Consider the following 45,365-nt stretch of genomic DNA (forward strand, 5'->3'; position numbering starts at 1 on the left):
CTGACGCTCGACGAGCATGAGCCGATCGAGGCCGCTGTTGAAGCTCCTGCTGCGCCCGTTCGGGCCGTTTCGGATGAGTCCGACGAGGACTTTGCCGACCACGACACCATGCCCGACGTCGACATGGATGACGTCGCCATGGATGACGTCGACATGGATTTCGACATTCGCATGGCTGAGCCGGTCGAAGTCGACGAGCCAGAAATTGACGAGCCGGATTCTATCGACGCCAAGGACGACGAGCCTTCCGCCGCGACCCCGGAACATGCGTTCGACGACGATCTTCAATTGAGCTTCGACGACACGCTTGCCGATGAAGCCGAGGCGCCGGCTACTCAGGCCCCCGGCGTTGCAGCCGAACCGACGGCGCCAGCCGCCATCGCTGAGGAGCGGAGCCTCGAAGACGAATTGAACGCGCTGTTGGGCACCATGAGCGCACGGGCTGCCCCGGTGGCAGCGTCCGCGGCCGCCATGGTTCAGCAACCTGTAGCCGCGGCTGGAGAAGCCGCCGACGAACCAGTGGATCCCACCGACGAACTGGCCGGGAGCCTTGACGAGCAAGACCTTTCGGAGCAGTCGAATGAAGACGCGGTCCAGGCCGCCGACGCCGATCTCGACACCGTTCTCCTCGACGGGCTCGAGGGCCATGATTTCGGCGCTGAAGATGCTGCCGGACCGGCTGATATCGATTTCGACGACGATGCATTGCACGCCGCCTTCGCCAGGGACATCGGTCTGGATCATGGCGACGGCGATGACGTTGCGGCCGCCGCTCCACAGCAGGATCGGAATGATTCGCTCAGCTGGATGGCGGCACCCTCCGCCGCGCCTGCGCCGGCCCGTTCGTGGAGCCGCGTAACGCCGGTCGCACAACAGCCGCAGCCTGCCTTTGCAGCCCAGCCGACGGCTTCGGCGACCACAGAAACAACGACACCGCCAACGGCTGCGGCACCCTCCTATCAGGATGAGCCGGCCTATCAGGATGAGCCAGCCGAAGGCGATGCCGCCGATGCGGCGCCTGCGCCAGTGCAAAGCGAACAAGCCTCTGCATATGACGAGATGCCCGATGTCGAGACGGTCGATGTGCCCGAGCGCGTCGTGGCGCTGGCGGACGACCTCGATATTCCGGAACTCGACTCCAATGAAGACGAACCGCCGGCGCCTGCCTATGACGATCTCGATACCGAGTTCGCCAACCTTCTCTCGGAAATGAATGCCGTGGACGTCGCTGCCGGGCCGGCGCGCAGCGCGGCCTATGACGACGAATCCTACAATACCGGATTCAAGCCGGGGGCCGGACCCCAGCCGGGGGCAGGGTTCCAGTCAGCGGCCGGGTTCCAGTCAGGCCATGAGCCCGACCGCGTTGAAACGCGGACCTATGCGGCGAGACCGGCAGCAGCGCCGGTCAGTGCGTCTTACGCCGATGCCGCCAGCGGCTTTGATCTGGGCGACTTGCCCAGCGGCCGACCGGTTTCGCAAGCGCAAGCCAACGACTTTGCCCTGGACGAACTCGACTACGACCCCGAACTGGATGAGGCCATGTCGGTTCCGGGCCTGGCCGAGCAGAATGCCGCGAGGCCCCGGAGCCGCGGCCTGCTGGTCGCCGCAGTCGTCGGCGCCGTGGCGATCGCCGGCGGTCTCGGCGCCTTCGCGCTGTCTTTCGGCGGCAACGGCGGCACCGATGCGCCGGTCATAGTCAAGGCGGACAACGCACCGATCAAGGTCAGGCCGGAAAACCCGGGCGGCACCGTCGTGCCGAACCAGGACAACAAGGTTTACGACGCCGTGGCCAAGGGGGGCGCGAGGCCTGCCGAACCGGTCCAGGAAAAACTGGTCACCAACACCGAAGAGCCGGTGGACGTGGCGGCCAAGGAACCGCCGCAGAGCCGTGTGGTCGATCTTACGCCCGACGACATCGACACGGCTGAAGCCGCCGATGTGGTCGGCGGCACGCAAGCGGCCGGCGGCACGCAAGCGGCCGGCGGCACGCAAGCGGCCGGGAATGCCGATGCCGCCGCGCCAGCACCCAAGTCCGAGGATCGTATCGCCCAGGTTCTGCAAGAGGCCGAGCAGGGCATCGAGCCGGATGTCGTCGCCGTTGCGCCACGCAAGGTGAGAACCATGGTGGTCAAATCAGATGGTTCACTGGTTGCGCGCGAGGATCCGGCGCCTGCGGCATCGCAGGTGGCTGCGGTCGAGCCTGTCGATCCGGCGCCGCAGCTTGTGGCCCCGGCGGGTCAGGCCGGCGACGCGGCGCAGACCGGTACCGTAGCGTCTGTTGCCGACCAGGCAAGTGGCGACCTGTTGGGCGGTGACCCGGTGGGCGAGCCAGTGGCCGGCGACCGGGCCGAAACCGCCGCGCCGGAAGCAGTCAATCTGGCCGCCGTGCCCACGGCTGAGGCTGAAGCCCAAACCAACCAGCCTGCCAACACGCCGGCCACGGTTCCGGTGGCGCCGCAGCGTCCGTCCGACCAGCCGGTCGACGTCGTCGGTGAGGTCAAGCCCGACCAGGTTGCGTCCATCAGTCCAGCGGCGACCTCGACCGGCGGTGGCTCGTGGTCGATGCAGATCGCCTCGCAGCCGACCGTCGAAAGCGCCCAGTCGACCTATCAGGATCTGCAGCGTCGCTATGGCAGCGTGCTTTCCGGCCACACGGCCAACATCGTCAAGGCCGAGATCGCCGGCAAGGGAACGTTCTATCGCGTTCGCGTCCCGGCGAAGTCGCGTAACGATGCGATCAGCCTGTGCACCAACTACAAGGCTGCCGGCGGCAACTGTTTCGTGTCGCGCTAACCATTTTCAAATCTCCCGCCCTTGGGCCGAAAGAATCGGCGCGGTCACAGACCGCGCCGGTTTTCTATGGTGGAAGGAGTTCCTTGTGTGGAAGGGATTCCGGCTCGAGCGATGTGGCTCGATGCGATTCCCTTTGTCTGCGTGAAGCTCTAAACTCCCGCCCATGACCGAATCAAAATCCATGATCCTTGGCTGCGCCGGGAAATCGCTCACACGCGACGAAATCAGTTTCTATCGCAGCGAATGCCCGTGGGGATTCATCCTGTTTGCCCGCAACATCGGCGAGGCCGAGCAGATCCGCGATCTGGTCGCCGCGATGCGCGATTGTGTCGAGCGCCCGGACGCCCCGGTGTTCATCGACCAGGAAGGCGGCCGTGTGCAGCGCCTGCGGCCGCCGCTGGCACCGAATTATCCGGCCGGTGGCGCGCTCGGCGCCTTGTGGCGCAACGACCACGACGCCGGCAACCGCGCAGCATGGCTGATGGCGCGGCTGCATGCGTTCGACCTGCTGCGCTACGGCATCACAGCTGATTGCCTGCCGGTGCTCGACGTGCCGATCGAGGGCGCCAGCGACGTCATCGGCGCGCGCGCCTATGGCAAGGAGCCTCGTGCCGTCATCGAACTGGGCCGCGCCGCGGCGGAGGGCCTGATGTCGGGAGGCGTGCTGCCGGTGATGAAGCATATTCCCGGACATGGACGGGCCTTTGCCGACACGCATTTCGAACTGCCGACCGTCGATGCCTCGATGAGCGACTTGCAGCGGCATGATTTTGCCCCGTTCAGGGAGCTCAATTATTTGCCGATGGCGATGACGGCGCATGTCGTCTACAGCGCGATCGACCCGAAGAACCCGGCCACCACCTCCGGCAAGGTCATCGACGAGATCATCCGCGGCGAAATCGGTTTCGACGGGCTGCTGATGAGCGACGACACCTCGATGAAGGCACTTTCTGGGGATTTCCCGACAAAGGCGGCGGCGATCCTTGCGGCGGGCTGCGATCTGGTCCTTCACTGCAACGGCGTTTTCGAGGAGATGGTCGGCATTGCGTCGCGCACAACGGGGCTCGAAGGCACGTCGCTGCAACGCGCGCAACGGGCGCTGACCTATATCAAGAACCGCGATCGGGCTGATGAAGCCGAGATACGCGCCGAATTCGCCACCTATTTCGATGCGGTGGCCTAGACCATGATCCCGAAAAGTGGGAGCCGGTTTTTCGGAACAGATCACGGTCAAACAAGAAGATAGAAGCAAAGGAAAGCGACAGGCAGTGGCGGAAACGTTGGACAGCAAGGCCGGCAAAGCCGCACCGATGGACCGTCTGTGGGCCGAGAACGACGATTCGCGGCTGACCGGCGATCCCGCGCTGGTCGTCGATGTCGACGGTTTCGAGGGCCCGCTCGATCTTCTGCTGCATCTTGCCCGCAACCAGAAGGTCGATCTGTCGCGCATCTCGATCTTGGCGCTGGCCGAGCAATATCTGGCCTTCGTCGAAAAGGTGAGGGCGCTCAGGCTGGAGCTTGCCGCCGACTATCTGGTGATGGCGGCGTGGCTGGCGTTTCTCAAGTCGAAGCTCTTGATCCCCAAGCAACCCGGCGACGACGGTGAAAGCGGCGAGGAACTGGCGGCGGTGCTGCAATTCCGGTTGAAGCGGCTGGAAGCGATGCGCGACGCGGCGGCGCGTCTGGTCAACCGCAACCGGCTCGGACGGGACGTGTTCGCCCGCGGCATGCCGGAAATGGTCATCGTCGAGAAACGCAACGCCTATTCGGCCTCGCTCTACGATCTGCTGACCGCCTATGCGGCGCAACGCCAGAAGCAGGCGATCACCAATGTGACGATCGCCAGGCGCGGCGTGTGGTCGCTCAAGGATGCGCGCGACATCCTGAACAGGCTGATCGGCACGTTTGCCGACTGGACGGCGCTGGACAGTTTCCTGGTCGAATATCTGACCGACCCGGGCGAGCGGCGTACCGCGGTTGCCAGTTCGTTTGCGGCGACGCTGGAACTGGTGCGCGAAGGCAAAATGGAAATGCGGCAGGACGAGGTGTTCGCGCCGCTCTATCTGCGCGGTCGTGCGCAAGGCATCAGGGCAGTTGAGGTGGCATCATGAGCGAGCGCGCCAACGCTTCGGTCATTCCGTTCAAGGTCGATGACGAGACCGAAGACGGCGTGCTCGCCGAGGTGCCGGCAGAAAGTCAGGCCCAGAACTTGTCCCAGAATCCTGGCGAGCGGTTGCATATGGCGGAAGCCGTGCGCATGGCCGAGGCGATCGTTTTCGCCAGCGCCGAGCCGGTCAGCGAAAAGCAGCTTGCCGGGCGCCTGCCCGACGGCATCAACATTGCCGCGGCGATGGCTGAACTGCAGCAGATTTATGCGCGGCGCGGCGTCAATCTGGTGCGCGTTGGCGATGCCTGGGCGTTCCGCACCGCCGGCGATCTCGCTTTCCTGATGAGCCGCGACACGGTGCAGCAGAAGAAGCTTTCCCGTGCGGCGCTCGAAGTGCTGGCGATCATCGCCTACCACCAGCCGGTGACGCGCGCCGAGATCGAGGATATCAGAGGCGTCGAGACCTCGAAGGGCACGCTGGACACACTGATGGAGACCGAATGGGTGAAGATGCGCGGCCGGCGCCGCACGCCCGGCCGTCCCGTCACCTACGGCACCACCGACATCTTCCTCGACCATTTCGCGTTGGAGGAGATCCGCGATCTCCCCGGCATGGAGGAATTGAAGGGTGCCGGGCTGCTTTCGGGCCGCATGCCGTCGAATTTTTCCATTCCGCTGCCGCCGGCCGACCCGGATGCGCTGACCGACGACGAGGATCCGCTGACCGACATCGACCTTGAGGAACTCGGCCTGTTGACGCCGCGCGTCGAGGAAGATTGACCGCAAGCGACGTGCCGAAAGCGATGGTATTTAACGGCTGCGCCGATAGGTAGCGGGCTGAGGCGCCGAAACTGCGTGACTTCGGCCACTCATTTATAAACTCTGTCGCGGTTGTGTTTGAATCCCGGCGCGAAAGCGCATAGATCATCGTCAGAGAAACCTTTCGAGAGAGATTGTTATGGGTTCATTTTCGATTTGGCATTGGCTGATCGTGCTGGTGATCGTGCTGCTGGTGTTCGGTCGCGGCAAGATTCCCGAGCTGATGGGTGACATGGCCAAGGGTATCAAGAGCTTCAAGAAGGGCATCGCCGACGACGAGGTTGCCGAGGACAAGCGCACCGTCGAGCACCGTGCCGACGAAACCGTTTCGGCAGCGAAGGAAAAGGCCAGCAAGAGCTGAGCCCAAAACTTTAGTCGGAACGTATCGCCATGTTCGACATCGGCTGGACCGAGATGCTGGTGATCGCGATCGTCATGATCGTGGTCGTCGGGCCCAAGGATTTGCCCAAGATGCTGCGCACTTTCGGCCGCACGGCGGCGAAGATGCGCGGCATGGCAGCTGACTTCCAGAAACAGTTCAACGATGCGCTGAAGGAGGCCGAGCTTGACGACGTCAAGAAGTCGGTCGATTCACTCAGAAGCCTTAATCCGGCCGCCGAGATCAGGAAACAGCTCAACCCGTTCGAGCAGGCGGCGGCCGACGTCCGTTCAGGCGTCGACGCGGTGATGAAGCCGAAGCCGGCTGCAGACCCGGTCGCGCCGGCTGCTTCGACGCCGCAGGATACCGAGCTGAACAATGGCGCGACGGTGCTGCCGGACGTCAAAGCCCCGGAAGCGGCGCCGGCGGCGCCGACCTTTCCGGCGATGACCGATGGTTCGGTGACACCGCCTGTCGCGACGGCGACGCCGGCTGCATCGCAAAAGGCGTCGGCGGCGAAGACGAAGGGCGCGCCAGCGAAAGCGATGCCGGCCTCCAAGGCCGGAGCGAAGCCAGCGGCAGCGGCGGCAAAACCTGCTGTGACAAAGACCGCGGCTAAAAAGGCCGAGCCGAAGCCTGCACCGGCAGCGGTGAAGAAGCCGGCCGCAGCTGCCAAAAAGACGGCGGGAGCCGCCAAGTGAGCATTTCGGAAAAGGACGAGATCGACAAGTCGGCGGCTCCGCTGATGGAGCATCTGATCGAGTTGCGCCGCCGGCTGATGTGGTCGATCGGCGGGTTCTTCGTCGCCTTCCTGTTCTGCTTCTTCTTCGCCAAGCAGCTGTTCAACCTGCTGGTCATCCCGTTCAAATGGGCGACGCAATGGGCAGGGCTCGACCCGCACAAGGTCGAGCTGATCTACACGGCGCCGCAGGAATTCTTCTTCACACAGGTCAAGCTGGCGATGTTCGGCGGCATGGTGATCGCCTTTCCGCTGATCGCCACGCAGATCTACAAATTCATCGCGCCCGGCCTCTACAAGAATGAACGCAACGCCTTCCTGCCGTTCCTGATCGCTTCGCCGATCCTGTTTTTGATGGGCGCGTCGCTGGTCTATTTCTTCTTCACGCCGATGGTGATGTGGTTCTTCCTCGCCATGCAGCAGGCCGGCACCGACGACCAGGTGCAGATCTCGCTGCTGCCGAAGGTGTCGGAATATCTCAGCCTGATCATGACGCTGATCTTCTCCTTCGGGCTGGTGTTCCAGTTGCCGGTGGTGACCAGCCTGATGACGCGGGTGGGCATGCTGTCGTCCGAGGCGCTGGTCGAAAAGCGCAAATGGGCAATCGTCATCGCCTTCGTCGTCGCGGCTATTCTGACGCCGCCCGACCCGATAAGCCAGATCGGCCTGGCCGTTCCCACCATACTTCTCTACGAGGTCTCGATCTGGTCGGCCCGGCTGATCGAGCGCAGCAAGGAACGGGAACGTCTGGCGCGCGAGAAGCGGGAGGCTGCGGAAGCGGCTACCGAAAAGCCGGCGGACGCGTCGTCGACCTAGCGGCATCGCCGTAATCTTCAGGTTTGCGGGACAGCGCGGGGCGCGAGGGAACTCGATCTTCACATCTTGCATCGGTCAAGGATGCGGTTTACGCCCCCTCTAGCCTACTTGAGGACGAACAGACCATGCTTGACATCAAATGGATTCGCGACCATCCGAAGGCCCTTGTCGAGGCGCTCCAGAAGCGCTCGTGGCCGGCTGCGGAGGCGCAGTCCACGGTCGATGATCTGATCGCCAGGGACGAGGCGCGGCGCGAACATCTGACCGAGCTGCAGACCAGGCAGGAGCGCCGCAACGCCGCCTCGAGAGAAATCGGCAACGCCATGCGCTCGGGCGACGCCGCCCTTGCCGAAAGACTGAAGGCCGAGGTCGGCGAGATCAAGGCCTTCATCCAGAACGGCGAGGCGCGCGAACGCGAGCTCGACAAGGCGCTGAACGACGCATTGGCGGTGCTGCCCAACGTGCCGCTCGACGACGTGCCGGTCGGCAAGGACGAGCACGACAACGTCGTCAAGCGCACCGTCGGCAAGGTGCCGGCCCGCCCGAACTGGGTGAAGGAGCATTTCGAGATCGGCGAAGCGCTCGGCATGATGGATTTTGAGCGGGCGGCGAAACTGTCCGGTTCGCGGTTCACGGTGCTCAAGGGCGGACTGGCACGGATGGAGCGCGCGCTCGGCCAGTTCATGCTGGACCTGCATACGACCGAGCATGGCTACGAGGAGATCCAGCCGCCACTGATGGTGCGCGACGAAGCTCTTTTCGGCACCGGGCAACTGCCGAAGTTCGAGGAGGATCTGTTCTTCGCCCAGCATGGGGACGGCAGGCTTGGCCTCATTCCCACCGCCGAAGTGCCGCTGACAAATCTCGTGCGCGAAGACATCACGCCGCATGAAAAACTGCCGCTGCGCTATACGGCGCTGACGCCATGCTTCCGTTCGGAAGCGGGCTCGGCCGGGCGCGATACGCGGGGCATGCTGCGCCAGCACCAGTTCTACAAGGTCGAACTGGTGTCGATCACCGACCAGGACACCTCGCTTGCCGAGCACGATCGGATGACCGAATGCGCTGAGGAAGTGCTGAAGCGGCTCGGCCTGCCGTTCCGCACCGTGACGCTGTGCACCGGCGACATGGGCTTTGGCGCGCGCAAGACCTATGACATCGAGGTCTGGCTGCCGGGCCAGAACGCCTATCGCGAGATTTCGTCCTGCTCGGTCTGTGGCGATTTCCAGGCGCGGCGCATGGATGCCCGCTACAAGGATAAGGACGGCAAGGGCAACCGCTTCGTCCACACGCTGAACGGTTCCGGCACCGCCGTCGGCCGCGCCCTTATTGCCGTCATCGAAAACTACCAGAATGAGGATGGCAGCGTAACCATTCCTGAAGCGCTTCGGCCTTACATGGGCGGTCTGGAAAAGATCGAATCGAGATAATGCGCATCCTCCTGACCAATGATGACGGCATCCATGCCGAGGGCCTTGCATCGCTCGAACGCATCGCCCGCACGCTGTCGGACGATGTCTGGGTGGTGGCGCCAGAGCAGGATCAGTCCGGCTATGCGCATTCGCTGTCGATCTCGGAGCCGCTGCGCCTGAGAAAGATCGGCGAAAAGCACTTTGCCGTGCGCGGCACGCCGACCGACTGCGTCATCATGGGCGTAAAAAAAATCCTGCCCGCAGCACCAGACCTGATCCTGTCCGGGGTCAATTCCGGCGCCAACATCGCCGACGACGTCACCTATTCGGGCACCGTTGCCGGCGCCATGGAAGGCGCATTGCTCGGCGTGCGCTCGATCGCGCTCAGCCAGGCTTATTCCTATGTCGGCGAGGATCGCCTCGTCCCTTACGAGACCACCGAGGCGCTGGCGCCGGCGCTGCTCAAAAAACTGGTCGCCATGCCGCTGCCGGACGGCGTGCTGCTCAACGTCAATTTTCCGAATTGCCTTCCCGAAGAGATCGCCGGCACGGTGGTCACCTCGCAAGGCAAGCTCGTCCACAGCCTGTGGGTCGACGAGCGCCGCGACGGCCGCGGGCTTCCCTATTATTGGCTGCGCTTCGGCCGCGAGCCGGTCGAGGGCAAGCAAGGCACTGATCTCCATGCCATGCGCAACCGGCTGGTGTCGGTGACGCCGCTGCAGCTCGATCTCACAGCGCACGAAATCCGCGATCAACTGACCAAGGCGCTCGCATGAACCTGAACCATGGTCCGACGGCCGATGACCGCGAAGGCTTCGCCGCTTTCCTGCTCCGCCTGCGTGGCAAGGGCGTGGTGCCGAAGGCGCTGATCGCCGCCTTCGAGGCGACGCCGCGGCGCGGCTTCCTTTCCGCACAGTTCCATCCGATCGCCTGGTCGGACCGCATGCTGCCGATCGAATGCGGCGAGGCGATCGAGGGCGCCGATCTGCAGGCTGCGGTGATCGCAGCACTTGCCATCGAGCCGGGCAACCGGGTGCTCGAGATCGGCACCGGGTCGGGCTACACGGCGGCGGTGATGTCGCGGCTCGCCGCGCGCGTCGTCACCATCGACCGCTACAAGACGCTGGTCGAGCAGGCCAAACAGCGCTTCGAGGCGCTCGGCATCGGCAATGTCATCGTGCGCCAGGCGGACGGCTCCAACGGACTGGCCAATGAAGCGCCGTTCGACCGTATCGTCGCATGGGCGGCCTTCGACAGCCTGCCGCGCTTCCTGCTCGATCAGTTGTCGAGCGGCGGCATCGTCATCGCCCCGATCGGACCCGAGGAGGGCGAGCAGGTGCTGGCCAAACTGACCAAGGTCGGCAGCCGCTTCGAACGCGAGGACATCGGTCTGGTACGCCTGCAGCCGATCCTGCGCAGCGTAGCCGCCGTCATCTAGGATCTGTCGATATTCAGGTGATGCCCGCAACTCACCTGTCTGGTCCGTCTCCGGCTTACCTCAGCTGAATCACACCCGTCCGATGCAGCTTTAAATATTTTAAGAAAATTTGCGTCTGATTCTAGAGGTTTAACCGGCCGGTAACATTAACGCGCTTTAATCACGGTCAGTCTGTACCGGGTATCTGCGGGTAAATGCGATGCAATTCAGTATTTTGAAGGCAAACGGACGCAACCTGGCGCGGGGTATCGCCGTCCTGATGGTTGCGGGCACTGCAGCGGGATGCAGTTCCCAGGTCTCGCGGTTCAACAGCGTCGATGACGTCTTCACGTCGTCGACAAACAACCAGCGCGCCATCATCGACAAGCAGGACGCCGCCCAGCCCTATCCCGGCGATGCCGCCGCGGTTTCGGCCGCGCCGCTCGACGGCAGCCACACCCAGTCGGTAAGCCGTTCAAGCCTCGAACCGGTCACGACGCAGCAATTGCCGCCGGTCGAGCAGGCGCAGCCGGCTACCGCATCGGCGCCCGCCGCCAGTCCGGCTCGCACCGCTGCGGCGCCAGCCGCTCCCCGGGTCGACCGGACTGCGACCGGAACCGTGGCAAAGCCGTTCAAAGAGTCACAGCCCGATGCTCCGCGCATGGCGACGGCGGGCGGCGAACCGCGTGCAGCCGAGATCATCGTCAAGGACGGCGAGACCATTTCCGGCCTGTCGCGGCGCTACGGCGTGCCCGCCGACGCCCTGATGAAGGTCAATGGGCTAAGCGCGACCAACGGGCTGAAGACCGGCCAGAAGATCGTCATCCCGGCCTTTGCCTATTCGGGCAAGAAACCGGCGCCGAAGCTTGCCGACGCCAAGCCTGCGAACGACACCAAGCACGATGTGCCGGCCAAGGCGCCGGAGATGGTCGCCGTGCTGCCGCAGCAGCCCAAGCTCAAGGAGGGCAAGTCCACCGCGCAGGTGGATGCATCGGCCGCAGCAAGCCAGCCGAAGGACGCCGCACCCAAGGCGGCTGGTGCCGGTGGCTCCTACACCGTGCAGCAGGGCGATACGCTGTCGGCCATCGCCAGGAAGACCGGCGTCGGCGTGGTTGCGTTGAAGCAGGCGAACGGCATGCAGGACGGTCTGCTCAAGATCGGCCAGACATTGAAGGTGCCGGCCGGCGGAACCGCGACAGTTGCCAACGCCAAGCCGGCAAAGGTCGATCCGGTAACAACTGCCACCACCCCGCCTGCGGCGAAGACGACGCCGTCGGAAACGCTCGCCGCCTACACGCCGCCGAAGAAGGAAAAGGTCATCCAGCAGGCCGAGGACGACGACGCGGTCGCGCCGAACGCCACCGGTATCGGCAAGATGCGCTGGCCGGTGCGCGGCCGCGTGATCTCCAGTTTCGGCGGCGGCAAGGACGGTGTCGACATTGCCGTGCCGGAAGGAACGCCAGTCAAGGCGGCCGAGAACGGCGTCGTCATCTATGCCGGCGATGGCCTCAAGGAATTCGGCAACACGGTGCTGGTGCGCCACGAGAACGGTTTGGTCACAGTCTATGGTCACGCCCGTTCGATAGAGGTCCAGCGCGGCCAGAAGGTCAAGCGCGGCCAGGAAATCGCGCAGTCCGGCATGAGCGGCACCACCGACTCGCCGAAACTGCATTTCGAAGTGCGCAAGAATTCGGCGCCGGTCGATCCTTCGACCTATCTTGAATAAAGAAAGTCGATCCTTCGACCCATCTTGAATAGAACAAGAAAAGCGATTGCGGGCCGCCTGACCTCCAGTCCGGCCCGCCGGCTCAGCCCGCTCCGCAAGGGGCGGGCTTTTTCAGGGGCTTTTCCGGACCATGATCTTGTCCGAAAACCGGGCTCCACTTTTTGCTACGCTGATCTTCGGTTCGGGTTCATGGTCTAATCCTGGAGCGACTTGCCGAGCCGGCCTGCCAGATCCTGGGTGTACTGCCAGGCGACGCGGCCCGAACGGCTGCCGCGCGTCGTCGCCCATTCCAGCGCCTCGGCGCGCAGCGTCTCGGGATCGATGGCAAGTCCGTGATGGCGGACATATCCGTCGATCATGTCGAGATACTCGTCCTGCGAGCATTTGTGGAAGCCGAGCCAGAGGCCGAAACGGTCGGAGAGCGAGACTTTTTCCTCGACCGCTTCCGACGGGTTGATGGCGGTCGAGCGCTCATTGTCGATCATGTCGCGCGGCAAAAGGTGGCGCCGGTTCGACGTGGCGTAGAAGATCACATTGGCCGGGCGGCCCTCGACTCCGCCTTCGAGCGCCGCCTTCAGCGACTTGTAGGACGTGTCGTCGTGGTCGAATGAGAGGTCGTCGCAAAACAGGATAAAACGGTAAGGCGCTGCCTTCAGCAGCGCCATCAGCTTCGGCAGCGTGTCGATGTCCTCGCGGTGGATCTCGATGAGCTTGAGTGGCAGGTCCAGCTTTGCCGATGCGTTGACCGCCGCATGCACGGCCTTGACCAGCGAGGATTTTCCCATGCCGCGTGCGCCCCACAACAGCACGTTGTTGGCTGCGTAACCGGACGCGAAACGCTCGGTGTTGTCGACCAGTATGTCGCGGACGCGGTCGACGCCGCGGATCAGACCGATGTCGACGCGGTTGACCTTGCGCACCGGCTCCAGATAGCCGGGATCAGCCTGCCAGACGAAGCAGTCGGCCGCGCCGAGATCGGTTTCCGGCACCGGCGGCGGGGCGAGGCGGGCGACCGCCTCGATCAGGCGGTCGAGCTTCTTGTTCAGGGCTTCGATGGTGCTGTCGGTCATTCTTGTCTTTTGTTTTTGCATTCAGGAAGCAACGGAACCTGTCGATTCCGGCGGCTTCGCAACCGGCTCCAACCTTTTGTTAGGGCACGATCTTTTTCGAAAACCGCGCTCCGTCTTTCGGGACCATGCTCTAACACGGCTCAACCAGCCGGAAAAGCAGCTGAAATGCTCGGCCGCAGTTGCATTGGCAACTTTACCGACTATATTCCGGCCAAATTTCACGGGGCCGCCAAATTACCCGTTTGGCGGCTGTTTTTCAAAATTCAGGAGTACTTCGATGTTCGTGACACCGGCATATGCCCAAGGCGTCGGCACCTCCCCGGATATGTTCATCAGCATTTTGCCGTTTGTCCTGATTTTCGTGATCATGTATTTTCTGATCATCCGGCCGCAGCGCACGCAGTTGAAGAAGCGCGGCGAGATGCTGGCGGCGGTGCGCCGCGGCGATACGGTCGTCACTGGCGGCGGTTTCGTCGGCAAGGTGACCAAGGTCATCGATGACAACGAGCTCGAGATCGATCTCGGCGGTGGCACCAAGGTAACGGCGCTGCGCTCGACGATCGCCGATGTGCGCGTCAAGGGCGAGCCAGTGGCGAACCAGAACGCCAAGAAATAAACCGATGGTCGGCGAACGATCTGCGGATACACCCAGACCGACAAACGCCATTTGCTGTATTTTCGCGCTTCAGGACGAACCTGATCTGGCTGGCCGCCGGTATCACGGGGGCGCCAACGATCTCGTGATGCCATTGCGCGCTGGTCCCATGCCGGCAAGATTGACAATAGTTGAAGAAAGCCCGATGGCAGCATCAAAGTGAACTGCCTTGTGCTCGACATCAACCTTTGTGCGGACCACGGCGAGCCAGTGGCGAACCAGAGCGCCTATAAATAACCCAATTCCAGGCGGAACGATCCGCCCGAATGCCGTGACGGACGACGCCATATGCTCTATTTCTCGCGCTTCAAGATGATCCTGATCTGGCTGGCCGTGGCCGCCACAGTGATCCTGGCTGCGCCCAATCTTTTTTCGGCAAGCACGCTCGCCAAACTTCCCGACTGGGTGCCGAAGCGCCAGATGACGCTCGGCCTCGATCTGCAGGGCGGCTCGCATATCCTGCTCAGGATGGATCCGAACGATCTGATCAAGGATCGGCTGGAGACGACGCGCGACGAAATCAGGACGCGGCTGCGCGATGCCAAGATCGGTTATACCGGCCTTGCCGGATCAGGCCGGGCCGTGCAGGTCCGCATCACCGATCCTGGTCAGGTCGAAGCCGCCAAGACGGCGCTGAAGACATTGACCGATCCGGTGGCCGCCGGCCTGTTCAGCGGCGGCTCCGTCCAGGAAATGTCGCTGGATGATACCGGGTCCGGTCTGCTCAAATTCGCCTTCACCGATGCCGGCATCAAATATCGCACGTCGACGGCGCTGGCGCAGTCGCTCGAAGTCGTCGAGCGCCGCGTCAACGAACTCGGCACCACCGAGCCGATCGTGCAACGCCAAGGCGACGACCGCATTCTGGTGCAGGTGCCGGGCCTGCAGGATCCGCAACGGCTGAAGGACATTCTAGGCCAGACCGCCAAGCTGACCTTCCAGATGGTCGACCAGTCGATGCCGGTGCAGGACGCGCTCAACGGTCGTCCACCGGCCGGATCCTCGGTGTTGTATTCGCAGGATGATCCGCCGGTTCCCTATCTGATCGAGAACCGCGTCATCGTTTCTGGCGAGAATCTCGTCGATGCGCAGGCGACGTACAATTCCCAGACCAATGAGCCGGTGGTTTCGTTCACGTTCGATTCCAAGGGGGCGGCGCGTTTCGGCCAGGCCACCTCGCAGAATGTCGGCAAGCTGTTTGCCATCATCCTCGACAATCAGGTGATTTCGGCGCCGCAGATCCGCGAACCGATCCTTGGCGGCAGCGGCCAGATCTCAGGCAATTTCACCGCTGAGAGCGCCAACGACCTAGCCGTGCTGTTGCGTGCCGGCGCGCTGCCGGCGACGCTGACGGTAATCGAAGAGCGCACCGTAGGCCCCGGGCTCGGCGAGGATTCCATCCACGCCGGCAAGGTCGCCGGCGTGATCGGCTCCATCCTCGTCGTCGTGTTCATGTTCGTGGCCTATGGCTTTCTCGGCTTCATTGCCAACATCGCGCTGGTGGTGCATGTGGCGATGATCGTCGCGGTGCTGTCGTTGCTTGGCGCGACACTGACATTGCCCGGCATCGCCGGCATCGTGCTGACCATCGGCATGGCGGTCGATTCCAACGTTCTCATCTACGAGCGCATCCGCGAGGAGCGGCGAAACGGCCGCTCGGTCATCCAGGCGATCGACACGGGCTTTTCCAAAGCGCTAGCGACCATCGTCGATTCGAACGTCACGTCGCTGATCGCGACCGTGGTGCTGTTCTGGCTCGGCACCGGGCCGGTGAAGGGCTTTGCCGTAACCTTCGCCATCGGCATTCTAACCACCGTCTTCACCGCCTTCACCTTCACCCGGCTGCTGGTGTCGATCTGGCTTCGCCGCGCCCGCCCGAAGGAGTTGCCGCGCGCGCCGGTGACCTTCGTCCCGCCCGGCACGAGAATTCCGTTCATGGGCATTCGCCGCTGGACGTTCGCGCTGTCGAGCGCGCTCTCGATCCTGTCGGTCGTGGCGTTCATGACGGTCGGCATCAATTACGGCATCGACTTCAAGGGCGGTTCGCTGATCGAGGTCCAGGCCAAGGATGGCACCGCCGATATTGCCGACATCCGGGGCAGGCTTTCGGAACTCAACATCGGCGAAGTGCAGGTGCAGCAGTTCGGCGACCCGAACGACGTCTTGATTCGCGTCGGCACGCAGGAGGGCGGCGAGAACGCCGAACAGACCGTCATCGACAAGGTGCGTGGAGAGTTGCAGGACCATTACGATTTCCGCCGCGTCGAGGTGGTGGGACCGACGGTTTCCGGCGAGCTCGCCAAGCAAGGCACCATCGCCATGCTGATCGCGCTGCTCGGAATCCTGGTCTATGTCTGGTTCCGCTTCGAATGGCAGTTCGCGGTCGGCGCCATCATCGCCACGGTCCACGATGTGGTCATGACCATCGGCTTCTTCGTCATCACCGGTCTCGAATTCAACCAATCGTCGCTTGCGGCGATACTCACTATCATCGGCTATTCGCTCAATGACACGATCGTCGTCTATGACCGTGTTCGAGAGGACTTGCGGAAATACAAGCGGATGCCGCTGCCGCAATTGTTGAACAACGCCATCAACGAGACGCTGTCGCGAACGACGCTGACCTCGGTGACGACGATGCTCGCGCTGCTGGCGCTGGTGCTGTTCGGCGGCGAGGTGATCCGCTCGTTCACGCTGGCGATGCTGTTCGGCGTCGTCTTCGGAACCTATTCGTCGATCTTCATCGCCGCGCCACTGCTCATCCTGTTCAAGCTGCGGCCGGAGACCGCGACGGCCGATGTGGAGAAGCCGGTGAGCGGCAAAGCCATAGCGACCTGACGGGCGGCCAACGGGATGACCAAAGGTATTGTCATCCGTGAAGCGCATTTCCCCGGCCGTGCGCCGATCGAGGCCTATGGCAATGGCGGGTTTCGTTTCGCCGACATGTCGCATCGCGGCTCGCTCCTATGCCTGCCGTCGGGTATCTATGGCTGGGAGCCGGCTGATCCCCTGGCACTGACGGCGGCGGATTTCACCAAGCTGCTCAACGAGGCTGACCAGGTCGAGATCCTGCTGGTCGGCGCCGGCAAGGATCTCAGGCCGTTGCCGGCGGCGCTGCGTGCTGCGCTGAAGGCGGCGGGCATTGCGGCCGATCCGATGTCGACTGGTGCTGCCGTGCGGACCTACAATGTTCTTCTGGCGGAAAACCGTGCGGTGGCCGCCGCACTGATTGCCGTCGAGTGACGTGAGCGAAAACGCCAAAATCGTCATGGAAACGGTGCGCGCCACCGATCATGACCGCTATGTTTGCGCACTCTATGCGCCCGAGGACAAGCGTGACGCGCTGTTTTCGCTCTATGCCTTCAATGCCGAGATATCAGGCATTCGCGACCGTATCCGGGAGGCACTGCCGGGGGAAGTGCGACTGCAATGGTGGCGCGATGTCATCGCAGCCGAGGACGCCGGGGTAGGCACCGGCCATCCCGTCGCCGACGCGTTGAAGGCGACGATTTCCGCCCACCACCTGCCGAAGCCCGCCTTCGAGAACATGCTCGAAGCCCGTATTTTCGATCTCTATGACGACCCCATGCCGTCGCGCACCGATCTGGAAGGCTATTGCGGCGAGACCGCAGCGGCGCTCATCCAGCTTGCAGCGATCGTGCTCGATCCCGTCGCAGCACCGCAGTTTGCCGAACTTGCGGGCAGGGCAGGTTGTGCACAAGCGATGACCGGCCTTTTGCTGCTGCTGCCGCTGCATCGCAAGCGTGGGCAATGCTTTGTCCCGGCCGACATTCTGGCTGCGGCAGGGTCGTCGTCCGAGGAGTTCGTTGCGGGCGATGACGGGCCTGGAGCACAACGCGCCGTCGCCGCGATGATCGCGCTGGCGCAAGAACATCTGGCGGCATTCGAGCAGGGCGCATCGTCGTTGCCGGATTCGCTCAGACCAGCATTTTTGCCGCTGGCCTTGTCGCGTGCCTATCTCGGAAAGATGGAAAGTTCTCGTCAGTCACCTCTGAACGACGTGGCACGGCTCTCGGCCTGGCGCCGGCATTTTCTGCTGTTGCGCCGCGCAACGCGAGGCTGGCCGGAGCCTGAAAGCTGACAAGGATGAAGGAATCCGCGGAGGAACGCAAAGCCGGAACTGCCACCGCGCTCATTGAGCTCGGTGCGTGACGATCACGATGGATCACTCGATTCGCCATCGCGCATCAGCGTCTCGTAGTCGCGACCGCCATAGAAGATGTTGACGATGCGGAGAGATCGTCGCTGACAATGTAGGCGATGATGGCGGAGGGCTCGAACGGCACTGTTCGCAATCCCGGCGCAATGTCATCGCGCAACCGGCCACCACGAGGCGCATTGCCATGCTCTGGCAGCGGTCTTCGATACGCAAGACGAATTTCAGCGCAACTTCCGGACTTCCGCCGGCCTTTACGATGTTCCTGAAAATGTCGGCCAGATCATTCCTGGCGGTTTCTCGATACTCGACTTCAAGCCGCTGAATCATCAGAACGGCTCGAATGTCGGGCGACGAATCCCCGAAGGTGAGCGCGAACCTCTTCTCCCGAATATCCCGGCCTTGTATCTTCGATCGATGCCTTTACGCGCGCCCTGATCGACGCCATGCGCTCGGCATGCTCTTCCTCCTCGCGCTGGAAGGCGCGAAGGGCTGCGCGGATGACCTCGCTCGCCGATCCGAAGGAGCCGTCCTCGACTTTTTCGCGGATCATGCGCGCCATGGCGGGCGTGACGGTGACGGACAGTTTCTCGGCGGGTTCCACGGAATTGCTCCCTATGATGGTAGGATACTATCCTACTCCCCTGTCGCCCGATCGACAAGAACAGACAGGCGGACTATTCCGCCGCTTCCGCCCCCGATGATGCCAGCCCCAGCCATTCGCGGCAGTCAGCCAGCGCGCGCGATGTCACCGCACGCCGCTTGGCGACGGTCTTGTCTTTGCCGCGCAGGCGTTTTCCCTCGGCTTTCGGCGCTTCCACCGGAGGGAACAAGCCGAAATTGATGTTCATCGGCTGGAATGAGCGCTTTCCCGGCTCGTCGTCGGAAACGATGTGACCGCCGGTAATATGGTTGAGCAGCGCGCCAAAGGCTGTGGTCATCGGCGGCAGCGCCGGCGCGTGCCCCAACCGCTCGGCGGCGGCAAAGCGCCCGGCAAGCAGGCCGATGGCGGCACTTTCGACATAGCCCTCGCAGCCGGTGATCTGGCCGGCGAAGCGCAGGCCGGGCCGTGATTTCAACTGCAGCGATTGGTCAAGCAACGTCGGCGAATTGATATAGGTGTTGCGGTGCAGGCCGCCGAGGCGGGCAAACTCGGCGTTTTCGAGGCCCGGGATGGTGCGGAACACGCGCACCTGCTCGGCGTGCTTCAGCTTGGTCTGGAAACCGACCATGTTGTAGAGCGTGCCCAGCGCATTGTCCTGGCGAAGCTGCACGACGGCATAGGCCTTTACCGACGGATTGTGCGCATTGGTCAGCCCCATCGGCTTCATCGGCCCATGGCGCAGCGTCTCGACGCCGCGCTCGGCCATGATCTCGATCGGCAGGCAGCCGTCGAAATAGGGCGTGCCTTCCCATTGCTTGAATTCGGTCTTTTGGCCGTCGACAAGCGCCTGCACGAAGGCAAGATATTGCTCCTTGTCCATCGGACAGTTGATGTAATCCTTGCCGGTGCCGCCAGGTCCGACCTTGTCGTAGCGCGACTGGAACCAGCAGATGTCCATGTCGATCGTGTCGAAATGGACGATCGGCGCGATGGCGTCGAAGAAGGCGAGCGCATCGGCGCCGGTCACTTCCGCGATCGATTGGGCGAGCCCAGGTGCGGTCAGCGGGCCGGTGGCGATGATCGCCTGGTCCCAATCCGCCGGCGGCAGGCCGAGCACTTCCTCGCGCTGGATGGTGATGAGCGGGTGCGCTTCGAGCTTTCTTGTCACCGCTCCGGAAAACCCGTCGCGGTCGACAGCCAGCGCTCCGCCGGCCGGCACCTGGTGCGCGTCGCCGGCGCTCATGATCAGCGAACCGGCCAGCCGCATTTCGGCGTGCAGCAGGCCGACGGCGTTGCTCTGCGCATCGTCGGAGCGGAAGGAATTGGAACAGACGAGTTCGGCCAATCCATCCGTCTTGTGCGCATCGGTGCCGCGGATGGGACGCATTTCATGCAGCACGACGGGAACGCCGGCTTCGGCCGCCTGCCAGGCGGCTTCAGAACCGGCCAAGCCACCGCCGATGACGTGAATGGGATTCTTGTTCATGAGCGCCGAAATAATCCTTTGTAGCTGCGATTGCAATTACACGAGCCGGTCGCGTTGTTGCCGCCAAGCGCGGCAATCGTCTACTGTCGGAGAATGGACGGGATGCTTGGGATCTTTGCCAGAGCGACATTTCTGACAGTCGTGATCGCCGTGGGCGGATCAGCGGCCGCCGGCGAACTGGCTGCGACGGCTTCCAAGCGGATCCCCATCTGCCACGGCTACAGTTGCAACTATCGCACGATGCTGGCGCTTGGCCCCGGTGACGGCGCGCGTTTCCGCTCTATCCTGCGTGCCGGCGCCGGTTCGCCCCAAGCCGAGCGTGCGGCTATTTCGAAGGCTGTTCGCTATTTCGAGCAGCGCATTTTCCGGGCCACCGGCATTCGCGATCTGCCGCAGTCGGAATTCGGCGCATCGCGCATCAGGGGCCAGATGGATTGTGTCGACGAATCGACCAATACCCATGCGCTGCTGGTTTATCTTGCCGAGCGAAAATTGCTCAGGTTCCACAAGGTCGAGGACAAGGCCTCGCGAGGCTTGTTTGTCGACGGGCGCTATCCCCATTGGACGGCGGTGATCAGCGACCGCAGAGGCACCGAGTGGGTGGTGGATTCCTGGTATGCGCCGATGGGCGGCGCACCGGACATTTTTCCGCTCAGCCAGTGGAAGAAGAGGGGCGTGCTGGAAAGCGGTGCGCTCGACTGACGACAGGGACTTGCCCGCCAGGACGAATTCCCAGAACGATTCTCAGAGTGTGAGTCGACCCTGAAAAACAACAACACCCGCCGGGGGAGGATCCGGCGGGTGTCGTTTTGCTGGTCGATCCTCGGGAGGAGGTGAAGATCGACCGTATTCGCCATCGCCGGGGAGGAGGTCGGCTTTGACGAAATTCCTTTCGCCTGATGAAAGGGGGCGAAACCCTTTTGGACGAAATCGCTTCGCCTTGGGGAAACAGCGCCCGCCGCGGGAGGAGGTGCGGCGGGCGCCGTTTTTGTGGTCAACCCTCGGGAGGAGGTGAAGGCTGACCGTATCCGTCAGGGTCGGGGAGGAGGTCGACCCTGGCGAAATTCTGACTAGATCGCCTTGCGGGCGATGCTCTTGATCTCTTCGCGGACGATGCCGAGATCATGCAGCTGGCGGTTCGAAAGGCGACCCAGCTCGGTAACCGTCGAGCGATAAACGCGCCAGTTACGATAGTTGCGGATCAGGTTCATTGTCGTTCTCTTTTCAAGTCAAACTGGTTCGGACCATTTGCGGTCCGAAGAGGATTAGACCGCCTTGCGGGCGACGTAGTGGATGTCGCTGCGGCTGATGCCGAGGTCGGTCAGTTCACGGTTGCTCAGGCGGCTCAGCTCGGAAACGGTGTCCCGGTAGCGGCGCCAGTTGCGGTAGTTGCGGATCAGGTTCATGGTATTCTCGTTTCGTCTTTCTTCCGGATCATTCCGTCTTTGTGTACGCCATGAAGATAGGTCGGGTCATATCGATTTAAAAGCGCTATTGGTGCATAGCAGCAATGCAAATTGTGCAATGCACAATCACCGGCAATTCTCGTGTTCGACAGAGATAGGCCCGAATCGGAAAATGCCGTAGCGTCAACGGTTTGTCCGGGTCGGCTGAAGAAACGACCAAGCTGGGGGAGAAAGGCATGGCGAGCTATTCGTCGCGGGTCAGGGCCGATATTACACGATGGCTGCAGGCTGGCCTGATCGACGCCTCAACGGCCGACGCGCTGACGCGCGACGTCGAGGCCAATGAGCGCAAATCACTGAGCTTCGGCTCGATCCTGGCGATGATGGCGGCGCTGCTTTTTGGTGCGGCCGTGCTGATTTTCGTCGCCGCCAACTGGGAAGCCATCCCGCGACTGGCGCGGGTGGCAGCGCTCTTCGCCATCATCTTCGCCGGCTATGTCGGCGGCGCCGTTCTGAAGACACGCGACCATGCTGCAATCGGCGAGGCACTCTGGATCGTCGCCGCGGCGGCATTCGGCGGATCGATCGCGCTGATCGGCCAGATGTATCATTTGTCAGGCGACGAAGCGTCGGCGTTGATCACCTGGGGCGCGGGCACCGCCCTGGCGGCAGTTGCGCTGCGCTCGAACCCGCTGACCGTCGCTTCTGTCGGCATTGCCGACGCATGGCTGTTCCTGAGAGGGTTCGACTATTTCAGGCGCACGGAATTTCCGCACCTCTTCGTCGTCATGGCGATCGGGTTGTTCGCCATTTCGTTCTGGACCCGCAGCCAGGCGGCGCGGCATCTGATCATCCTGTCGGTCATCTTTTATCTCGTGCTGTTGTTTACGGAATACGAAACGCTGCAGGTCGCCGTCCCGCTCATTGTCGTGTCGGCGCTGCTTTTCGCGGCTGCGATCTTCGCTGCCGAGCCCGTCGACGGGGTCTTGCAACTCGGTGGCAGGTTGCCGTTACACGCGCTGATCGGGTTTCTCACCGGCCTGGCGATGATCCAGTTCGAACTGGCCGGTGACAGCAATAACAGCGGCTTCGGCATTGCCTCGGCCATTGCGCTTGCCGGCATTGTCGCGGCAATCGTGCTCGGCGGCCGCGAGAGCAGGGGCTTGCGCTGGGTTGCCTATGCCGGCTTCGCCTTCGAACTCGCCATCATCTATGTGGTGATGCTGCAGTCGATGCTCGACACGGCAGGCTTCTTCCTTGCAGCTGCTGTGCTTCTTGGCCTGCTTGCCCTTGTCATCCTCCGCGTGGAGAAGCGCATGAGGCTCCCGAGCGTAGAAGGAGCAGCGGCATGATGACCGGCAAAAAACTGATCATTTCAGCGCTGGTGCTGGCACTCGTCCAGATCGGCTTCCTGAGCTGGATCATCGCCGGCCGGGCGGCGATCCTGCGCGCCGGCAAGCAGGTGCTGCTGAGGGTCGAACCGATCGATCCGCGCGATCTCCTGCGCGGCGACTACATTATACTTAGCTATGATATTTCGCGCCTGCCGGTGAAGCTGATCGCCAACATTCCGACCGGCAAGCTGACGAGCAACGATACGCCGATCGTGGTCAGGCTGAGACAGGGCGCCGACGGCTATTGGGGCGCAACCACGGCCTGGTTTGGGCAAGCGCCGGCGCCGGCAGCATCCGATGCAGTCGATATCGTCGGGCATGTGTCAGAAGGCTGGGATCTCAGCGTAGCCACGACGATCGCGCCGGATTACGGCATCGAGCGCTTCTATCTGCCGGAAGGCGAGGGGATGGCGATCCAGAACGACATGCGGTTGCGGCCGTTCGGCATCCGTATTGCAATCGCGGCCAACGGTACCGCGCAGATCAAGGCGCTGATGGACGGCGACAAGACGCTGTTCGAGGAACCGCTTTATTAGAATTGGCCCGGATTAGAATTGGCAAAGCGTGGCCGGCTCGGACAGCATCAAACATGACGATTTTCGTGACCGCCGCTGCCTCGATGCCGCGAGGGCGATGCCGGCGGTGATCGGCTCGCAGGCGGACTCGACCCCAACGCCTTCCGGTACTGGAATCTTAGTCCACTGTTCGAGCGGATCAGTGGTGCGGGTAGAGGGACTCGAACCCCCACGTTCTCACGCCAGAACCTAAATCTGGTGCGTCTACCAATTCCGCCATACCCGCTGGCTTCGTGTCACCGTGACATGTCTATGTCACAACCCGTGTCACAAGTTCAATACTTAGATTTTCGAGGTTTTTGGGCCTCGCGGTGCCGTCGGCGGCCACGGCGCGGACTTTCTGTCCAAAGTAGGCGACGGCGGCGCGAACGAACTCGTCGGCGGCCGGGTCTTCTTGCCCAGGATGTATTCAAATTCTTTCAAATTGATTCGGAATATTTTTTCTACACGTAAGTCACGACCGCAAACATTGTTTCGTGTTAGCGATTCAAACACTCTCTGGGTTCGTTATTGCTAAAGTAGCAAATTTGAAACTGCTGCTGTGGGGTAATTACCAAAGGAGAGTGTCATGGCAAACGTCGTTAACAGCTTCGCCGCAGCTTTGGCCTGTAGTGCACTTGTTTTATCTCTTTCTTTTCCCGCCAGCGCAGGCGGCATTAGCGTCGGCGCCGGCGCATCGGTTGACGGCCGAGGCGGCGTAAACGCCGGTCTCGGCGCCTCGATCGGCGGCAGTGGCGGCATCAATGCGGGAGTCGGCGCTTCGATCGGCGGTAGCCGCGGGGTAAATACGGGAGCCGGCGCATCGATAGGCGGCAAGAAACGCATTATCGCGGGTGTCGGCGCTTCGATCGGCGGCCGAAGCGGGGTGAATGCCGGCGCCGGTGCATCGATCGGCGGCAGCAGGGGCGTTAGCGCTGGTGCCGGAGCCGATGTCGGCGGCACTCGTGGCGTCACGGCTGGCCTGGGTGCCAATCTCGGCGGCACCCGTGGCGTCACGGCCGGCCTGGGCGCCAATGCCGGTGGCACCAGTGGTATCACTGCTGGCGCAGGCGCAAATGTAGGCGGCACCGGCCTCGTTGCAGCGGGTGTGGGTGCCAATGTTGGTGGGAGACAGGGGTCGGCGTCGGTGTAGGCCTCGGCGACGGGGCCCTTGCTGGCACACCCGCGACTCCTGGAACACCCGGGACTCCTGGCGTGAGCCTGGTCGCGCAGATGTCCAGCAGCCAGTTGATACGGATGAAGAAGCGCTGCGTCGATGTGCTCGGGAGCGGCGGCACCTACGATCGCGACCTGCGTGAGCTTTGCTTGCTGATCGCACGCCGCTGAGAAGACTGTTGCGCAAAACGGGAGTGTCGCATCGGCCGTACAGGCTTTGACAACACTCTCCTGGCCTCGCGGCCGGCCCGCCACTCGCAAGGTGGCGGGCTTCTCTGCGTCAGGACCGCTGCGCTGAGCGGCTGCCGACTTCGGGTAGCTACACCAGCGGGAGCCAAGTCGGAGTGGAACCTAAATCCAGCGCGGCCAGCAATTCCGCCGCATCCGCGTGCCCCGCAGGAGCCATCATTCTGTCAATGTCGCGGTCAAAATAGCGGCCGTTCGCCGGCGCATGATCCCGAAAAACGAAAAATCGTATTTTTGGGGATCATGCGCCAAAATCAAGGTGCTCCAGCTTCCTGTGCGCGTCCAAGATAACGCGCGGCGCTGTAGACGCGAAGATGGTTGAAAATCGGCCGCGCCTGTGACAAAAGGCGTGTCGAATGTGACGGGATGCGACGATCCACTTCTGCAGAATGTGATAAGAAGTCGGAAAAACAAAGACTTATTCACATTTTGGAGCGTGTTTCTGGACGATTTTGAGCCGCGTTGAGTGGACAGATCGCCAAGTCCCGCACCAAAAGCCATTCCCGGCAAGATCATACCGGCAGGCTGTAAACGGCAAGAGCCGTTTGGCTGCGGAAACGAAGGTTCTATGATGCAGGTCACCGAAACGCTCAACTCCGGTCTCAAGCGCGAGATCAAGATCACCGTGCCGGCCGGTGACATGGAAGCCAAGCTGATGGCGCGGCTTTCAGATGCCAGGACCAAGGTCCGCATCAACGGCTTTCGCCCCGGCAAGGTGCCGGTGCAGCACCTGCGCAAGGTCTATGGCAAGTCGTTCATGGCCGAAGTGGTCAACGAGATCCTCAACGATTCGACCCGTTCGATCATTACCGGCCGTGGCGAAAAGGCTGCCATGCAGCCCGAAGTGATCATGACCGAGGACGAGAAGGAGGCCGAGAAGATCCTGGCCGGCGGCGCCGACTTCGAGTTCCGCCTGAACTACGAGATCATTCCGCCGATCGAGATCAAGGATTTCTCCGACATCAAGGTGACGCGCCAGGTGTTCGACGTGCCGGATTCGGAAATCGACGAGCAGGTCAAGCGTGTCGCCGAATCGGCGCGCACCTACGAACCCAAGACCGGCAAGGCCGCCGAGGGCGACCGCGTGACGATCGACTATGTCGGCAAGATCGATGGCGAAGCCTTCAGCGGCGGCGCCGGCACGGACCAGCCGCTGGTGCTCGGCTCCAAGGAATTCATTCCCGGCTTCGAGGATCAGCTCATCGGCAGCAAGGCCGGCGACGAGAGGCAGGTCACGGTCACATTCCCGGAAAACTACCAGGCGGCGCATCTTGCCGGCAAGGAAGCCACCTTCGACGTCACCGTCAAGGAAGTGTCCCAGCCCGGTGCGTTGGAGATCAACGACGAAATGGCCAAGAATCTCGGCCTGGAGTCGCTGGAGCGCCTGCGTGAGGTGGTGCGCGGTCAGATCGAGAACCAGTTCGGCTCGATGACGCGCCAGAAGATCAAGCGCCAGCTGCTCGACCAGCTCGATGCCGCCTACTCGTTCGAGGCGCCGTCGAAGCTTGTCGAGGCCGAGTTCAACAACATCTGGAACCAGGTCAACCGCGATCTGGAAGCCGCCGGCCGCACCTTCGCCGACGAGGAGACGACGGAAGAAGAGGCGCGCGCCGAATATATGCGGCTTGCCGAGCGCCGTGTGCGTCTCGGCCTGGTTCTCGCCGAAATCGGCGAGAAGGCCGGCGTCACCGTGTCGGACGAGGAATTGCAGCGCGGCTTGCTCGAGCAGGTGCGCCGCTATCCGGCCAACCAGCAGCAGGAAGCCTTCGAATTCTACCGCAGCAATCCCGAAGCGCTGAACACGTTGCGCGCGCCGCTGTTCGAGGAGAAGGTGGTCGACCATCTGCTCAGCCAGATTTCGGTCACCGACGTCAAGGTCAGCAAGGAAGAACTGATGGCCGACGACGAGGACAGCGAGACGGCCAAGGCGAAGCCGGCCAAGAAAGCCGCAGCGAAGAAGGCCGACGCCAACAAGGCCGACGATGCGGAAGAGCCCAAGAAGAAGCCCGCGCCGAAGAAGAAAGCTGCCAAGGACGCCGAATAACACGGCATTCTGCTGGATGTGAAAGGCCGCCCTCGAGGCGGCCTTTTTCGATGCCGCCGACGTCGCAAGGCCGCTGCCGCCCTATTCGCGCGGCAATTGATTGACGAGGATCCGCATCACGGTGACCCGTTCGGGCAGCTCGACGAGAAACTCTTCGTCGCGCGGCAGGTGATGGATCTTGTGCGGGTCACCGCCGGTGAAGCTCGCCATGGCTTCGACGTCAGGCCAGTACGAGATCGTCACGAACTCTGTTTCTTCTTCACGATCCTCGCGAAACAACTGCACGCCAAGTGCCTTCCCCTGAAGCGGCGGAATGCCTTCGCGGCGTAGATAGGGCTCGTAGGCGTCCGCCAGATCACGGCGTGTCCTTCCCCGCCAGATCCGGGCGATTGTGGGGTTGTCGATCATGGAGTGCGCTCCTCTCGATGGGTTGTCATGAGGACGGGGCAGCGATGGCGGAATCCGCTGCGGTGTTGTGCGGTTCTTTTTTTATGCATGTCGTTATCGCAAAACCGCTGCGCACTTTTGCGCGATATGCATTAACGCAGGACCTTGCCCAGAAACCGTCGTACAAGTGGCAGGGCGACCTCGAAGTGTGTCTCCAGCAGCCAGTGCCCTGCGTCGTCCAGCAGATGCAGTTCGGCCCCGGGGAGATCGCGCAGATAGGCGCGCGCTGCCGGCTCGGGCATGTATTCGTCCTTCGGTCCCCAAAGGATCATTGCCGGTGGCCGCTGCTCGCGCAGGTATGCCTGGTAGCGAGGGAACCAGTCGAGATTGGCCTTGAGCTTCTCCATCAGTCCAACTGAAAGCGCACGGCGCACAGGCGTATCCATCAGCGGCCAATGCAATTTCCACAGATCGGGCGGGACACGTCGAGCGACGTCGTCATCGACTTCGCCTACGAACTCGGCGCGAAAGCCGTCTTCGCTCACCGCCTGTTCGAGCGGCGCACGGTTCGCTGGCGAAGGGTCACGCCAGAAACGCCGGATCGTTTCATACTTCGGGCCAAGAGCATCGGCGTAGATGTCGCCATTCTGGATGATCAGGGCCCTAATCCGCGATGGGTGCGCTATGGCGTGGCGCAGGCCGATCTGCGAGCCGTAGTCGTGCAGCCATAGCGCGTAGCTGCCGAGCTCCAGCGCGTCGGTGAACCATTCCAGGAACGTTGCATAGGCATCAAAATCATAACCGAACCGTGCCGGATCGCCACTGTAGCCAAAGCCGGGGAAATCCGGCGCGACCGTCCGCCACCGATCGGCGAGCGCCGGCATCAGCCGGCGATATTGGAAGGATGAGCACGGATAGCCATGCGGAAGCAGCAACACCGGCGCGGTTTCAGGACCTGCTTCTCTGTAAAAGACGGTCTCGCCGTCGATCGTGCGGGTGCCGTGGCGCACCTCCAGGTCGCTCCTGTCGTTCATAGACACTTCTCTGATCTTTTGATCTTCCAGATGTTTAACCGTAGCTGGTCTAACGCCATTACCCGGTATGCGTTCCGATTGCGCTCGACGCCGATCGGCCTGCCTCGTCGCCTCTGCGGCGATCCCGCGGGTCGACTTCTTCTATCTGCCGGCCGGATTCTGTGGTATGTAGATGCCGCAATTTCATGCGGGAGACGCGGATATTCCGCTCTGTCGTGAAGGGGCGCATGCCGTGTCGGTACGCGCTGATCGTCCAAGGCAGATTTGGCGATCGGGAGGATATGCCATGCGTGCAATCGCGTTTTTCGCAGTCGTGTCCATTGCGACCTTTGTCACGAGCCAATCCCAGGCACAGGATGCCGCCGCAGGTGAGAAGGTCTTCGCCAAATGCAAGGTTTGTCACGTCGTTGACAAGGACCAGAACAAGGTCGGTCCGTCGCTGAGCGGCGTCATCGGCCGGACGGCCGGCACGCATCCGGGGTTCAAGTATTCTAAAGCCATGACCGAGGCGGGCGCATCCGGCGTCAAATGGGACGACGCCACGCTGACGAATTATCTTCGCGATCCCAAGGCCATGATCAAAGGTGGGAAGATGGCGTTTCCCGGCCTCAAGAAGGACGAGGATCTCGCCAACGTCATCGCCTATCTGAAGCAATTCTCCAAATGACCCGGTTCTTCCGCCAGGAAGTAACCCGGTTCTTCCGCCAGGAAGTAACCCGGTTCGTCCACCAGGAAGAAACCCGGTTCTTCCGTCGGCCGAGGGGTCGGCCCGATTGCGTGTGCCAATCGGTAGTCGCCTGAAATGTCGGCTCGGGAAAGCGGCCTCAAGGATACCGGTATCCAGATCTCTGAAGCGACGGTCAGTGATTTCTTCGCGCTTCTGAAACCACGCGTCATGGCGCTTGCTGTTTTTACCGCTTTCGTCGGGCTGATGGTGGCGCCCGGGGCGATGAATCCGGTCATCGCCGTGATTGCAATCGGTGCAATTGCGGTTGGAGCGGGCGCGGCCGGGGCACTCAACATGTGGTACGATGCCGATATTGACGCGTTGATGTCGCGCACGTCAAAGCGGCCGGTCCCGTCAGGCCGGGTCACGCCAGGCGAAGCGCTCGGCTTCGGCCTGGTGCTTTCCGTACTTGCGATCATGACGCTCGGCGTGCTGGTGGGGTGGCTCGCCGCATCGCTGCTGGCCTTCACCATCTTCTTCTACGTCGTCATCTACACGATGTGGCTGAAACGCTCGACGCCGCAGAACATCGTCATAGGCGGCGCCGCGGGTGCGCTTCCTCCGGTCATCGGGTGGGCGGCCGCCACCGGCGCCGTCGGGGTTGAAAGTCTCGTCCTGTTTCTGATCATTTTCCTCTGGACGCCGCCGCACTTCTGGGCGCTCGCGCTGTTCAAGATCGGCGACTATGCTGCGGCCGGCATTCCGATGATGCCGAACGTGGCCGGCCAGGTTTCGACCAGAAAGCAAATCTTCGTCTATTCGCTGATCCTGGCACCAATCGGCGTGCTGCCTTGGGCTTTCGGATTCGCGAGCGGATTGTACGGGATTGTTTCGGCCGCATTGGGCGCGGGTTTCATCTGGCATGCCTGGAAGCTTCTGGTCGACAAAAGGTGGGCTGAAGGGTGGGAGATGAAACGCGCAAAGGCGCTATTTGCCTATTCGATATTCTATCTTTTCGCGATCTTTGCCATGCTGCTTGCCGATACCGTTGCAATGCGTGTCGTCATGTCAGCCGGAAATTGACGGCATGACCTGCCTCGTGGCTGCATTGAATCCTGATGTTCTCGGATTGTTTGCCGGGTTGAAAATCGGCGATTGCTGAACGAGGTGCGCCCGAACCTGCCCAAACCTCACGTTGGCACTGCGCAGAATCCCAGCACCAGCAGAATAACTATGCCAAGGCCGAGTATAAGAACGGTCTTTCCATCCATGACCTTCACCCTTCAACCCAGCTTTGAGACTAGCGAAGAAAGGCCGTTAGAGCTAGCGGGATCACGGAGCCGTCCCCGCAGACAAAGGGCGGCGACAAATGCCATGCAAGAGCGTATGTTGATCATGGTGCAGGTCGCGGTTTTGCGTGGCCAGTCACGCTGAACGACAGCACCGTGAAATCGCGACCTTTACCGGACCTGGTCTGGAGGAATGGTCATGGCAAGTTTTCACGTGATTGCAGGCGCCAGCGAGACGCTGGAGCACACCAGAATTCGAAAGATAGGCGTTTCCGACCTTTTCGACGCGCTCAAGCGTGGCGTCGATGATTTCATGGTCAAACCGTCGCACATCGTTTTCCTCTTCCTGATTTATCCGCTTGTCGGCGTCGTGCTCGCTGTCTGGACGTCGGGCAACAACGCGTTGCCGCTGTTGTTTCCGCTGGTATCTGGTTTTGCGCTGATCGGTCCATTCACGGCGCTCGGCCTATATGAAATCAGCCGGCGGAGAGAGGCCGGGCTCGACGCCTCATGGAGCCACGCTTTCGAGGTCAGGAACTCTCCAGCGCTGCCGGCCATCGCGGCGGTCGGGATCATGCTGCTTGCGATCTTCATCGCCTGGTTGTTGACCGCGCAGATATTTTATCAGCAGGTGTTCGGTTCGGCCCCGCCGGAATCACTGTCCAGCTTCATCAGTGAAATATTCGCAACCGGACGCGGCTGGACGCTGATTATCGTTGGCCACGCGATCGGCTTCGTCTTCGCCGCGGTCGTGTTGTGCACCACGGTCGTCGCGTTCCCGTTGTTGCTCGACCGCGACGTCGGCGCCTACGAAGCCATCCATACCTCGGTGCGGGTGGTCCTGGCGAACCCGATCGTCATGGCTGTCTGGGGCCTGATTGTCGCCGTCGCCCTGATCATAGGCTCGCTGCCAGTGTTCGCCGGGCTGGCGGTGGTGCTGCCGATCCTCGGTCACGCCACCTGGCACGTCTATCGGAAAGTCGTGGAATCGCCGGCCTCCACCAGACCGGCGGACTGAAAAAATCCTGCCCTGCCGCACCGGCGAGAGGCCGCTGCGGCAGGTTGGCAAGAGTGTTTAGTAAGCCGGATAGCTAAAGCGGGCTTGTTGTGCGTCGCTGGTCAGGTTGCGGAAATCCTTGCCGCTGACATGCACGAGCGTCCTGTGGTCGCCACCCTCGAAATAGATATCGCCGGCATTGCCGAGGCTTTCATCGACAATCACCGGCACATCGTAGGCCGCGCCGATCGGCGGGATGGCGCCGGTGTCGCAATCCTCGAAGAGCGAAACCACCTCGTCCTCGGAGGCGAGCCCGATACGCTGGTGCATCACGTCCTGCAACGTGCCGAGCTCGATCCTGTGCGTACTGGGCACCACGGCCAGCGCATAGCCACCGTCGTGGTGAACCACCACCGATTTGGCCATTATGCTGCCGGGCACATGCGCCGCTAGGGCGGACTGCCTGCTTGTCGACGTGCGGTGGTGCTCGACGGTATCGTAGGAAATTCCTTTCTCGTCGATAAAGTCCTTCAATCTGTTTGCGATCGTCATCTTGAGCCTCCCTTCCTGGAGTTCGCGACGGAGAAACGACGAAAATCGTTCTCCTTCTGTCGTTTTCCGGTGGTGACAAAAATGGGCCAGCTGTCGACCGTTTCAAGGCAAGGCAGAGCGGGCCGTGAACAGCCCCTCCGGCCCCCGACGGGAAACGCTGCCCGAACCCGGATTGCGCGTCAGGGCTCGGTCCCAAAAAACAGCGTCCGGGTGAGAAGCGTGTACTCCGATTCGAAGACCATCATTGCCACGAACACCAGCACCAGGATCGGCGGCAATATGATCGCATAGGTCAGCGCCAGCCGTTCCCAGGCCATATGCATGAAGACCGCGACGATCAGCCCGGCCTTGAGCATCATGAAGATCAGGATCAGCGACCATCTGAGATAGCCCTGGAGGCCGACATAATCGACCAGATAGGAGCAGGCGCTGAGGATGAACAGCCATCCCCAGACCACCAGATAGAGCTTGATAGGGTGCTCCTGATGAACCTCCGCAGGGGCGATGCCGGTTGCTGCCGCATCATGCGCTTGGGTTCCGTGCAGCGTATGTTGCCCCAGACCGTTTGCGGTTGCTTCAGCCATATCTGCCTCTCACCAAAGCCATGTCTGCCTCTCACCAAAGATAGAAGAATGCGAAAATGAACACCCAGACCAAGTCGACGAAATGCCAGTAGAGTCCCATGATCTCGACGTGCTCGTAGCTGCCCCTGCGGCTGGTGAAGAACCCGGGCCGGCCGGTTTCGTAATCTCCGCGCCAGACCTTTCGCGCCACGATGATCAGGAAGATCACCCCGAACGTCACATGGGTGCCGTGAAAGCCGGTGATCATAAAGAAGGATGACCCGAACTGCGCCGCGCCCCACGGATTGCCCCAGGGCCGTACCCCCTCGGAGATCAGCTTGGTCCATTCGAAGGCCTGCATGCCGACGAAAGTCGCGCCGAGTGCTGCGGTCAAAAGCATCAGGATCGCCGTTTTGCGGCGGTCGCGGCGGTAGCCGAAATTCACCGCCATGGCCATCGTTCCGCTGCTCGAGATCAGCACGAAGGTCATGATGGCGATAAGGATCAGTGGAATATTCGAGCCGCCGATATGAAGGGCAAAGACTTCGCTCGGATTGGGCCACGGCACTCGGGTGGACATGCGCGCGGTCATGTAGGAGAGCAGGAAGCAGCCGAAGACGAAGGTGTCGCTGAGCAGGAAGATCCACATCATGGCCTTGCCCCAGGACACGTTCTTGAACGCGCGCTGATCCGAGGACCAGTCGGCGGCGACGCCTTGCAAGCCAGCCGGCCGCGCCTGTGCTTGGCCGGTATGCGTCACGGTCGTGTCTGCCATCCGTCCGGCCCTCCTAGGTCAGCAGCTGTCGGCAAATTTCGATAAAAGTCGCGGCCCAGCCGGCCAGAAGTGCAAAAATGGCGAGCCAGACGAAAAGCAGGAAATGCCAGTACATGGCGCACAGTTCGACACTGAGGCGAAGCCGCTCCGGCCGTGCTCCGTTCCAGGCGACGGCAGTTGTTCTGCCCAGGCCCACCAGCCCGCCCAGTATGTGCAGCCCATGCATCCCGGTTATCAGGTAGAAAAAACTGTTGGCCGGATTGGCGGTCAGCAAGTAGCCGTCGGCGGTCAGTTCCCGCCAAGCCACAAGCTGTCCAACCAGGAAGGCAAGCGCGGTGAGCCCAGCCGTGACGAGGCCGAGCCTGACCGCGTCGATCTCGCCCCGGCGCGCGGCGACCGAGGCGCATTGCAGCGCGATGCTGCTCAGGACCAGCACGCCGGTGTTGAACCAGAGCACGCGCGGCAGCGGCAGCGCCTGCCAGTCCGACAGCGCCATGCGCATGAAGTAGGCGCTGGTGAAAAGCGCAAACAGGCAGCCGACGACGGCGAGGAAGACGCCGAGGCCGATCTTGGCGGTCGGCAGCGCCGATCCTTCCAGGCCGATAGTATCCCCGATCAAACCTTGCTCGAGCCATGGCTTGGCCATCAGCCGCTGGTGGGAAAGCCACCATCCGGCAAAGCCGGCGATGACGAGGAGGAACACCAGAATGACGCTCATGCCGGCTCCCTGGAGGATCCGAAGGAGCCCGGCACGTTTTGCGGGATAAAATCCTCCTTGGCGCCCGGCACGCTGTAGTCATAGGCCCAGCGATAGACGATCGGCAGGTCCTTGCCGAAATTGCCATGGGGGGGCGGTGTTTCCGACGTCTGCCATTCGAGCGTCGTGGCGCGCCACGGATTGCCGCCGGCCTCGCGGCCGTGGCGGATGCTCCAGATCAGATTGAACAGGAACACGATTTGGGCAAAGCCGACGAGGAACGCCATGATGCTGATAAACGCGTTCAGATCGTGGGCCGACTCGGTCATCACCGTCGTGTTGGTCAGTTCGTGGTAGCGGCGCGGCACGCCCATCAGGCCGATGTAGTGCATGGGAAAGAAAATCAGATAGGCACCGAGGAAGGTGACCCAGAAATGGAACTGGCCCATGGCCTCGGTCAGCATCCGGCCAGTGACCTTCGGGTACCAGTGATAGATCGCCCCGAAGATCACCAGGATCGGGGCGACGCCCATGACCATATGGAAATGGGCAACGACGAACATCGTGTCCGACAGCGGAACGTCGACGACGACGTTGCCGAGAAACAGTCCGGTCAGCCCGCCATTGACGAAGGTGACGATGAAGGCCAGCGCAAAAAGCATCGGCACGGTGAGGTGGATGTCGCCGCGCCACAGTGTCAGCACCCAATTGTAGACCTTGATCGCGGTCGGGACGGCAATGATCAGTGTCGTGGTGGCGAAGAAGAAGCCGAAATAGGGATGCATGCCGCTGACATACATGTGGTGCGCCCAGACCACGAAGCTCAGCGCGCCGATGCCGACGATGGCCCAGACCATCATCCGGTAGCCGAAGATGTTCTTGCGCGCATGGGTGCTGATCAGGTCGGACACGATGCCGAAGGCCGGCAGCGCCACGATGTAGACCTCGGGGTGGCCGAAGAACCAGAACAGATGCTGGAACAGGATCGGGCTGCCGCCGCCGTGCTGCAGTTGTTCGCCCATCTCGACGATGGCCGGCATGAAGAAGCTGGTGCCGAGCGCACGGTCGAACAGCATCATCACGCAGGCGACAAACAGCGCCGGGAAGGCGAGCAGCGCCATGACTGTCGCGGTGAAGATACCCCAGACGGTCAGCGGCAGGCGCATCAGCGTCATGCCGCGCGTGCGGGCCTGCAGCACCGTCACGACGTAGTTCAAGCCCCCCATGGTGAAGCCGATGATGAACAGGATCAGCGAGACGAGCATCAGGATGATGCCCCAGTCCTGGCCGCCTGGTGTGCCGGTCATGATCGCCTGCGGCGGGTAAAGCGTCCAGCCGGCGCCGGTCGGTCCGCCGGGCGCAAAGAAGCTCGAGACCAAGACCAGCACGGCGAGCAGGTAGATCCAGTAGCTCAGCATGTTGACATAGGGAAAGACCATGTCGCGTGCGCCGACCATCAGCGGGATCAGGTAGTTGCCGAAGCCGCCCAGGAACAGTGCCGTGAGCAGGTAGATCACCATGATCATGCCGTGCATGGTGATGAACTGGTAGTAGGCTTCCGGGGTGATGAAGTCGAACGTGCCGGGGAAGCCGAGCTGCAGCCGCATCATCCAGGACAGCACCAGCGCCACCATGCCGATTGCCGTGGCCGTCGCCGAATACTGGATGGCGATGACCTTGGCGTCCTGCGAAAAGACGTATTTCGTCCACCAACTGTGCGGATGATAGAGTTCCATCTCCGCGACTTCGGCCGGCGGTACCGAATCTGCAGGTGTGACATCGACCATCTAGGAACACCTCCGTGTCCTTTTCGGCCAGGCTCGACAGTTTCGAGCCCTGCCGCAATTTCAATCCAAATCGCCGTCTTTGCCGGCGTCTAATCTGCCGAGCCCACCTGCTGGGGGGCCGACAATTGCGCAAAAGTCTGCTGTTCGCCGAGCCAGGCCAGATAGTCTTCCGGCGTGTCGACCATGACCACGCCATTCATCAACGGGTGCCCCTGGCCACAAAGCTCGGCACACAGGACCTGAAAAGTTCCGGTCTTGGTCGGGGTGAACCAGAAATAGGTGACCGAGCCCGGGATCATGTCCATCTTGGCGCGGAATTCCGGCACGTAGAAATCGTGCAGCACATCGATCGAGCGGAGCAGCATCTTGACCGGCTTGCCGACCGGCAGATGCAGATCGGCAGCTTCGACGACGACATCGTCCTGGCCGCTGGCGTCACTGGCGTTCACGCCGAGGGGATTTTCAGGGCTGACGTTGCGGGTGTCGGATGTTCCGAGCTTGCCGTCCTTGCCGGGCAAGCGAAAACTCCACTGCCATTGCTGGCCGACGACTTCGACCACTGTTGCGTCGCTTGGGACGCTGACGAACTGGTTCCAGACGAACAGGCCGGGAACCAGCATGGCGGTGACGCCGATTGCGGTGACGATCGTCAGCCACCATTCGAGACGCTTGTTCTCGGGTTCATATGCCGCCTGGTTGCCTTCCCGGTGACGGAAGCGGAAGACGCAATAAGCCATGAACAGGACGACGGCGGCGAAGACGACGCCGGTGATCCAGAAGGTGATGATGATGGTGTTGTCGATATAGTCCCAGTTAGAGGCAATCGGCGTCCACCACCATGGGCTCAGGAAGTGGAACAACACTGAGCCCACAACTACCAAAACGAGTACAAGCGCTATGGCCATATCCCGTTCCTCCCGGCATTCCAAGGGCGCGAAGCCGTCCCAGGAAATGCCAAATGCATCATAGCTCGATTTCCGGTCGAAATTCTAGTGCGGTCTTCCCGTCAGCCGAAAACGCGAGGGCGATGATGTGGAAGAACCCAAGAAGAAGAAGGCTGCGGCGAAGAAAAAACCTTCTGGGGCACCGAACAACACGGCTTTCTGCCGGATAGTGAAAGGCCGCCCCGTCGCGGGTGAGGAGGCTGTTCGGGATGGTGCCGACGGGATCAGGCGACTGGGCGTCAGATCAGCAGCAGGCCCTTCATGCTGGCATGACCCTTCTTGCCGATGATGATGTGATCGTGGACGGCGATGCCGAGCGGTTTGGCCGTCTCGATGACCAGCTTGGTCATCTCGATGTCGGCGCGCGACGGCGTCGGGTCGCCTGACGGATGGTTGTGCGCCAGAATGATCGCGGTGGCGGAGAGTTCGAGCGCGCGCTTGACCACTTCGCGCGGATAGACCGGCGTGTGGTCGACGGTGCCGACCTGCTGCACCTCGTCGGCGATCAGCGCGTTCTTCTTGTCGAGAAACAGGATACGGAACTGCTCGCGCTCCTCGAAGGCCATGACCGACCGGCAGTATCCGAGAACCTGCGTCCAGGACGACAAGACCTCGCGGCCCTTGATCTCGCTGCGCGCCGCGCGTTGGGCCGTGGCGGCAACGATCTTCAGCTCGAGCGCCACCGTCGGACCGATACCTCTAACCTCCTCAAGCCGTGCGACGGGCGCGCCAAGCACCTCCGCCAGCGTGCCGAAGCGTGCCAGCAATGCCTTGGCGACGGGCTTGGTGTCGGCGCGGGGGATCAGGCGAAACAGCAAGAGTTCCAGCAATTCGTAGTCGGGGAGGGCGTCGGAACCGGCCGCAAACCGTTGGCGCAAGCGGTCGCGATGGCCGAGATAGTGCGGCTTTTCGGGCGACTTATCGACCGAATTGGCTTTCGCGAGCGGTTTTATCGGTGTTTCGGGAAAGAAGATCCGTTCGTCATCGTCGCTGGTCTTTCCCATAGGCCGCCCGCATTTTCTTGACCGGAAAGATCCGGCCCTCGCGCAAACACTATGCTGGCAGGCCGGGGCGGTCGAGGTTTTTTGGCGACAGCGTGAAAATCTCGCATCCGGTCTCGGTGACGCCGATCGTGTGCTCGTACTGCGCCGACAGCGAGCGGTCGCGTGTCACCGCCGTCCAGCCATCCGACAGCACTTTTACGTGCGGCCGGCCGAGATTGATCATCGGTTCGACGGTGAAGATCATGCCCGGCCGCATCTCGACGCCCTCGCTGGCGCTGCCATAGTGCAGGATGTTCGGCGCATCGTGAAAGAGCTGGCCGACGCCGTGGCCGCAGAAATCGCGCACCACCGAGCAGCGCTCGGCTTCGGCATAAGTCTGGATGGCGGCGCCGATGGCGCCGGTGCGGGCGCCGGGCCTGATCGCGGCGATGCCGCGCATCAGGCATTCATGCGTGACCTCGAGCAGGCGCTCGGCGGCGCGCTTGATCGTGCCCACCGGATACATGCGCGAGGAATCGCCATGCCAGCCATCGAGGATGTAAGTGACATCGATGTTGACGATGTCGCCGTCCTTCAACGGCTTGCTGTCGGGGATGCCATGGCAGACGACGTGGTTGATCGAGGTGCAGGACGACTTGGTGTAGCCGCGATAGTTGAGCGTCGCCGGCAATGCGCCGTGATCCATGCCGAACTCGAAGACGAAGCGGTCGATGGTTTCGGTGGTGACGCCCGGCGCGACGATCGACACCAGTTCGTCGAGGCAGCGCGCGGTGAGATCGCAGGCCTTGCGCATGCCGGCAAAGCCTTCTTCGCCATAGAGGCGGATCTGGCCGGTGTTTCTGAGCGGTGCCGTGGCGGCTTCGAGATAGGTGACCATTGTGTCCGTCTTGCCGGGTGAAAGGGCCTCTGTTGAGCCCGCGAGAAAAGTCTCCCAGATTTGGCACCGGACGGCGCCAGGTTCAAGGACGAACTGCCGGCGATTGGGCTCAAGCCGGCGATATTCGCGCTTTGCGGCTTCCTCTTGTGCGTGTCCGGCCCATGCCGAGCTGTTTGTCCGCACTGACGACATATTTCTGAACAAGATGTGGGCCTGAGCGGAAAGCCGGTCAAAGCAACTTTTTGCGACGAGCGGCGTTGCTGCGCGTTCTGGAGAGACAGGAATGGACAGATTGCAATTCGAGGTGCCGGTGCGCATCACGACCGCGCCTGGCCTGCCGGTCGAGGAAATATACAGCGTCGAACAGGCGCTGGATTTCCTGCAAGGCTGGCCGGTTCGCCGCCAGGGCCCAGTCTATCAGGCTGCGTTCAACGCCTGCTTCGGCGCCACCGTCGACCTGGTCGAGACCGAGGCGGCTTGCCGGGCGTTCATGGCATTCTGCCGGGCGAGCCGCCTGCTGGCCAGGGATATGATGGTTCCGCGCAAGCGCGGAGGCGAGGCGAGGGGGCTGAGGGTTTAATGGCCGAGCGGGCAAGTCCCGGCAAATTGCTTGATGCATACTGTGTTGACGAGTGGCAAATCTGCCTCGGTGGCAACGCCTGTCGGTGATGCTGTGCCAACCAGCCACGAATCGGCTATGCGTCGCGCATGCAGGAAACGTCTCTTTACATGCCGGTGAAGCGGTTTCTTGAGAGTCTGGACTTCACTGTCAAAGGCGAGGTTGGCGGCTGCGATGTCGTGGGACTGCGTGACGGCGAGCCGCCCGTGCTCGTCATCTGCGAATTGAAGCTGCAGTTCAACCTCGAACTCATTCTTCAAGGTGTTGACCGTGCTGCGTCATGCGATGAGGTCTGGCTCGCGGCGAGGATGTCAAGTCGAGGCAAGGGCCGCGAGCACGATCGCCGGTTCCGTGCGCTGTGCCGGCGGCTCGGCTTCGGCCTTCTCGGGGTTGGCTCCGCCGGCAACGTCGAATTGCTGCTCAGTCCGGCCGCCTTGCCGCCCCGGCGAGACCCGAGGCGAAGATCGCGCCTGGTGGACGAGCATCAACGACGGCGCGGTGACCCTGTAGTCGGCGGCGGCTCGCGTACGCCGGTGATGACCGCTTACCGGCAGGACGCGCTGGCCTGCGCCGCCGCCATGGTCGATGGCCCAAAACGCCCGCGCGATCTGAAAACCATTTCGCCACGCGCCGCCAATATCCTGCTTCACAATGTCTATGGCTGGTTCGCCAGGGCCGAGCGCGGCGTTTATGCGCTTACCGACGTTGGCCGTGCTGCGCTACAGCGCTGGCCTCAATCGGCTTCATGACGAGGCGACACGAGCCGTTTGAGCGATTTGCAGCGGCAGGCAGACAACGAAGCCCCCGTCAAGTGACAGAAGAGGGGGAGCGGCTTACGGTTGCCGGCCGCGCAACCGTAAGCAGAGTCGTCAGCCCCAGCGGCAGCGACGGCTGGATGACGGGCTTCTCGCGCTCAGGTTTCTTTAGAATGTAGAGCGGCTTGGCTGTCCTCAACTGCTGCAATTGTCGCCGGGCCTTGGCGCGCAGGGCGGTTTCCGCGGGCGCGGGCGATTCATTCTCTAGGACCAGCGTGAAAGCCTGGGCCGCCCCATCCGTCCGCTGCAGGGCGAGAAGGCTGCGGCCCAGGGCATAACGCGCCAGAATGAGGCCTGGATTGAGGTCCGTTGCTCGCCCAAACGACTCGATGGCTGCGGAGTGGTCGTTTAGCGACTGCTGCGCAATGCCCAGGCAAAGCCAGGCGTTTACAGATTGCGGCGACATGGCTGCAAGCGCGCCGAAGCATTCCGCAGCCTGACGGTGATCGCCCTTGGTGCCCAGAACGTGACCGAGTCCGTACAGAGCCTGATCATGCGTCGGCTCGGTGTTCAGGATCTGGCGATAGATGTTTTCGGCCTGGATGATCCAACCCTTCTTGTGGAGGCCGGCCGCCTGCTGCAACGCGCCGACCAAGGATCGCCTGTCCAACTGGTCGCCAAGGTTCCGGCCGGTTTTGGTCCGCACAAGAGTGCAGTTGAGGACGGTTTCGTGGGTGCCGAAGGAATATTTGTAAGGTTCGTTGCCGCGCAGGAAATCATATGTCCGGAAACCGTTCTCGATCGCGCGGCGGATGCAATAACCGTGCAGGACCAGTCCCGACGGCAGCATGTCGGCCGTCTCGTCGCGCCCGACCATGTGGAACAGCATGCTCTTCTTGACCGGATCGAGGAAGATCGCGAGAGCGCTCAAGGGCCGGTCGCCGTGCCAAAGTACAGGCACAAACAGCGTGCCCCGTTCGAAAGCTTGCCTGAACAGCAGTCGGTTGCTCTTGACCAGGCCGGGAACCAGCTTCCCCTTCCGCGGCGTCCACTTGATGCGCCAGAACTCGAGCAGGATGTCGATATCGCGCTCGATGGTAGAGGCGTCGGCATGCGTTATGCGAAACTCGTCAGAGTTCTCCAGTTTCCGGAGAAATCTCCGCATCTTTTGGCGGGTGTTAGCGCTGAGATTGTGCAGAAGATAATCTTCCCATGAGGACGGGAGGTCGATCGCCGGGCATATGCAGTTGTCAACATTGTCAACCTGGTTGACGCGCCTCATTCGACGCATCGTCAGCCGATTGTCGGAAAGCTGCTCCATCAGCCAGCCTATCCTGCGTTCCGACATCCGCAGGTTTTCCAGATGCAGGCTGGCCCAATGCATCGTCTTCAGATGCTTCGCGAAAACCGCGATTGCCCGGTAGGCGTATTCCGGCGCGCAGAGGATGCCGGTATAATCGGCTGCGAGGTTTCCCCCCATATACACTTCATGGTAGATTTCGCCGGTATTTTTCCTCATGCTGGTGCGCAGCCGGAGCGGCAGAAGCGCGACATAGGGAGAGCCCGGCGGCCCCTTGCGCGCCGCCAAAATGAACCATTCACCGTCGAAGCGTCGAAGATAGTGGGAAAGAAAGTCCCACGAGACGAAGAAATGCGCGTCAGGATCCCTGGCGTAGAGGTCGTCCCAGTTGTCGCGAAGCCCGTTCAGTTCTTCCGGGCGTGTCAAGACGTCGATCTGCATATTACCCCCCCGCCTCTACGGTCAGCGCTCATTAAATGCCCTAGCCATGCTGTCCTTGATCGGCTTGGACAGGTAGCTGAAAAAGGTCCGCTCCGCCGTCTGGATGAGAATTTCAGCGGGCATGCCTGGCGTCGGAACAAATCCAGGCACGCGAGCCAGTTCGCTGACTGGCAGGTTGACGCGCGCCAAATAGACCTCCTTTGCGGTCGGACCGGAAGCGTCGGGGAGCGAGTCGGCAGAGACGTAGTAGACTTCGCCGTTCAGAACCGGCGTCGTGCGCGCGTTGAGCGCGACCAGCCGTACCGTCGCCTTTTGTCCGACCTTGACATTGTCGATCTCGGTGCGAGGCACCTGCGCTTCTATGATAAGCGGCACATTCGCCGGCAAGATCTCCATGATGCTCTTGCCGCTCTCGATCACGCCGCCGGACGTGTGGTAGAATAACCGCACGACAGTGCCCGAAACCGGCGCATTGATCGTCGCTCGGCGCAGCACGTTTTGCGCCTCGCGGGACTGTTCGCGGATGCTGTCCAGTTCGGTTTCAACGCCCTCGAGTTCGTCGAGCGCCGCCTGGCGGTAGGCGTTTTCTGTCTGCCGCATCTCCTGTTCGTGCTTGATGACCTGGGCGCCGGTCTCGGATATCTCGGCTGAGAGCCGCCCCATCTGCCCTTCGGCATCTGCTATGGCGCGCTGAATCGCCTTGATCTCGGTCGCGCGGATCAATCCTTGGTCGAGCAGGGTCTTCTTGCCGGTATACTCCTCGCGTAGCAGACCGAGCTGTATCGTGACCGCTTTCAGCAACTGCTCATAACCGCCCGCCCGGAACTTCAGGGCGCCGATGTTCTGGTCGAGCAATCGGATCTCGCTGCTCATTTTGGTGCGCGAGCCCTCGAAGTTGAGACGCTGGCTATGCACGATCGAAGCAATTTCCGGGTCGTCGCGATTTTCGGTTATTGTGGCCGGGAACTGTATAGTCTCCGCCCCGTGCACCTCGGCGGTCAAGCGCGCCACGATCGCTTCAAGGCGCGCCTGGCGGAAGAACAACTGCCGTTCCTTTGCCCGCGCGGCCGTTTCGTCGAGCAGCACCAAAGGCTGATTGGTTACGACATGGTCGCCTTCGCTAACCAGAAGCTGCTTGATGATACCCCCTTCGAGGTGCTGGATGATCTTGTTCTGCCCAGTGGCCACGAAGCTTCCTTGCGCGACGATCGCGGCTGCGAGCGGTGCCGTGAATGCCCAGGTGCCAAATCCGCCGAAAGTGACGGCCATCAGCAGCAATCCGGCGGTCGTCTGCTTCCAAATGGAACGCGGAACGGCGCCATACCATTGAGCGTCTTCGATCCTGGCTATTTCCTTCACGGCCGTTCTCTCTCATTTGACCTGAATATTGGCAAAATGGCCGCCATCGAGGCTCATGCCGCGCGCCGCCAAAGCCTGAAGCACGTCCTGACGCAACCCGAAAAGAGCCACGGTGCCGTTGACGAGCACCAGGATCTTATCCACGGTCTGCAGCAAAGCAGGCCGCTGCGTGATCGTGACCATCGTGATCTTTTGCTCTTTGGCTTGCTGAAGAGCGCGCGACAAAGCCAGCTCGCCAGCGGTGTCGAGGTTCGAATTCGGCTCGTCGAGGACCACCAGTTTCGGGCTGCCGAAAAAGGCGCGCGCCAGAGCGATACGCTGCTTCTGCCCGCCAGAAAGCGGCGCGCCGTCGGCGGCGACAAAGGTCTCGTAGCCATGCGGAAGCGAGGCGATCAGTTCGTGAACGTCGGCCAGCTTGGCGGCTTCGTAGATTGCGCCATCGTCGACGTCTTCGCGCATTCTGGCGATGTTCGCCTTGATCGACCCCGGGAAAAGCTGCACGTCCTGGGGAAGGTAGCCGATGCTTTCACCAAATTGCCGCTGATCCCAGTTCCGCAGGTCCATCAGGTCGAGCCGCACGCTTCCCGAAGTTGGAAGGATCGAGCCGACGAGCATTTTGCCCAGGGTCGTTTTACCGGCGCCCGAATTGCCGATGATCGCCAGCGAGTCTCCGGCCTCCAGCCCAAAGCCGATGCCATTGAGCACGACACGTTTGGTTCCTTGCGGCACGAACAGCAGCCGCTCGACATCGAGGCGCCCTTCCGGACGCGGCAGCTTCAGGCGTTCGAAGTTCAGCGGGGATTCCTTCAGCAGCGCACTGATGCGGCCAAAGGCGGCGCGTGACTGCACAACCTGGTTCCACCCTTCAATCGCACCCTCGATCGGGCCAAGTGCGCGACCGGCAATGATTGACGCGGCGATGACCATGCCGCCCGTGACCGAGCCTTCGATGGCCAGATAGGCGCCCCAGCCGAGCATTATGACCTGGGTCAGCAGCCGGACGCCCTTGGAAAGAGAAGCAAAGGCTATGTTTCGGTCCTGGGCTATGACCTGCCATCTGAGCGAGTTGCCGGTATCCTTGCCCCAGATCCACACGGCTTCCGGGATCATCGCGAGCGCGTTGATGATCTGCGAGTTGCGCGACATCGAATCGACGTGGAGGTTGGCTTTGGTTTGGCTTGTGTTGGCCTCGCCGAACGGCTTGGCGGTTGCGCGCTGGTTGGCGAGCGTGATGGCCAGCAGCAGCAGCGCCGTCGCCACGACGATAAAGCCGAGGTCGGGGTGGATCAGGAATATCGCCAGCATGAACAACGGGGCCATCGGCGCATCGAGAAGAGACAGCAACGTGGCGGACACCAGAAACGTGCGCAGCTGCTGAAGATCCCCCAGCGTCTGATATTCGCGCCCATTGCTGTGCAGTGAAGCCCTGGCGGCTGCGCTGAGGATTGGTCCGCCCAGTTGGGCGGCGACCTCGACCGCCGTGCGCATGAGGATGAAGCGCCGGATGGCGTCAAAAACCGACTGCAGGATGACTGCGCCGACGATAACGATCGTCAGCATCACCAGGGTGTCGACCGAGCGGCTCGTCAGCACGCGATCCGAAATCTGGAAGAGGTAGACAGGTATCGCCAGCACCAGCACGTTGGTCGCGATCGTGAAGATCATCACTGCGATGAGGTTCTTCTTGACCGCGCGAAGGCCGGCCGTGAGGCTTGCCGAGAGATCGACCGGGCCGAGACGCTTGTGGAATGCGCCGCCGCCACCGCCGCCCCCCTTGCCGGTTCCGGTCGGGCCGCCGCCGCCAGGCACTTCCCGGGCAAGCAAGGGACCGCGGTCGCCCTCGATTGTCACGCCGGGCAGAACCGGCTTGTTCTTCATCTCCTGCGTGGGCGGCTCTACTCGCGCGCTCGGCTCGTGCTGCTTGCCGGGCGCGTCCTTCGGAGCGTTGGGCGTCTTGCGTTCCAATATTTCCGGCTCCGGCTTGCGCGCCGGTTCTTCCTTTGGTGGTAAGGCGCGCTGGGCCGGCTCGGAGATCCGAGGGCCTGGTGGCCGGATCTCCTGCGTGGGCGGCCCTACTCGCGCGCTCGGCTGGTCCTGCTTGCCGGGCGCGTCCTTCGGCGCGTTCGGCACCTTCCGTTCCACCATTTCCGGCTCGGGCTTGCGCGCCGGCTCTTCCTTTGGTGATACGTCGCGCTGGCCCGGCTCGGAAATCCGAGGGCTCGGTGGCCGCATCTCCTGCGTGGGCGGCTCGCCTCCTCGCGCGCTCGGCTGGTCCTGCTTGCCGGGCGCGTCCTTCGG

At 62.2% G+C, this 45,365-nt stretch carries 46 protein-coding genes and 1 tRNA gene; 27 read left to right on the forward strand and 20 right to left on the reverse strand.

What is annotated here, in order from left to right:
• The 11 genes from M727_RS39465 to M727_RS0133950 all read left to right on the forward strand — a co-directional run.
• On the forward strand, positions 1-2,793 hold a 2,793-nt coding region (locus tag M727_RS39465; protein ID WP_036264486.1), incomplete at its 5' end, for an SPOR domain-containing protein.
• A gap of 163 nt (positions 2,794-2,956) precedes the next feature.
• On the forward strand, positions 2,957-3,976 hold the full coding sequence (nagZ, locus tag M727_RS0133905) for a beta-N-acetylhexosaminidase (RefSeq protein ID WP_027156212.1): 1,020 nt from the start codon (positions 2,957-2,959) through the stop codon (positions 3,974-3,976).
• Between the two features lie 127 nt (positions 3,977-4,103).
• A complete protein-coding gene (locus M727_RS0133910) occupies positions 4,104-4,904 on the forward strand; it encodes a ScpA family protein (protein WP_051505873.1) in 801 nt (266 codons plus the stop codon).
• The gene (gene scpB / locus M727_RS0133915; protein WP_027156214.1) at positions 4,901-5,680 is read left to right on the forward strand and encodes an SMC-Scp complex subunit ScpB; all 780 of its coding nucleotides are present in this window, start codon (positions 4,901-4,903) and stop codon (positions 5,678-5,680) included. Before M727_RS0133910 ends, scpB begins: the two co-directional genes overlap by 4 nt.
• Positions 5,681-5,858: 178 nt before the next feature.
• The gene (locus M727_RS0133920) at positions 5,859-6,080 is read left to right on the forward strand and encodes a twin-arginine translocase TatA/TatE family subunit (RefSeq protein WP_023802572.1); all 222 of its coding nucleotides are present in this window, start codon (positions 5,859-5,861) and stop codon (positions 6,078-6,080) included.
• Between the two features lie 29 nt (positions 6,081-6,109).
• Positions 6,110-6,799: a Sec-independent protein translocase protein TatB gene (tatB, locus tag M727_RS0133925; protein ID WP_027156215.1), complete on the forward strand. Its 690-nt coding sequence runs from the start codon at positions 6,110-6,112 to the stop codon at positions 6,797-6,799.
• Between the two features lie 44 nt (positions 6,800-6,843).
• Entirely contained in the window at positions 6,844-7,653 is an 810-nt protein-coding gene (gene tatC, locus M727_RS0133930; RefSeq protein WP_051505874.1) for a twin-arginine translocase subunit TatC, read from the forward strand.
• Between the two features lie 125 nt (positions 7,654-7,778).
• Positions 7,779-9,083 (forward strand): serine--tRNA ligase, encoded by a 1,305-nt coding sequence (serS, locus tag M727_RS0133935; protein WP_027156217.1) that lies wholly within the window; start codon positions 7,779-7,781, stop codon positions 9,081-9,083.
• Positions 9,083-9,841: a 5'/3'-nucleotidase SurE gene (gene surE / locus M727_RS0133940; RefSeq protein WP_027156218.1), complete on the forward strand. Its 759-nt coding sequence runs from the start codon at positions 9,083-9,085 to the stop codon at positions 9,839-9,841. Before serS ends, surE begins: the two co-directional genes overlap by 1 nt.
• Positions 9,838-10,503 carry a protein-L-isoaspartate(D-aspartate) O-methyltransferase gene (locus tag M727_RS0133945; RefSeq protein ID WP_027156219.1) on the forward strand — a complete coding sequence of 222 codons (666 nt, stop codon included), beginning with the start codon at positions 9,838-9,840 and terminating at the stop codon, positions 10,501-10,503. Before surE ends, M727_RS0133945 begins: the two co-directional genes overlap by 4 nt.
• 199 nt (positions 10,504-10,702) lie before the next feature.
• Positions 10,703-12,208 carry a peptidoglycan DD-metalloendopeptidase family protein gene (locus tag M727_RS0133950; protein WP_027156220.1) on the forward strand — a complete coding sequence of 502 codons (1,506 nt, stop codon included), beginning with the start codon at positions 10,703-10,705 and terminating at the stop codon, positions 12,206-12,208.
• Between the two features lie 194 nt (positions 12,209-12,402).
• Here M727_RS0133950 and M727_RS0133955 read toward each other — a convergent pair whose 3' ends face one another.
• Positions 12,403-13,278, reverse strand: a complete 876-nt coding sequence (locus M727_RS0133955) for an ATP-binding protein (RefSeq protein WP_027156221.1) — start codon at positions 13,276-13,278, stop codon at positions 12,403-12,405.
• A 277-nt stretch (positions 13,279-13,555) separates the two neighbouring features.
• Between M727_RS0133955 and yajC the strand changes: the two genes are divergently transcribed.
• The 4 genes from yajC (at position 13,556) to M727_RS0133975 (ending at position 18,035) form a co-directional block, all read left to right on the forward strand.
• Entirely contained in the window at positions 13,556-13,894 is a 339-nt protein-coding gene (gene yajC / locus M727_RS0133960) for a preprotein translocase subunit YajC (RefSeq protein WP_023802565.1), read from the forward strand.
• 327 nt (positions 13,895-14,221) lie between these two features.
• Positions 14,222-16,771, forward strand: a complete 2,550-nt coding sequence (gene secDF / locus M727_RS0133965) for a protein translocase subunit SecDF (protein ID WP_027156222.1) — start codon at positions 14,222-14,224, stop codon at positions 16,769-16,771.
• 15 nt (positions 16,772-16,786) lie between these two features.
• Entirely contained in the window at positions 16,787-17,176 is a 390-nt protein-coding gene (locus M727_RS0133970) for an Mth938-like domain-containing protein (RefSeq protein WP_027156223.1), read from the forward strand.
• 1 nt (position 17,177) lies between these two features.
• Positions 17,178-18,035 carry a phytoene/squalene synthase family protein gene (locus M727_RS0133975; protein WP_027156224.1) on the forward strand — a complete coding sequence of 286 codons (858 nt, stop codon included), beginning with the start codon at positions 17,178-17,180 and terminating at the stop codon, positions 18,033-18,035.
• Between the two features lie 388 nt (positions 18,036-18,423).
• Here the strand turns inward: M727_RS0133975 and M727_RS0133980 are convergent, their stop codons facing one another.
• Both M727_RS0133980 and trmFO read right to left on the reverse strand, forming a co-directional pair.
• The gene (locus tag M727_RS0133980) at positions 18,424-18,714 is read right to left on the reverse strand and encodes a type II toxin-antitoxin system ParD family antitoxin (RefSeq protein ID WP_027156225.1); all 291 of its coding nucleotides are present in this window, start codon (positions 18,712-18,714) and stop codon (positions 18,424-18,426) included.
• Between the two features lie 73 nt (positions 18,715-18,787).
• Complete coding sequence (gene trmFO / locus M727_RS0133985; protein WP_027156226.1) at positions 18,788-20,200, reverse strand: methylenetetrahydrofolate--tRNA-(uracil(54)-C(5))-methyltransferase (FADH(2)-oxidizing) TrmFO; 1,413 nt, start codon at positions 20,198-20,200, stop codon at positions 18,788-18,790.
• A gap of 102 nt (positions 20,201-20,302) precedes the next feature.
• Between trmFO and M727_RS0133990 the strand changes: the two genes are divergently transcribed.
• On the forward strand, positions 20,303-20,902 hold the full coding sequence (locus M727_RS0133990) for a hypothetical protein (RefSeq protein ID WP_027156227.1): 600 nt from the start codon (positions 20,303-20,305) through the stop codon (positions 20,900-20,902).
• Positions 20,903-21,270: 368 nt separating this feature from the next.
• Here the strand turns inward: M727_RS0133990 and M727_RS41210 are convergent, their stop codons facing one another.
• Both M727_RS41210 and M727_RS41215 read right to left on the reverse strand, forming a co-directional pair.
• On the reverse strand, positions 21,271-21,411 hold the full coding sequence (locus M727_RS41210; RefSeq protein WP_023802557.1) for a DUF1127 domain-containing protein: 141 nt from the start codon (positions 21,409-21,411) through the stop codon (positions 21,271-21,273).
• 54 nt (positions 21,412-21,465) lie between these two features.
• Positions 21,466-21,606 carry a DUF1127 domain-containing protein gene (locus M727_RS41215; protein WP_006335194.1) on the reverse strand — a complete coding sequence of 47 codons (141 nt, stop codon included), beginning with the start codon at positions 21,604-21,606 and terminating at the stop codon, positions 21,466-21,468.
• Positions 21,607-21,842: 236 nt separating this feature from the next.
• Here M727_RS41215 and M727_RS0134005 point away from each other — a divergent pair, with 236 nt between their 5' ends.
• Together M727_RS0134005 and M727_RS0134010 are read left to right on the forward strand one after the other, a co-directional pair.
• The gene (locus M727_RS0134005; RefSeq protein WP_027156228.1) at positions 21,843-22,958 is read left to right on the forward strand and encodes a DUF2157 domain-containing protein; all 1,116 of its coding nucleotides are present in this window, start codon (positions 21,843-21,845) and stop codon (positions 22,956-22,958) included.
• Positions 22,955-23,536: a GDYXXLXY domain-containing protein gene (locus tag M727_RS0134010; protein WP_027156229.1), complete on the forward strand. Its 582-nt coding sequence runs from the start codon at positions 22,955-22,957 to the stop codon at positions 23,534-23,536. Before M727_RS0134005 ends, M727_RS0134010 begins: the two co-directional genes overlap by 4 nt.
• A 182-nt stretch (positions 23,537-23,718) precedes the next feature.
• Here M727_RS0134010 and M727_RS0134015 read toward each other — a convergent pair.
• Positions 23,719-23,801 (reverse strand) — tRNA-Leu (locus tag M727_RS0134015).
• Positions 23,802-24,143: 342 nt separating this feature from the next.
• Between M727_RS0134015 and M727_RS38855 the strand changes: the two genes are divergently transcribed.
• Positions 24,144-24,707: a hypothetical protein gene (locus tag M727_RS38855; RefSeq protein ID WP_051505865.1), complete on the forward strand. Its 564-nt coding sequence runs from the start codon at positions 24,144-24,146 to the stop codon at positions 24,705-24,707.
• Positions 24,708-24,769: 62 nt separating this feature from the next.
• On the forward strand, positions 24,770-24,901 hold the full coding sequence (locus M727_RS43935; RefSeq protein ID WP_280944206.1) for a hypothetical protein: 132 nt from the start codon (positions 24,770-24,772) through the stop codon (positions 24,899-24,901).
• A gap of 234 nt (positions 24,902-25,135) precedes the next feature.
• Here the strand turns inward: M727_RS43935 and M727_RS42160 are convergent, their stop codons facing one another.
• Positions 25,136-25,570, reverse strand: a complete 435-nt coding sequence (locus M727_RS42160) for a hypothetical protein (RefSeq protein WP_156941737.1) — start codon at positions 25,568-25,570, stop codon at positions 25,136-25,138.
• Between M727_RS42160 and tig the strand changes: the two genes are divergently transcribed.
• Positions 25,548-27,020 carry a trigger factor gene (gene tig / locus M727_RS0134030; protein WP_027156230.1) on the forward strand — a complete coding sequence of 491 codons (1,473 nt, stop codon included), beginning with the start codon at positions 25,548-25,550 and terminating at the stop codon, positions 27,018-27,020. The two genes, M727_RS42160 and tig, sit on opposite strands and share 23 nt — an antisense overlap.
• Positions 27,021-27,101: 81 nt before the next feature.
• Here the strand turns inward: tig and M727_RS0134035 are convergent, their stop codons facing one another.
• Complete coding sequence (locus M727_RS0134035; protein WP_027156231.1) at positions 27,102-27,428, reverse strand: hypothetical protein; 327 nt, start codon at positions 27,426-27,428, stop codon at positions 27,102-27,104.
• Positions 27,429-27,559: 131 nt separating this feature from the next.
• Positions 27,560-28,441, reverse strand: coding sequence for an alpha/beta hydrolase (locus M727_RS0134040; RefSeq protein WP_036264493.1), 882 nt, complete (start codon positions 28,439-28,441; stop codon positions 27,560-27,562).
• Between the two features lie 286 nt (positions 28,442-28,727).
• Between M727_RS0134040 and M727_RS0134045 the strand changes: the two genes are divergently transcribed.
• From M727_RS0134045 to M727_RS0134055, 3 genes are all read left to right on the forward strand, one after another.
• Positions 28,728-29,108, forward strand: coding sequence for a cytochrome c family protein (locus M727_RS0134045; RefSeq protein ID WP_027156233.1), 381 nt, complete (start codon positions 28,728-28,730; stop codon positions 29,106-29,108).
• Positions 29,109-29,243: 135 nt separating this feature from the next.
• Positions 29,244-30,191: a heme o synthase gene (locus M727_RS0134050; RefSeq protein ID WP_027156234.1), complete on the forward strand. Its 948-nt coding sequence runs from the start codon at positions 29,244-29,246 to the stop codon at positions 30,189-30,191.
• 405 nt (positions 30,192-30,596) lie between these two features.
• Positions 30,597-31,415 (forward strand): DUF2189 domain-containing protein, encoded by an 819-nt coding sequence (locus M727_RS0134055; protein WP_027156235.1) that lies wholly within the window; start codon positions 30,597-30,599, stop codon positions 31,413-31,415.
• 57 nt (positions 31,416-31,472) lie between these two features.
• Here the strand turns inward: M727_RS0134055 and M727_RS0134060 are convergent, their stop codons facing one another.
• The 8 genes from M727_RS0134060 to map form a co-directional block, all read right to left on the reverse strand.
• Positions 31,473-31,946: an aminoacyl-tRNA deacylase gene (locus M727_RS0134060; RefSeq protein ID WP_023802548.1), complete on the reverse strand. Its 474-nt coding sequence runs from the start codon at positions 31,944-31,946 to the stop codon at positions 31,473-31,475.
• A gap of 179 nt (positions 31,947-32,125) precedes the next feature.
• Complete coding sequence (locus tag M727_RS0134065) at positions 32,126-32,530, reverse strand: cytochrome C oxidase subunit IV family protein (protein WP_051505866.1); 405 nt, start codon at positions 32,528-32,530, stop codon at positions 32,126-32,128.
• A gap of 31 nt (positions 32,531-32,561) precedes the next feature.
• The gene (locus M727_RS0134070; RefSeq protein WP_027156237.1) at positions 32,562-33,284 is read right to left on the reverse strand and encodes a heme-copper oxidase subunit III family protein; all 723 of its coding nucleotides are present in this window, start codon (positions 33,282-33,284) and stop codon (positions 32,562-32,564) included.
• Positions 33,285-33,297: 13 nt separating this feature from the next.
• Complete coding sequence (locus M727_RS0134075) at positions 33,298-34,002, reverse strand: cytochrome c oxidase subunit 3 (protein ID WP_027156238.1); 705 nt, start codon at positions 34,000-34,002, stop codon at positions 33,298-33,300.
• Positions 33,999-35,768, reverse strand: a complete 1,770-nt coding sequence (ctaD, locus tag M727_RS0134080; RefSeq protein WP_027156239.1) for a cytochrome c oxidase subunit I — start codon at positions 35,766-35,768, stop codon at positions 33,999-34,001. The genes M727_RS0134075 and ctaD overlap by 4 nt, the downstream gene beginning before the upstream one ends.
• Before the next feature lie 89 nt (positions 35,769-35,857).
• Complete coding sequence (gene coxB / locus M727_RS0134085; protein ID WP_027156240.1) at positions 35,858-36,673, reverse strand: cytochrome c oxidase subunit II; 816 nt, start codon at positions 36,671-36,673, stop codon at positions 35,858-35,860.
• Positions 36,674-36,951: 278 nt separating this feature from the next.
• Positions 36,952-37,716, reverse strand: a complete 765-nt coding sequence (gene radC, locus M727_RS0134090) for a DNA repair protein RadC (RefSeq protein WP_027156241.1) — start codon at positions 37,714-37,716, stop codon at positions 36,952-36,954.
• 49 nt (positions 37,717-37,765) lie between these two features.
• On the reverse strand, positions 37,766-38,593 hold the full coding sequence (gene map, locus M727_RS0134095) for a type I methionyl aminopeptidase (protein WP_027156242.1): 828 nt from the start codon (positions 38,591-38,593) through the stop codon (positions 37,766-37,768).
• 283 nt (positions 38,594-38,876) lie between these two features.
• Here map and M727_RS0134100 point away from each other — a divergent pair, with 283 nt between their 5' ends.
• Both M727_RS0134100 and M727_RS0134105 read left to right on the forward strand, forming a co-directional pair.
• Positions 38,877-39,173: a DUF982 domain-containing protein gene (locus tag M727_RS0134100; RefSeq protein ID WP_027156243.1), complete on the forward strand. Its 297-nt coding sequence runs from the start codon at positions 38,877-38,879 to the stop codon at positions 39,171-39,173.
• 128 nt (positions 39,174-39,301) lie between these two features.
• The gene (locus tag M727_RS0134105; RefSeq protein WP_027156244.1) at positions 39,302-39,961 is read left to right on the forward strand and encodes a DUF2161 family putative PD-(D/E)XK-type phosphodiesterase; all 660 of its coding nucleotides are present in this window, start codon (positions 39,302-39,304) and stop codon (positions 39,959-39,961) included.
• 58 nt (positions 39,962-40,019) lie between these two features.
• On the opposite strand, the gene M727_RS38860 is transcribed toward M727_RS0134105, so the two are convergent.
• The 3 genes from M727_RS38860 to M727_RS38865 are packed head-to-tail and all read right to left on the reverse strand — an operon-like array spanning position 40,020 to position 45,212.
• On the reverse strand, positions 40,020-41,708 hold the full coding sequence (locus M727_RS38860; RefSeq protein WP_084647027.1) for a GNAT family N-acetyltransferase: 1,689 nt from the start codon (positions 41,706-41,708) through the stop codon (positions 40,020-40,022).
• A gap of 21 nt (positions 41,709-41,729) precedes the next feature.
• Entirely contained in the window at positions 41,730-43,067 is a 1,338-nt protein-coding gene (locus tag M727_RS0134115) for an HlyD family type I secretion periplasmic adaptor subunit (protein ID WP_027156245.1), read from the reverse strand.
• Positions 43,068-43,079: 12 nt separating this feature from the next.
• Positions 43,080-45,212 carry a type I secretion system permease/ATPase gene (locus M727_RS38865; RefSeq protein ID WP_245269187.1) on the reverse strand — a complete coding sequence of 711 codons (2,133 nt, stop codon included), beginning with the start codon at positions 45,210-45,212 and terminating at the stop codon, positions 43,080-43,082.
• Between M727_RS38865 and M727_RS43680 the strand changes: the two genes are divergently transcribed.
• Positions 45,130-45,365: hypothetical protein (locus tag M727_RS43680; RefSeq protein WP_245269189.1), on the forward strand; the 236-nt coding region annotated here is incomplete at its 3' end. The two genes, M727_RS38865 and M727_RS43680, sit on opposite strands and share 83 nt — an antisense overlap.

The organism is Mesorhizobium sp. WSM2561, assembly GCF_000513915.1.
Taxonomy (GTDB): Bacteria; Pseudomonadota; Alphaproteobacteria; order Rhizobiales; family Rhizobiaceae; genus Mesorhizobium; species Mesorhizobium muleiense.

Coding starts and splice junctions, on each gene's coding strand:
- nagZ (WP_027156212.1), top strand. CDS start 2,957: ATGACCGAATCAAAATCCATGATCCTTGGCTGCGCCGGGAAATCGCTC.
- M727_RS0133910 (WP_051505873.1), top strand. CDS start 4,104: ATGGACCGTCTGTGGGCCGAGAACGACGATTCGCGGCTGACCGGCGAT.
- scpB (WP_027156214.1), top strand. CDS start 4,901: ATGAGCGAGCGCGCCAACGCTTCGGTCATTCCGTTCAAGGTCGATGAC.
- M727_RS0133920 (WP_023802572.1), top strand. CDS start 5,859: ATGGGTTCATTTTCGATTTGGCATTGGCTGATCGTGCTGGTGATCGTG.
- tatB (WP_027156215.1), top strand. CDS start 6,110: ATGTTCGACATCGGCTGGACCGAGATGCTGGTGATCGCGATCGTCATG.
- tatC (WP_051505874.1), top strand. CDS start 6,844: ATGGAGCATCTGATCGAGTTGCGCCGCCGGCTGATGTGGTCGATCGGC.
- serS (WP_027156217.1), top strand. CDS start 7,779: ATGCTTGACATCAAATGGATTCGCGACCATCCGAAGGCCCTTGTCGAG.
- surE (WP_027156218.1), top strand. CDS start 9,083: ATGCGCATCCTCCTGACCAATGATGACGGCATCCATGCCGAGGGCCTT.
- M727_RS0133945 (WP_027156219.1), top strand. CDS start 9,838: ATGAACCTGAACCATGGTCCGACGGCCGATGACCGCGAAGGCTTCGCC.
- M727_RS0133950 (WP_027156220.1), top strand. CDS start 10,703: ATGCAATTCAGTATTTTGAAGGCAAACGGACGCAACCTGGCGCGGGGT.
- M727_RS0133955 (WP_027156221.1), bottom strand. CDS start 13,278: ATGACCGACAGCACCATCGAAGCCCTGAACAAGAAGCTCGACCGCCTG.
- yajC (WP_023802565.1), top strand. CDS start 13,556: ATGTTCGTGACACCGGCATATGCCCAAGGCGTCGGCACCTCCCCGGAT.
- secDF (WP_027156222.1), top strand. CDS start 14,222: ATGCTCTATTTCTCGCGCTTCAAGATGATCCTGATCTGGCTGGCCGTG.
- M727_RS0133970 (WP_027156223.1), top strand. CDS start 16,787: ATGACCAAAGGTATTGTCATCCGTGAAGCGCATTTCCCCGGCCGTGCG.
- trmFO (WP_027156226.1), bottom strand. CDS start 20,200: ATGAACAAGAATCCCATTCACGTCATCGGCGGTGGCTTGGCCGGTTCT.
- M727_RS0133990 (WP_027156227.1), top strand. CDS start 20,303: ATGCTTGGGATCTTTGCCAGAGCGACATTTCTGACAGTCGTGATCGCC.
- M727_RS41210 (WP_023802557.1), bottom strand. CDS start 21,411: ATGAACCTGATCCGCAACTATCGTAACTGGCGCGTTTATCGCTCGACG.
- M727_RS41215 (WP_006335194.1), bottom strand. CDS start 21,606: ATGAACCTGATCCGCAACTACCGCAACTGGCGCCGCTACCGGGACACC.
- M727_RS0134005 (WP_027156228.1), top strand. CDS start 21,843: ATGGCGAGCTATTCGTCGCGGGTCAGGGCCGATATTACACGATGGCTG.
- M727_RS0134010 (WP_027156229.1), top strand. CDS start 22,955: ATGATGACCGGCAAAAAACTGATCATTTCAGCGCTGGTGCTGGCACTC.
- M727_RS38855 (WP_051505865.1), top strand. CDS start 24,144: ATGGCAAACGTCGTTAACAGCTTCGCCGCAGCTTTGGCCTGTAGTGCA.
- tig (WP_027156230.1), top strand. CDS start 25,548: ATGCAGGTCACCGAAACGCTCAACTCCGGTCTCAAGCGCGAGATCAAG.
- M727_RS0134035 (WP_027156231.1), bottom strand. CDS start 27,428: ATGATCGACAACCCCACAATCGCCCGGATCTGGCGGGGAAGGACACGC.
- M727_RS0134040 (WP_036264493.1), bottom strand. CDS start 28,441: ATGAACGACAGGAGCGACCTGGAGGTGCGCCACGGCACCCGCACGATC.
- M727_RS0134045 (WP_027156233.1), top strand. CDS start 28,728: ATGCGTGCAATCGCGTTTTTCGCAGTCGTGTCCATTGCGACCTTTGTC.
- M727_RS0134050 (WP_027156234.1), top strand. CDS start 29,244: ATGTCGGCTCGGGAAAGCGGCCTCAAGGATACCGGTATCCAGATCTCT.
- M727_RS0134055 (WP_027156235.1), top strand. CDS start 30,597: ATGGCAAGTTTTCACGTGATTGCAGGCGCCAGCGAGACGCTGGAGCAC.
- M727_RS0134060 (WP_023802548.1), bottom strand. CDS start 31,946: ATGACGATCGCAAACAGATTGAAGGACTTTATCGACGAGAAAGGAATT.
- M727_RS0134065 (WP_051505866.1), bottom strand. CDS start 32,530: ATGGCTGAAGCAACCGCAAACGGTCTGGGGCAACATACGCTGCACGGA.
- M727_RS0134070 (WP_027156237.1), bottom strand. CDS start 33,284: ATGGCAGACACGACCGTGACGCATACCGGCCAAGCACAGGCGCGGCCG.
- M727_RS0134075 (WP_027156238.1), bottom strand. CDS start 34,002: ATGAGCGTCATTCTGGTGTTCCTCCTCGTCATCGCCGGCTTTGCCGGA.
- ctaD (WP_027156239.1), bottom strand. CDS start 35,768: ATGGTCGATGTCACACCTGCAGATTCGGTACCGCCGGCCGAAGTCGCG.
- coxB (WP_027156240.1), bottom strand. CDS start 36,673: ATGGCCATAGCGCTTGTACTCGTTTTGGTAGTTGTGGGCTCAGTGTTG.
- radC (WP_027156241.1), bottom strand. CDS start 37,716: ATGGGAAAGACCAGCGACGATGACGAACGGATCTTCTTTCCCGAAACA.
- map (WP_027156242.1), bottom strand. CDS start 38,593: ATGGTCACCTATCTCGAAGCCGCCACGGCACCGCTCAGAAACACCGGC.
- M727_RS0134100 (WP_027156243.1), top strand. CDS start 38,877: ATGGACAGATTGCAATTCGAGGTGCCGGTGCGCATCACGACCGCGCCT.
- M727_RS0134105 (WP_027156244.1), top strand. CDS start 39,302: ATGCAGGAAACGTCTCTTTACATGCCGGTGAAGCGGTTTCTTGAGAGT.
- M727_RS38860 (WP_084647027.1), bottom strand. CDS start 41,708: ATGCAGATCGACGTCTTGACACGCCCGGAAGAACTGAACGGGCTTCGC.
- M727_RS38865 (WP_245269187.1), bottom strand. CDS start 45,212: ATGGTGGAACGGAAGGTGCCGAACGCGCCGAAGGACGCGCCCGGCAAG.